The organism is Salipiger aestuarii (assembly GCF_003259905.1).
Lineage (GTDB): Bacteria > Pseudomonadota > Alphaproteobacteria > Rhodobacterales > Rhodobacteraceae > Salipiger > Salipiger aestuarii.
This window is the reverse complement of record NZ_QLMG01000018.1, coordinates 1-56,577: the sequence shown is the minus strand read 5'-3', so window position 1 is coordinate 56,577 and position 56,577 is coordinate 1. Positions and strand designations below refer to the sequence as shown.

The 56,577-nt window shown below is 64.0% G+C and carries 58 protein-coding genes and 1 pseudogene (1 of these 59 only partly in view); 49 read left to right on the top strand and 10 right to left on the bottom strand.

From position 1 onward, the window contains the following. The 35 genes and pseudogenes from ATI53_RS11230 to ATI53_RS11060 form a co-directional block, all read left to right on the top strand. Positions 1–1,269: the 3' portion of a carboxyl transferase domain-containing protein gene (locus tag ATI53_RS11230; RefSeq protein ID WP_009503666.1), read on the top strand. The gene continues 336 nt to the left of window position 1, outside the view; the window shows 1,269 of its 1,605 coding nt (coding positions 337–1,605); its start codon lies beyond the left edge, outside the window; its stop codon occupies positions 1,267–1,269. Between the two features lie 48 nt (positions 1,270–1,317). Further along, positions 1,318–3,264, top strand: a complete 1,947-nt coding sequence (locus ATI53_RS11225; RefSeq protein WP_111550428.1) for an acetyl/propionyl/methylcrotonyl-CoA carboxylase subunit alpha — start codon at positions 1,318–1,320, stop codon at positions 3,262–3,264. After that, complete coding sequence (locus ATI53_RS11220) at positions 3,261–3,908, top strand: glutathione S-transferase family protein (RefSeq protein WP_009503664.1); 648 nt, start codon at positions 3,261–3,263, stop codon at positions 3,906–3,908. The genes ATI53_RS11225 and ATI53_RS11220 overlap by 4 nt, the downstream gene beginning before the upstream one ends. Positions 3,909–3,918: 10 nt before the next feature. Further along, positions 3,919–4,770, top strand: a complete 852-nt coding sequence (locus ATI53_RS11215) for a hydroxymethylglutaryl-CoA lyase (RefSeq protein ID WP_009503663.1) — start codon at positions 3,919–3,921, stop codon at positions 4,768–4,770. A gap of 323 nt (positions 4,771–5,093) precedes the next feature. Continuing rightward, positions 5,094–5,291: a hypothetical protein gene (locus ATI53_RS11210; protein ID WP_146609913.1), complete on the top strand. Its 198-nt coding sequence runs from the start codon at positions 5,094–5,096 to the stop codon at positions 5,289–5,291. A 321-nt stretch (positions 5,292–5,612) separates the two neighbouring features. Continuing rightward, complete coding sequence (locus ATI53_RS11205; protein WP_009503660.1) at positions 5,613–5,978, top strand: NADH-quinone oxidoreductase subunit A; 366 nt, start codon at positions 5,613–5,615, stop codon at positions 5,976–5,978. Further along, positions 5,969–6,502 carry a NuoB/complex I 20 kDa subunit family protein gene (locus ATI53_RS11200; RefSeq protein WP_009503658.1) on the top strand — a complete coding sequence of 178 codons (534 nt, stop codon included), beginning with the start codon at positions 5,969–5,971 and terminating at the stop codon, positions 6,500–6,502. Before ATI53_RS11205 ends, ATI53_RS11200 begins: the two co-directional genes overlap by 10 nt. A gap of 10 nt (positions 6,503–6,512) precedes the next feature. Continuing rightward, positions 6,513–7,118 (top strand): NADH-quinone oxidoreductase subunit C, encoded by a 606-nt coding sequence (locus ATI53_RS11195; protein WP_111550427.1) that lies wholly within the window; start codon positions 6,513–6,515, stop codon positions 7,116–7,118. 118 nt (positions 7,119–7,236) lie between these two features. After that, positions 7,237–8,469, top strand: coding sequence for an NADH-quinone oxidoreductase subunit D (locus ATI53_RS11190; RefSeq protein WP_009503656.1), 1,233 nt, complete (start codon positions 7,237–7,239; stop codon positions 8,467–8,469). Between the two features lie 89 nt (positions 8,470–8,558). After that, positions 8,559–8,882, top strand: coding sequence for a hypothetical protein (locus ATI53_RS11185; RefSeq protein WP_009503655.1), 324 nt, complete (start codon positions 8,559–8,561; stop codon positions 8,880–8,882). After that, positions 8,882–9,187 (top strand): hypothetical protein, encoded by a 306-nt coding sequence (locus ATI53_RS11180; protein ID WP_009503654.1) that lies wholly within the window; start codon positions 8,882–8,884, stop codon positions 9,185–9,187. The genes ATI53_RS11185 and ATI53_RS11180 overlap by 1 nt, the downstream gene beginning before the upstream one ends. Before the next feature lie 10 nt (positions 9,188–9,197). Then, positions 9,198–10,043: pseudogene (gene nuoE / locus ATI53_RS11175) on the top strand (NADH-quinone oxidoreductase subunit NuoE); the annotation flags it as partial. 68 nt (positions 10,044–10,111) lie between these two features. Beyond that, the gene (locus ATI53_RS11170; protein ID WP_170134559.1) at positions 10,112–10,870 is read left to right on the top strand and encodes a helix-hairpin-helix domain-containing protein; all 759 of its coding nucleotides are present in this window, start codon (positions 10,112–10,114) and stop codon (positions 10,868–10,870) included. A 23-nt stretch (positions 10,871–10,893) separates the two neighbouring features. Further along, positions 10,894–11,121, top strand: coding sequence for a DUF5337 domain-containing protein (locus ATI53_RS11165; RefSeq protein ID WP_009503651.1), 228 nt, complete (start codon positions 10,894–10,896; stop codon positions 11,119–11,121). 4 nt (positions 11,122–11,125) lie between these two features. Next, positions 11,126–12,421 (top strand): NADH-quinone oxidoreductase subunit NuoF, encoded by a 1,296-nt coding sequence (gene nuoF, locus ATI53_RS11160; protein ID WP_009503650.1) that lies wholly within the window; start codon positions 11,126–11,128, stop codon positions 12,419–12,421. 51 nt (positions 12,422–12,472) lie between these two features. After that, a complete protein-coding gene (locus tag ATI53_RS11155) occupies positions 12,473–12,817 on the top strand; it encodes a hypothetical protein (protein ID WP_111550425.1) in 345 nt (114 codons plus the stop codon). Positions 12,818–12,933: 116 nt separating this feature from the next. Beyond that, the gene (locus tag ATI53_RS11150; protein WP_009503648.1) at positions 12,934–13,347 is read left to right on the top strand and encodes a DUF5333 domain-containing protein; all 414 of its coding nucleotides are present in this window, start codon (positions 12,934–12,936) and stop codon (positions 13,345–13,347) included. 73 nt (positions 13,348–13,420) lie between these two features. Continuing rightward, the gene (nuoG, locus tag ATI53_RS11145; protein ID WP_009503647.1) at positions 13,421–15,442 is read left to right on the top strand and encodes an NADH-quinone oxidoreductase subunit NuoG; all 2,022 of its coding nucleotides are present in this window, start codon (positions 13,421–13,423) and stop codon (positions 15,440–15,442) included. Then, positions 15,439–15,831, top strand: coding sequence for a YNQ4 family lipoprotein (locus tag ATI53_RS11140; RefSeq protein ID WP_009503646.1), 393 nt, complete (start codon positions 15,439–15,441; stop codon positions 15,829–15,831). The genes nuoG and ATI53_RS11140 overlap by 4 nt, the downstream gene beginning before the upstream one ends. Before the next feature lie 10 nt (positions 15,832–15,841). Beyond that, on the top strand, positions 15,842–16,879 hold the full coding sequence (gene nuoH / locus ATI53_RS11135) for an NADH-quinone oxidoreductase subunit NuoH (RefSeq protein WP_009503645.1): 1,038 nt from the start codon (positions 15,842–15,844) through the stop codon (positions 16,877–16,879). A 3-nt stretch (positions 16,880–16,882) separates the two neighbouring features. Beyond that, entirely contained in the window at positions 16,883–17,377 is a 495-nt protein-coding gene (nuoI, locus tag ATI53_RS11130) for an NADH-quinone oxidoreductase subunit NuoI (RefSeq protein ID WP_009503644.1), read from the top strand. Then, positions 17,374–17,781, top strand: coding sequence for a carboxymuconolactone decarboxylase family protein (locus tag ATI53_RS11125; protein ID WP_111550424.1), 408 nt, complete (start codon positions 17,374–17,376; stop codon positions 17,779–17,781). The genes nuoI and ATI53_RS11125 overlap by 4 nt, the downstream gene beginning before the upstream one ends. Then, on the top strand, positions 17,778–18,185 hold the full coding sequence (locus ATI53_RS11120) for a carboxymuconolactone decarboxylase family protein (protein ID WP_009503642.1): 408 nt from the start codon (positions 17,778–17,780) through the stop codon (positions 18,183–18,185). Before ATI53_RS11125 ends, ATI53_RS11120 begins: the two co-directional genes overlap by 4 nt. Further along, positions 18,182–18,784: an NADH-quinone oxidoreductase subunit J gene (locus tag ATI53_RS11115; protein WP_009503641.1), complete on the top strand. Its 603-nt coding sequence runs from the start codon at positions 18,182–18,184 to the stop codon at positions 18,782–18,784. The genes ATI53_RS11120 and ATI53_RS11115 overlap by 4 nt, the downstream gene beginning before the upstream one ends. Positions 18,785–18,986: 202 nt before the next feature. Further along, a complete protein-coding gene (gene nuoK / locus ATI53_RS11110; protein WP_009503639.1) occupies positions 18,987–19,292 on the top strand; it encodes an NADH-quinone oxidoreductase subunit NuoK in 306 nt (101 codons plus the stop codon). Positions 19,293–19,298: 6 nt separating this feature from the next. After that, a complete protein-coding gene (nuoL, locus tag ATI53_RS11105; protein ID WP_111550423.1) occupies positions 19,299–21,434 on the top strand; it encodes an NADH-quinone oxidoreductase subunit L in 2,136 nt (711 codons plus the stop codon). Beyond that, positions 21,434–22,984 (top strand): NADH-quinone oxidoreductase subunit M, encoded by a 1,551-nt coding sequence (locus ATI53_RS11100; RefSeq protein ID WP_009503637.1) that lies wholly within the window; start codon positions 21,434–21,436, stop codon positions 22,982–22,984. The genes nuoL and ATI53_RS11100 overlap by 1 nt, the downstream gene beginning before the upstream one ends. Positions 22,985–22,995: 11 nt before the next feature. Further along, a complete protein-coding gene (gene nuoN, locus ATI53_RS11095; RefSeq protein WP_111550422.1) occupies positions 22,996–24,438 on the top strand; it encodes an NADH-quinone oxidoreductase subunit NuoN in 1,443 nt (480 codons plus the stop codon). A gap of 103 nt (positions 24,439–24,541) precedes the next feature. Further along, positions 24,542–25,321: a biotin--[acetyl-CoA-carboxylase] ligase gene (locus ATI53_RS11090; RefSeq protein ID WP_223865921.1), complete on the top strand. Its 780-nt coding sequence runs from the start codon at positions 24,542–24,544 to the stop codon at positions 25,319–25,321. After that, the gene (locus tag ATI53_RS11085) at positions 25,305–26,084 is read left to right on the top strand and encodes a type III pantothenate kinase (RefSeq protein WP_009503633.1); all 780 of its coding nucleotides are present in this window, start codon (positions 25,305–25,307) and stop codon (positions 26,082–26,084) included. The genes ATI53_RS11090 and ATI53_RS11085 overlap by 17 nt, the downstream gene beginning before the upstream one ends. Further along, a complete protein-coding gene (locus tag ATI53_RS11080) occupies positions 26,081–27,745 on the top strand; it encodes a ribonuclease J (RefSeq protein WP_009503632.1) in 1,665 nt (554 codons plus the stop codon). Before ATI53_RS11085 ends, ATI53_RS11080 begins: the two co-directional genes overlap by 4 nt. A gap of 82 nt (positions 27,746–27,827) precedes the next feature. After that, positions 27,828–28,472 (top strand): paraquat-inducible protein A, encoded by a 645-nt coding sequence (locus tag ATI53_RS11075; RefSeq protein ID WP_009503631.1) that lies wholly within the window; start codon positions 27,828–27,830, stop codon positions 28,470–28,472. Further along, positions 28,439–29,080: a paraquat-inducible protein A gene (locus ATI53_RS11070; RefSeq protein ID WP_009503630.1), complete on the top strand. Its 642-nt coding sequence runs from the start codon at positions 28,439–28,441 to the stop codon at positions 29,078–29,080. The genes ATI53_RS11075 and ATI53_RS11070 overlap by 34 nt, the downstream gene beginning before the upstream one ends. Next, the gene (locus tag ATI53_RS11065; protein WP_009503629.1) at positions 29,073–31,187 is read left to right on the top strand and encodes an MlaD family protein; all 2,115 of its coding nucleotides are present in this window, start codon (positions 29,073–29,075) and stop codon (positions 31,185–31,187) included. The genes ATI53_RS11070 and ATI53_RS11065 overlap by 8 nt, the downstream gene beginning before the upstream one ends. 5 nt (positions 31,188–31,192) lie before the next feature. Next, on the top strand, positions 31,193–31,741 hold the full coding sequence (locus ATI53_RS11060; protein ID WP_034451959.1) for a PqiC family protein: 549 nt from the start codon (positions 31,193–31,195) through the stop codon (positions 31,739–31,741). Between the two features lie 73 nt (positions 31,742–31,814). Here ATI53_RS11060 and ATI53_RS11055 read toward each other — a convergent pair whose 3' ends face one another. From ATI53_RS11055 to ATI53_RS11040, 4 genes are all read right to left on the bottom strand, one after another. Next, entirely contained in the window at positions 31,815–32,627 is an 813-nt protein-coding gene (locus tag ATI53_RS11055) for an arginyltransferase (protein ID WP_009503627.1), read from the bottom strand. 200 nt (positions 32,628–32,827) lie between these two features. Continuing rightward, positions 32,828–33,277: an RDD family protein gene (locus ATI53_RS11050; RefSeq protein WP_009503625.1), complete on the bottom strand. Its 450-nt coding sequence runs from the start codon at positions 33,275–33,277 to the stop codon at positions 32,828–32,830. Positions 33,278–33,345: 68 nt separating this feature from the next. Beyond that, a complete protein-coding gene (locus ATI53_RS11045) occupies positions 33,346–33,798 on the bottom strand; it encodes a DUF2852 domain-containing protein (RefSeq protein WP_009503623.1) in 453 nt (150 codons plus the stop codon). A gap of 150 nt (positions 33,799–33,948) precedes the next feature. Continuing rightward, a complete protein-coding gene (locus tag ATI53_RS11040) occupies positions 33,949–34,410 on the bottom strand; it encodes an Lrp/AsnC family transcriptional regulator (RefSeq protein ID WP_009503621.1) in 462 nt (153 codons plus the stop codon). Between the two features lie 114 nt (positions 34,411–34,524). On the opposite strand from ATI53_RS11040, the gene ATI53_RS11035 reads away from it, so the two are divergent. From ATI53_RS11035 to ATI53_RS10990, 10 genes are all read left to right on the top strand, one after another. Continuing rightward, on the top strand, positions 34,525–35,982 hold the full coding sequence (locus tag ATI53_RS11035; protein WP_170134558.1) for an aminotransferase class V-fold PLP-dependent enzyme: 1,458 nt from the start codon (positions 34,525–34,527) through the stop codon (positions 35,980–35,982). Further along, positions 35,979–37,316, top strand: a complete 1,338-nt coding sequence (locus ATI53_RS11030; protein ID WP_111550420.1) for an MFS transporter — start codon at positions 35,979–35,981, stop codon at positions 37,314–37,316. The genes ATI53_RS11035 and ATI53_RS11030 overlap by 4 nt, the downstream gene beginning before the upstream one ends. Before the next feature lie 39 nt (positions 37,317–37,355). Beyond that, positions 37,356–38,813, top strand: a complete 1,458-nt coding sequence (locus ATI53_RS11025; protein WP_009503618.1) for an NAD(P)-binding domain-containing protein — start codon at positions 37,356–37,358, stop codon at positions 38,811–38,813. After that, a complete protein-coding gene (locus ATI53_RS11020) occupies positions 38,810–39,289 on the top strand; it encodes a hypothetical protein (RefSeq protein ID WP_111550419.1) in 480 nt (159 codons plus the stop codon). Before ATI53_RS11025 ends, ATI53_RS11020 begins: the two co-directional genes overlap by 4 nt. Continuing rightward, positions 39,286–39,873 carry a peroxidase-related enzyme gene (locus tag ATI53_RS11015; RefSeq protein ID WP_111550418.1) on the top strand — a complete coding sequence of 196 codons (588 nt, stop codon included), beginning with the start codon at positions 39,286–39,288 and terminating at the stop codon, positions 39,871–39,873. The genes ATI53_RS11020 and ATI53_RS11015 overlap by 4 nt, the downstream gene beginning before the upstream one ends. After that, positions 39,870–40,967 carry an NAD/NADP-dependent octopine/nopaline dehydrogenase family protein gene (locus ATI53_RS11010; protein ID WP_111550417.1) on the top strand — a complete coding sequence of 366 codons (1,098 nt, stop codon included), beginning with the start codon at positions 39,870–39,872 and terminating at the stop codon, positions 40,965–40,967. Before ATI53_RS11015 ends, ATI53_RS11010 begins: the two co-directional genes overlap by 4 nt. A 40-nt stretch (positions 40,968–41,007) precedes the next feature. Next, a complete protein-coding gene (locus tag ATI53_RS11005; protein WP_111550416.1) occupies positions 41,008–42,117 on the top strand; it encodes an ABC transporter substrate-binding protein in 1,110 nt (369 codons plus the stop codon). Between the two features lie 93 nt (positions 42,118–42,210). Next, entirely contained in the window at positions 42,211–43,191 is a 981-nt protein-coding gene (locus tag ATI53_RS11000) for an ABC transporter permease (protein WP_111550415.1), read from the top strand. Then, positions 43,188–43,970: an ABC transporter permease gene (locus ATI53_RS10995; RefSeq protein WP_111550414.1), complete on the top strand. Its 783-nt coding sequence runs from the start codon at positions 43,188–43,190 to the stop codon at positions 43,968–43,970. The genes ATI53_RS11000 and ATI53_RS10995 overlap by 4 nt, the downstream gene beginning before the upstream one ends. 3 nt (positions 43,971–43,973) lie before the next feature. Then, complete coding sequence (locus ATI53_RS10990) at positions 43,974–45,053, top strand: ABC transporter ATP-binding protein (RefSeq protein WP_111550413.1); 1,080 nt, start codon at positions 43,974–43,976, stop codon at positions 45,051–45,053. 74 nt (positions 45,054–45,127) lie between these two features. On the opposite strand, the gene ATI53_RS10985 is transcribed toward ATI53_RS10990, so the two are convergent. The 5 genes from ATI53_RS10985 to ATI53_RS10965 all read right to left on the bottom strand — a co-directional run bounded on the left by ATI53_RS10985 (position 45,128) and on the right by ATI53_RS10965 (position 50,604). Beyond that, positions 45,128–45,430, bottom strand: a complete 303-nt coding sequence (locus ATI53_RS10985; RefSeq protein WP_034451952.1) for a PilZ domain-containing protein — start codon at positions 45,428–45,430, stop codon at positions 45,128–45,130. 281 nt (positions 45,431–45,711) lie between these two features. After that, the gene (locus tag ATI53_RS10980; protein WP_111550411.1) at positions 45,712–47,175 is read right to left on the bottom strand and encodes a DEAD/DEAH box helicase; all 1,464 of its coding nucleotides are present in this window, start codon (positions 47,173–47,175) and stop codon (positions 45,712–45,714) included. A gap of 256 nt (positions 47,176–47,431) precedes the next feature. Next, the gene (locus ATI53_RS10975; RefSeq protein WP_111550410.1) at positions 47,432–48,373 is read right to left on the bottom strand and encodes a glycosyltransferase family 2 protein; all 942 of its coding nucleotides are present in this window, start codon (positions 48,371–48,373) and stop codon (positions 47,432–47,434) included. Continuing rightward, complete coding sequence (locus ATI53_RS10970) at positions 48,370–50,127, bottom strand: glycosyltransferase family 2 protein (protein WP_170134557.1); 1,758 nt, start codon at positions 50,125–50,127, stop codon at positions 48,370–48,372. Before ATI53_RS10970 ends, ATI53_RS10975 begins: the two co-directional genes overlap by 4 nt. 174 nt (positions 50,128–50,301) lie before the next feature. Further along, positions 50,302–50,604: a hypothetical protein gene (locus ATI53_RS10965; protein WP_111550408.1), complete on the bottom strand. Its 303-nt coding sequence runs from the start codon at positions 50,602–50,604 to the stop codon at positions 50,302–50,304. A gap of 266 nt (positions 50,605–50,870) precedes the next feature. Here ATI53_RS10965 and tgt point away from each other — a divergent pair, with 266 nt between their 5' ends. The 4 genes from tgt (at position 50,871) to lon (ending at position 56,199) form a co-directional block, all read left to right on the top strand. Continuing rightward, complete coding sequence (gene tgt / locus ATI53_RS10960) at positions 50,871–51,998, top strand: tRNA guanosine(34) transglycosylase Tgt (protein WP_009503605.1); 1,128 nt, start codon at positions 50,871–50,873, stop codon at positions 51,996–51,998. A 144-nt stretch (positions 51,999–52,142) separates the two neighbouring features. Then, entirely contained in the window at positions 52,143–53,237 is a 1,095-nt protein-coding gene (locus ATI53_RS10955) for an alkene reductase (RefSeq protein ID WP_009503604.1), read from the top strand. Between the two features lie 105 nt (positions 53,238–53,342). Continuing rightward, a complete protein-coding gene (locus ATI53_RS10950) occupies positions 53,343–53,522 on the top strand; it encodes a hypothetical protein (protein WP_009503603.1) in 180 nt (59 codons plus the stop codon). 268 nt (positions 53,523–53,790) lie between these two features. Continuing rightward, positions 53,791–56,199, top strand: coding sequence for an endopeptidase La (gene lon, locus ATI53_RS10945; RefSeq protein WP_009503602.1), 2,409 nt, complete (start codon positions 53,791–53,793; stop codon positions 56,197–56,199). 100 nt (positions 56,200–56,299) lie between these two features. Here the strand turns inward: lon and ATI53_RS23260 are convergent. Then, positions 56,300–56,577 (bottom strand): hypothetical protein (locus tag ATI53_RS23260; RefSeq protein WP_211315396.1); only part of this gene is annotated, 278 nt, incomplete at its 5' end.

Genomic DNA, 56,577 nt, shown 5'->3' with positions numbered 1-56,577 from the left:
GGCGGCACCTACTATCCGATGTCGGTCAAGAAACATTTGCGCGCGCAGGAAATCGCCGAGGAAAACCGGCTGCCTTGCATCTATCTGGTAGACAGCGGCGGGGCGAACCTGCCCAACCAGGACGAGGTCTTTCCCGACCGCGACCATTTCGGGCGGATCTTTTACAATCAGGCGCGGATGTCGGCGGCGGGCATCGCGCAGATCGCCGTTGTAATGGGGTCCTGCACCGCGGGGGGCGCCTATGTGCCGGCGATGTCGGATGTGACCATCATCGTGCGCGACCAGGGCACGATCTTTCTGGCGGGGCCGCCGCTGGTCAAGGCGGCCACCGGCGAGGTGGTAACGGCCGAGGATCTGGGCGGCGGCGACGTGCACACGCGCCTGTCGGGGGTGGCGGACTACCTTGCCGAGGACGATGCCCATGCGCTGGCACTGGCACGGCGCGCCGTGGGCGGGCTCAACCTGTCGCAGATCACCCATGCGTCGCTGCAATCGCCCGAACCGCCCGCCTATGATCCCGAAGAGATCCTGGGCGTGGTGCCCGGCGATCTGCGCACGCCTTACGACATCCGCGAGGTCATCGCGCGTCTGGTTGACGGGTCACGCTTTGACGAATTCAAGCCGCGCTACGGCGAAACGCTCGTCACCGGATTTGCCCATGTGGAGGGCATTCCGGTGGGCATCGTCGCCAACAACGGCGTGCTGTTTTCGGAGGCCGCACAAAAGGGCGCCCATTTCATCGAGCTGTGCTCGCAACGGCGTATTCCGCTGGTGTTCCTGCAAAACATCACCGGTTTCATGGTCGGGCGCAAATACGAAAACGAAGGCATCGCGCGGCACGGGGCCAAGATGGTGACAGCGGTGGCCACCACGTCGGTGCCAAAGATCACCATGCTGGTCGGCGGCTCGTTCGGGGCGGGCAATTACGGCATGGCGGGGCGGGCTTATCAGCCGCGCTTTCTGTGGAGCTGGCCCAACAGCCGGATCTCGGTGATGGGCGGGGCGCAGGCGGCAGGCGTGCTGGCCACCGTCCGGCGCGATGCTATCGAGCGGTCAGGCGGCACATGGTCGGAGCAGGAAGAGAGCGATTTCAAGCAACCCACCATCGACATGTTCGAACGCCAGTCGCACCCGCTTTATGCCAGCGCCCGGCTTTGGGACGACGGCATCGTCGATCCGCGCAAGTCGCGCGCGGTGCTGGCGTTGTCGCTGCGCGCCGCGCTGAACGCCCCCGTGCCGGAAACGCGCTTTGGCGTGTTCCGGATGTGACGGGGCAGTGGCGCAGATGCGATTCAAGAAAATGATCGGAGGCTCGGGATGTTCAACACGCTGCTGATTGCCAACCGGGGTGAAATTGCCTGCCGGGTAATCGAAACCGCCCGTGCCATGGGCTTGCGCTGCGTCGCGGTGCATTCGGACGTGGACGCGGGGGCGAAACATGTCGCCATGGCGGATATGTCGGTTTGTATCGGCGGCGCGTCCCCGGCGGAAAGCTACCTTCGCGGCGACGCTATCATCGCCGCGGCGCTGGCGACGGGCGCGCAGGCGATCCATCCGGGCTATGGCTTCTTGTCCGAAAACCCCGAATTCGTCGATGCGGTCGACGCGGCGGGGCTGGTGTTCGTCGGGCCCGGCGCGGCGGCGATCCGGGCCATGGGGCTCAAGGACGCGGCCAAGCGGCTGATGGCCGAGGCGGGCGTTCCGGTGGTGCCGGGCTATCACGGTACCGAACAGGATGCGGGTTTTCTGGCAGAGCAGGCCGAGGGCATCGGCTATCCGGTGCTTATCAAGGCTGTTGCCGGGGGCGGCGGCAAGGGCATGCGCCTGGTCGAGCGCGCGGCTGACTTTGCCCAAGGCCTTGCCTCGGCGCAGGCCGAAGCGCGCGGCGCGTTTGGCAACCCCGCCGTGCTGATCGAGAAATTCGTCACCGCCCCGCGCCATATCGAGGTTCAGGTGTTTGGCGATGGCACCCGCGCCGTACATCTGTTCGAACGCGACTGTTCGTTGCAACGCCGCCATCAGAAGGTGATCGAAGAGGCGCCCGCGCCAGGCATGACCGCGCCCATGCGCGCCGCCATGGGCGCGGCCGCGGTGCGCGCGGCCGAGGCGATCGGTTACAAGGGCGCGGGCACGGTGGAATTCATCGTTGACGGCTCGGAGGGGCTGCGCCCCGACGGGTTCTGGTTCATGGAGATGAACACCCGGCTTCAGGTGGAACATCCCGTGACCGAGGCGATCACCGGCGTGGATCTGGTCGAATGGCAGTTGCGCGTCGCCTCGGGCGAACCGCTGCCTTGCGCTCAGGACGACCTGACGATCACCGGGCACGCCTTCGAGGCGCGGCTTTACGCCGAAGACGTTCCGTCAGGATTCCTTCCCGCCACCGGGCGGTTGTCGGAACTGGCCTTTCCGGGCGATGTGCGCGCCGACAGCGGGGTACGGGCGGGGGATGTGATTTCGCCCCATTACGATCCGATGATCGCCAAGCTGATCGTGCATGGTCCCACGCGCGACATCGCCCTGCGCAAGCTGGCGCGCGGACTTGCGGGCACACGGGTGGCGGGCACGGTGACGAACCTTGCCTTTCTCGGGGCATTGGCCCGGCATGGCGGTTTTGCGCGGGGCGAGGTCGATACCGGCCTGATCGGGCGCGATCTGGACCAGCTTGTCGGCGGCGCGGAACTGCCGGCGCGGCGGGTCGCACAGGCGGCCATCGCGGCGGCGGGGCTGTGGGATGGCGGACCTGTGCAGGCGGGGTTCACGCTGTGGGCGCCGCTGCAACGCACGGTACTGCTGGAACGGGGGGACGATGCGCTGTCGGCGGTGATCCAGGCGCACGGCCCCGGCTGCATCGACGTCACGGTCGATGACACGCGCATCCGCGCGCAGCGCGACGGTACGGGATGGCGGATCGACGGCCAGCCGGCGCCCGGCCTGTTCGTCGATGGCGCACAGATCACGATTTTCGAAGACGGCGGGCAGGTGTTTCGCATCGTCGACCCGCTGGCGCGGGCCGCTGCGGCGGGCGCGTCGGGCAACCTGATCGAGGCGCCGATGCCGGGGCGCGTGGTGTCGGTGTTCGCCGCTGCGGGGCAGGCGGTGCGGGCGGGCGACCGCCTGGCGGTGCTTGAGGCGATGAAGATGGAACACACGCTAACCGCCGCGCGCGATGGCGTCGTCGCCGAACTGCTGGTGACCGAGGGCGCGCAGGTCGAAGCCGGTGCCGCGCTGATCCGGCTGGAAGAAGAGGACCCCGCGCCATGATCCGTCTGCACCATGTGGCCCAATCCCGTTCGATGCGGGTGCTGTGGTTGCTGCACGAGCTGGGGCTGCCTGTCGAGGTGGTCCCCCATTCGTTCGACCGTTCATTGCGCACGGCAGAGTATCTGGCCCTGTCTCCGGCGGGCCGGGTGCCCGCGCTGGAACTGGACGGGACGGTGATGTTCGAAAGCCTCGCGATGATGGAATACCTGTGCGAACGCCATCCGGGGCCGCTGTGGCGCGCGCCGGGCACGCCCGAGCGGGCCGACTGGCTGAGCTGGCTGCATTTCTCCGAAACCATCAGCCATCATTGCGCGACCTTGACGCAGCAGCACATCATACTGCGCGACGATCACATGCGCTCGCCCATCGTGATGCAGCTTGAGGCCAGGCGCCTTGGCAAATGCTACGCGGCGCTTGACGCGCGGCTGGACGGGCGCGACCATCTGCTTGGGGCGTTTTCGGCCGTGGATGTGGCGGTCGGACAGGCGGTTTACACAGCGCGCCACTTTGCCGCGCTGGACGGGGTCGACCGGGTGGCCGGGTGGTATGATCGCATCACGGCACGTCCGGGGTTTGCCGCTTCGCTGCCGGGTACGGGCGCGCGGCTTTATGAGCGGGAGTTCTATCCCGCGTGGGATAATTGAGGGGGCAGCCATGACAGGCTTTGTCGAGATTTTCGAGGTCGGTCCAAGGGACGGTCTTCAAAACGAGGCCCGCGCGATCCCGGTGGCGGAAAAGATCGCGCTGGTCGACTGTCTGTCGCGCGCCGGGTTCCGCCGCATTGAATGCGCCAGTTTCGTGAGCCCGAAATGGGTGCCGCAGATGGCCGATTCGGGCGCGGTGCTGGCCGGGATCACACGCCGCGAGGGCGTGACCTACGCGGCCCTGACGCCCAACATGAAAGGCTTCGATGCGGCGATGGCGGCGGGCGCCGACGAGGTGGCGATCTTCGGGTCGGCCTCCGAAGGGTTCAGCCGGGCCAATATCAACGCCGGTATCGACGAAAGCCTCGCGCGGTTCCGCCCGGTGGTTGCGGCGGCAAAGGCCCGCGGCGTCAAGGTGCGCGGCTATGTGTCCTGCGTGGTCGAATGTCCCTATGACGGGGCTGTGTCCCCGGCTGCGACGGCGCGCGTCGCGGGGGCACTGCGGGCGATGGGCTGCTACGAGGTATCGCTTGGCGACACCATCGGACGCGGCACGCCCGAGGCGGTCGACGCGATGCTGGGCGCCGTTACCCAAGAGATGGGGCCCGATTGCCTGGCGGGGCATTTCCACGACACCGCAGGCCGCGCTCTGGCCAATGTCGAGGTGGCGCTGGCGCGCGGCCTTCGGGTGTTCGACGCGGCGGTCGGCGGGCTTGGCGGCTGCCCCTACGCGCCAGGCGCCGCGGGTAATGTCGCGACCGAAGCGGTGGCGGTCCGGCTGGCAGAGCTTGGCTATCGGACCGGGCTGGCGCTGGATGTGCTGAACGACGCGGCGGCGCAGGCACGGGCCATGCGCGGATGACGCATTCGGGCCAGTCGGGGGCAATGATCGAAGCGGTTGACGCGGGGCGGCACCGCTGTCGCTGACGCGAAGGCATAAACCCGTGCCGGACGGGTCGATGATCTAGATTGGACCCGCCGTGCCGCTTGCGACCGTGCGCGTCGTTGTGCGTATGACCGAGGGGCCGACATTCTACGCCGGTTCTGCGCCGGTTCTGCGCCGGTGATGATCCGGCCCGAGGGTGCGCGAGCGGTTCCCGAACGCGCGGCTGTTCGATGCCCGAAGCGGTGCGGTTGTGCCTGTTGAACCGATGCGTGGCGGCCAAGGCGCCGGACGCGGCATTCGTGGCACAGGACGACCCCATCTTTCCAGCGCGCCGCAGGGTGCGCGGGGACAAGGCCCTTCTGAACGCGCGGGCGGGGCGGGTTGGCGCGGATCAGATGGAGGGGGCCATCGACGCACCTGCCGCCCGCCGGGAAACCGACCGGGCACGCGACGGAATCGCGGCGTTTGTCGGCAAGCGCTCCGCGCCCTTGGCGTGACGGTGGCACGTCTTTCAGCCGCGATGATATATCGGGCGGGCCTGCGGACGACGGTCGGGGCTGGCCCTGAGTGAGTCTTGCGCTCAACCGGGGCGATGATCGGGATATGTATGCCAGCGCATGCGATAAAAATACCGAGATCTGTCGCTTTCGCGGTTATCTGCCCGGTATGCTTCTGAAAAATATGGGGTTAACCTTTTCCTAATATTTTCGCTGCTTGTTGACCCTGCACACGACGAGGTCTAAGTCAGGTCCAGCAAGGCAACATCGCCATGGTCCTCGCGCCGGATGATCGGCGCGCCTCGCCTAAGGAGCCAGCCAGTGGAAGAGATGCTGCGGGAGTACCTCCCCATCCTCGTGTTCCTCGCCGTCGCAATCGCGCTTGGCGCCATTCTCATACTTGCCGCGGTCGTGCTTGCCGTGCGTCACCCGGACCCGGAAAAGGTGTCCGCGTATGAATGCGGTTTCAATGCCTTTGACGATGCGCGGATGAAATTCGACGTCCGGTTCTATCTGGTGTCGATCCTGTTCATCATCTTCGATCTGGAAATTGCTTTCCTGTTTCCTTGGGCCACCGCCTTCAAGGATGTCAGCGACACCGGCTTCTGGTCCATGATGGTGTTTCTGGGCGTGCTGACCGCAGGCTTTGCCTATGAGTGGAAGAAAGGGGCGCTGGAATGGGAGTGATGACGGGGGCGAACACTGCCGGCGGCGACCGCGAGGTCGCAACCCAGGCGTTGAACCGCGAACTGTCCGACAAGGGGTTCCTGCTGACCTCGGTCGATGACGTGATCAACTGGGCGCGCACCGGGTCGCTGCACTGGATGACCTTTGGTCTGGCGTGCTGCGCGATAGAGATGATGCATTCTTCCATGCCGCGCTATGATCTGGAACGCTTTGGCACCGCGCCGCGAGCCACACCGCGCCAGTCGGATCTGATGATCGTGGCGGGCACACTGACCAACAAGATGGCGCCGGCGCTGCGCAAGGTCTACGATCAGATGCCCGAACCGCGCTATGTGATCTCGATGGGGTCCTGCGCCAACGGCGGCGGCTATTACCACTACAGCTATTCCGTGGTGCGCGGCTGTGACCGGATCGTGCCTGTCGACATCTATGTGCCCGGCTGCCCGCCGACGGCAGAGGCATTGATGTACGGGCTGATGGCGCTTCAGAAAAAGATACGCCGCACCGGCACCATTGTGCGCTGAGGGAGAAGATATGACACAGGCACTCAGGGATCTTGGCGGTCATATCGAGATGAAGCGGCCCGACTGTGTTCTCGGTTGGGATGTGACGTTGGGCGAGCTGACCATCGACGTCGCCCTCGCAAACATCGCAGGCTTTGTCGAGTTCCTGAAATCCGATCCGTCCTGCCGGTTTTCGTCGCTGGTCGATATTACTGCGGTGGACTACCCGGAGCGGGCGAAACGCTTCGATGTGGTCTATCACTTCCTGTCGATGTATCAGAACCACCGGGTGCGACTGCGTGTCCCGGTGCGGGAAGACGATGCTGTACCGTCGATCACCGGGCTCCACCGCTCCGCCGACTGGTTCGAGCGCGAGGTTTTCGATATGTTCGGGCTCATCTTTTCGGGTCATCCGGATTTACGCCGTATCCTGACCGATTATGGCTTTCGCGGCCATCCCCTGCGCAAGGATTTCCCGACCACAGGGTATGTGGAGGTGCGGTATGATGAAGAGCTCAAGCGCGTGGTGTACGAGCCTGTGAAGCTTGTGCAGGAATACCGGCAGTTTGATTTCATGTCGCCTTGGGAGGGCGCCACCTACATCCTTCCCGGTGACGAAAAGGCCGAGGCGAAGTGATGCGATTCACACCCCTCACCAAGATTTTTCGTACGAAAAATCTTTGCTTCGACTGCACGCGCCAAGCAAAAAATCTTCGTACGAAGATTTTTTCGTACCCCACGACAAGAGGTCTGGAATGATGGACGGCTCCAAATTCGATGACGGCAGCGTGGATGCACTGTCCGGCGAACAGCAGATCCGCAACTTCAACATCAATTTCGGACCACAGCACCCGGCCGCGCATGGCGTGCTGCGTCTTGTTCTGGAACTCGACGGCGAGATTGTCGAACGCTGCGATCCGCACATCGGTCTGCTGCATCGTGGCACCGAAAAGCTGATGGAAAGCCGCACCTACCTGCAGAACCTGCCCTATTTTGACCGGCTCGACTACGTCGGAACGATGAATCAGGAACACGCCTGGTGTCTTGCGATAGAGCGGCTGACCGGGACGATCGTGCCGCGCCGGGCGCAGCTGATCAGGGTGCTGTACTGCGAAATCGGGCGCATCCTGAACCACTTGCTGAATGTCACGACGCAGGCCATGGACGTGGGGGCGCTGACGCCGCCGCTTTGGGGCTTTGAGGAACGTGAGAAGCTGATGGTGTTCTATGAACGGGCCAGCGGCGCGCGGCTGCACGCCGCGTATTTCCGTCCGGGCGGCGTTCATCAGGATCTGCCTTTGGCTCTGATAGATGACATCGAGGCCTGGTGCAGTAGCTTTCCCGGCATGCTTGACGACATCGACGGGCTGCTGACCGAAAACCGGATCTTCAAGCAGCGCAATGCCGACATCGGCATCGTGACCGAGCAGGATATCCAGGACTACGGCTATTCGGGCGTGTTGGTGCGCGGCTCGGGGCTGGCCTGGGATCTGCGGCGGGCGCAGCCCTACGAATGTTACGACGAGTTCGATTTCAAGATCCCGGTTGGCAAGAACGGCGATTGCTATGATCGCTATCTGTGCCGCATGGCCGAAATGCGCGAAAGCGTGAAGATCATGCAGCAGGCTCTGGAAAAGCTGCGGCTGCCCGAAAACCAGGGCGATGTACTGGCGCGCGGCAAGATCACGCCTCCGCAGCGATCCGAGATGAAGACCTCGATGGAGGCGCTCATTCACCACTTCAAGCTTTATACCGAGGGCTTCCATGTCCCCGCGGGCGAGGTTTATGCCTGCGTTGAGGCGCCCAAGGGCGAATTCGGGGTTTATCTGGTGGCGGATGGGACGAACAAGCCGTATCGCGCCAAGCTGCGCGCGCCGGGCTTCCTGCATCTTCAGTCGATGGATTACCTGTGCAAGGGGCACCAGCTGGCGGATGTGGCGGCGATCCTTGGATCGCTGGACATCGTGTTTGGCGAAGTCGACCGTTGACGGGGCGGGGGCGGCGTGCCGCCCTGCTCATTGGCCGTACGCGACACCGCGTTTCGGCAGACAGAAACAAAAGGACCCGGGAACCCGTGATGTTGTACAAAAGCCTGGCCTTGCTGCCGATCGTCGCTCTTGCCGGGTGCGGCGTGCTGGTGATGCCGCCCGAGGGCACCGATGACGCCGATCTGGTGGCATTCGACGAGGCGGTCGCTTCGATCGGTTGCGATCTCGTGACCGAGGCCGATTATCTGCCGGTCGAGCTTCAGACCGGGATGGGCCGCGAACAGCTTTTGCAGGTGGCGCAATATCGGATCAACGCCGGCGATGCGGTCGTTCTGGAAGGCGGCGGGCTGCGGCTTGTCACCGGGCGTTGCGCGCCCGCCGCCCCCGCCGCGCTGCCCGAGGCGGCGGGCTGATGCTGCGCGCGTTTGTCCTTGCCGCGCTTGCGCTGGCACCCGTGGGCGCGCTGGCCGAAGCTGGCAGTGCCGACTATGCGTACGTGTCCGCATTGGCCGCCGAGGGGTTCGAACCCTTCGCGGTCTCGCAGGTGGGCAACGCCAGCTTTGGAATGCGCAAGGGGGCAGAGATGTACCTTTGCTTCATCATCGATACCAACGAAAACCAGACCCGACGGCAGACCGTTTTGCTGGCCGAACTGGCCGGAAAGGCGCCCGACCGCGCCGTGCCGAATATCCCGCTCGTCTGCGTGCTGACCCAATAGGAACCGCCCGATGCTTCGCCGCCTTCACCCCGAACAGCCCGAAAGCTTTGCTTTCACCGATGCCAACCTCGCATGGGCCGAGGGGCAGATCAGCAAGTATCCCGAGGGCCGGCAGGCCTCGGCGGTGATTCCGCTGCTGTGGCGGGCGCAGGAACAGGAAGGCTGGCTCAGCCAGCGCGCCATCGAAACCGTGGGCGAAATGCTGGGTCTTGCCTATATCCGGGTGCTGGAGGTCGCGACCTTTTACTTCATGTTTCAGCTGGCGCCGGTCGGCTCGGTCGCGCATGTCCAGATCTGTGGCACCACGACCTGCATGATCTGCGGGGCCGAAGACCTGATGGCCGTCTGCAAGGACAAGATCGCGCCAAATGCGCATATGGTGTCGGCCGACGGCAAGTTTTCCTGGGAAGAGGTCGAATGTCTCGGGTCCTGCGCCAACGCACCGATGGCCCAGATCGGCAAGGACTACTACGAAGACCTGACCGCCGAAAAGCTTGCCGGCATTCTGGATGAGCTTGCCGCCGGGACCGTGCCGGTGCCGGGGTCACAGAACGGACGGTATTCGTCGGAACCGCTGGGCGGCGCGGTCGTGCTGACCGAGCATGTCGAGGGGCGGGCGCAATACAATGCCTCGGTCGATCTGGCGACACGGATCGGCGACACGGTCAAGCGCATTGACGGCACCGAAGTGCCGCTGCGCACGCCCTGGCGCGACAGGCGAGACGAAAAGGGCGACGCGGCGCCCGATGTCCACACGCCCAAACTGTCCGGAGGCGCCACTGCCGATGAGACCGGCGTCGACAAGCGGGAGGCGCCCGTCGACAACGCCGCCAAGGTCGAAAGCCCGGCAGACGACGGAACGTCATAGCGGATCGCGGTGGGCGATCCGATCAAGGGGGGCACAGCAGTATGGGCAAGGGTCCGATGAACGCAGCCAGCAACAGGGAAACATGGATCGCCGTCGGCTGCGTCGGCGTCGTGGTGTTTCTGTTTGCGCTGGGTGGCAAGGGAATTCTGGCGGCGCTGCTGCTTGGCCTGCTCGCAGCGGGGCTGCTGGGCGCGCTGCTGGTCTGGCTCGCGGCGCCGGTGCCGCAACCGACCGCCCTGAAACCGTCCCCGATCGCGGCACCCGTGATGACCCCCAAGGCCCCGGTGGCCGAAGAAACCGCACCGGCCCATGCGGCGGTACAGGATCCGCCGCAGGACTGTGCATCGGCGGACTCCGTGCCGCGGGCGCCCGTTTCCGAACAACCGCCAAACGCGGGGGGGGACGCTGCGGGCGCGCCTGCCGACGGTAATGGCGCCAGCACGGGCCCGTCGATCAAGCCGTCCGCGGCGCTTGCCGGCGAGGCCGAGCTGGCCTCACGCAAGGGCAGCTGGCGGTATGACCCCGCGCCCGATCCTCGCCCCGCTGCGCTTGAGGGGCCGCGCGGCGCCGCGGACGATCTCAAGCAGATCAAGGGTGTGGGTCCGGCGCTTGAAGCGCAGCTGCACGCGCTGGGGATTTATCATTTCGACCAGATCGCATCCTGGGGCGCACCGGAAGTCGCCTGGATGGATGACAATCTGAAAGGATTCCGGGGCAGGGTGTCGCGCGACGACTGGACCGGTCAGGCCAAGACGCTTGCTGCGGGGCAACAGACGGAATTTTCGAAGCGGGTTGACGACGGCGGGGTCTACTGATCCCCCACAACAAGGAACGACAAATGACGGGCAAGAACCGACAGGACCGGCAAAGGCGCGTGATCGCGTTGGTGATCGCCGGAACGGGGCTTGGCTGGATCGCTGCCATCATGGTGGGCGAGCTGCTGGGCTGGACCCAGCGCACACGGGCTTTCTTTGATCTGGCGGCCATCGCCGGGTTCGGGACGGCGATATGGATGATCTACGGGCTCTGGCGCGCGCGCCAGAAGGACCGCGCGAACGAGGAGTGATGCGATGCTGAAGGACGAGGACCGCATTTTCACCAACCTGTACGGCATGCACGACCGCTCGCTCGCGGGCGCGAAACAGCGTGGCCACTGGGATGGGACGGCGGACATCATCGGCAAGGGCCGCGACTGGATCATCGACGAGATGAAGGCATCCGGCCTGCGCGGGCGCGGCGGCGCGGGCTTTCCCACCGGGTTGAAATGGTCGTTCATGCCCAAGGAATCAGACGGGCGTCCGGCCTATCTGGTGATTAACGCAGACGAATCCGAACCCGCGACCTGCAAGGATCGCGAGATCATGCGCCACGATCCGCACACGCTGATCGAAGGCGCGCTGATCGCCAGTTTCGCGATGCAGGCGCATACGTCGTATATCTATATCCGCGGCGAATATATCCGCGAGAGAGAGGCGTTGCAGGCAGCGATCGACGAATGTTACGAGGCGGGGCTGCTGGGCCGGAACGCGGCCGGGTCGGGATGGGATTTCGACCTGTATCTGCATCACGGTGCCGGGGCGTATATCTGCGGCGAGGAAACCGCGCTGCTGGAAAGCCTCGAAGGCAAAAAGGGCATGCCCCGGATGAAGCCGCCGTTCCCGGCGGGCGCCGGGCTGTACGGGTGCCCGACCACGGTGAACAACGTCGAATCCATCGCCGTCTGCCCGACCATCCTGCGGCGCGGCGCCTCGTGGTTTTCGGGCTTCGGGCGCAAGAACAATTCCGGCACCAAGCTGATGGCGCTGACCGGCCACATCAACACGCCCTGCGTATTCGAAGAGGAAATGTCGCTGTCCGTGCGCGAGATCATCGAAAAGCACGGCGGCGGGGTGCGCGGCGGCTGGGACAATCTCAAGGCGATCATCCCCGGCGGCGCGTCCTGTCCGGTGCTGCCGAAAGCCGCGCTTGAGGATGCGATTTTCGATTTCGACTGGATGCGCGAGAACAAGTCATCGTTCGGCACCGGTTGCATGATCGTGATGGATCAGAACACCGATGTCATCAAGGCGATCTGGCGGCTGTCCAAGTTCTTCAAACACGAAAGCTGCGGGCAGTGCACGCCCTGTCGCGAAGGCACCGGCTGGATGATGCGCGTGATGGACCGGCTTGTCACCGGCGACGCCGAGGTCGAGGAAATAGACATGCTTCTGGACGTGACCAAGCAGGTCGAAGGCCACACGATCTGTGCGCTTGGCGACGCGGCGGCCTGGCCGATCCAGGGGTTGATCCGGCATTTCCGTGATGAGATCGAAGATCGGATCAAGCACAAGAAGACCGGCCGCGCGAGCGCGGTCGCGGCGGAATAGGACGGGCGTCATGGATGCCCTACGACCCGAGATGAAGTCCGAAAGATGGGGATGAGCAAGGTGATGATGCGGATCGGACTGTCGATCATGGCTGCGGCCGGGCTTGCGGGCTGTGGCCTGGTGGATAATGGCACCGCGGTGCAATACGGCGGCATGACCTTCAAGGGGGCCTCCGAGGGCAACAAGGCCGACCGGGCGCAGTTCGTGTCAACCGGCGGGCCGGTCAGCGCGTCCATCGACGGGGCAAGCAGGGCCGCAGCCTATCAGGGCACGGTCTATTGCATCAACGTCCTGGGCACGTCCGATGTCGATTGGCAGATCGGGCCGGACACGCCACAGGGCCAGATGCCGGTCGCGCGCGATGACGTGGTGTTTCGGGGACGGTGCGTCGAGTGAGCGGGGATCTGCATATCACACCGGGCTGGCGGGTGCGTGATTGGATGATCACTGCGCCAGGCTTCAGACTCCGGCGCGTCGGGGATGTTCCCGGCGTCAGGTTCTGGAGAAAGACGATGAAAAAGATCGCCATGGCCACCACGATCACCCTGATCGGATTTACCGCGCTGCCCGCGGTCGCGCAGGCACGCGCGTCGCTGGGCGAGGTCGCCGCGATCCGCAACGGGTTGCTTGCAGTCGGCATCGCCGACGAGATCCGCAAGGTGTGCGACGACATCGACGGGCGCATGATTACGGCGTTTACCTATCTGACCCAGCTCAAGGGGCAGGCACGCGACATGGGCTACAGCGACGAGGAAATCGACGACTACGTCACCTCGAAAACCGAAAAGAAGAAATACCGCGCCGAGGGCGAGGCCTGGCTGGTGTCACGCGGCGTGACGCTGGGCCAGCAAGACGGCTATTGCCGGGTCGGCCGCGAAGAAATCGAAAAGGGCACGCAGATCGGCGTGCTGCTAAGAGCGAAATGACACGGGCCGGTCAGGCGGGCGGTTGTCGCGCCGCGCCTTCCGGCCTCGGGGAAATTCTGTTGGGAAGATGCCAATGACTGACCTGCGCAAGATCATCATCGACGACCGCGAGATCGAGGTCGATCCGGCCCTGACCTTGATTCAGGCCTGCGAAGCGGCCGGGATCGAGATTCCGCGCTTTTGTTATCACGAACGGCTGTCGATCGCGGGCAATTGCCGCATGTGCCTTGTCGAGGTTGTCGGCGGCCCGCCGAAACCCGCCGCGAGCTGTGCCATGCAGGTGCGCGACCTGCGCCCCGGCCCCGAAGGCGCGCCGCCGGTCATCAAGACCAACTCGCCCATGGTCAAGAAGGCGCGCGAGGGGGTGATGGAATTCCTGCTGATCAACCATCCGCTGGATTGCCCGATCTGCGACCAGGGCGGCGAATGCGATTTGCAGGATCAGGCGGTCGCCTACGGCGTCGATTTCTCGCGCTTCCGCGAACCCAAGCGGGCGTCGGACGATCTGGATCTGGGTCCGTTGGTCGAAACCCACATGACGCGCTGCATTTCGTGCACCCGCTGCGTGCGCTTCACCACCGAGGTCGCGGGGATTGCCCAGATGGGTCAGACCGGGCGCGGCGAGGATGCCGAGATCACCAGCTATCTGAACCAGACGCTGGATTCCAACATTCAGGGCAACATCATCGACCTGTGCCCGGTGGGCGCGCTGGTGTCCAAACCCTATGCCTTTACCGCGCGCCCATGGGAGCTGACCAAGACCGAATCCATCGACGTGATGGATGCGCTCGGCTCCAACATCCGCGTCGATACCAAGGGGCGCGAAGTGATGCGTTTCCTGCCGCGCAACCACGACGGCATCAACGAGGAATGGCTGGCCGACAAGTCCCGGTTTGTCTGGGACGGTCTGCGTCGCCAGCGACTGGACAAGCCCTACATCCGCAAGAACGGCAAGCTGAGCCCGGCCACCTGGCCCGAGGCGCTGTCGCTTGTGGCGCAAAAGCTCAAAGAGGCTGAAAAGGTCGCCGGGCTGATCGGCGATCTTGCTCCGGTCGAGGCGGCCTATTCGATGAAACGGCTGGTCGCCGGGCTGGGCGGCAGCGTGGAATGCCGCACCGACGGCGCAAAGCTTCCGGCGGGCAACCGCGCGGCCTATGTCGGCAACGCGACCATCGAGGACATCGACACCGCGCAGTTCGTCCAGTTGATCGGCACCAACCCGCGCGACGAGGCGCCGGTGCTGAATGCGCGCATCCGCAAGGCGTGGCTGAACGGCGCCAGGGTCGGGCTGGTGGGCGAAGCTGTCGACCTGACCTATGATTACGACCATGTCGGCCGCGACCGTCAGGCGTTGTCGTCGCTGCTTGGAACCGATCACGACAAGGTGCTTGAGGCACGGTCGTTGGTGATCGTCGGGCAGGGCGCGCTGCAAGAGGCAGATGGCGGCGCGGTGCTGTCTTCGGCGATGCAACTGGCAGCAGACACGCAAAGCAAGTTCATGGTGCTGCATACAGCGGCCAGCCGGGTCGGTTCGCTGGATGTGGGCGCGGTGACCGAGGGCGGGCTTGCGGCCGCCGTCGACGGCGCGGATGTGATCTGGAGCCTTGGCGCCGACGAGGTCGAAATCGCGGACGGCCCCTTTGTCATCTATCAGGGCAGCCATGGCGACCGGGGCGCGCATCGCGCCGACGTGATCCTGCCGGGCGCCGCCTACACCGAGGAAAACGGGCTGTTCGTCAACACCGAAGGTCGCCCCCAACTGGCGCTTCGGGCCTGTTTCCCGCCGGGCGAGGCCAAGGAAAACTGGGCGATCCTGCGCGCGCTGTCGGCCGAGATCGACGCGACGCTGCCCTGGGACAGCCTTGCCCAACTGCGTCAGGCGCTGGTCGGGGACGTGCCGCATCTGGCAAGGATCGACGAGGTTCCGGGCAACACCTGGGCCATGACCGAACCGGGCAGCCTTGGCGATGCCAGCTTTCGCTATGCGGTGCGCGACCACTGGCTGACAAACCCGATCGCGCGCGCGAGCGTGCTCATGGCCGAGCTTTCGGCCAATGCGAAGGCGCGCCACAGCGCCCCGTTGGCGGCGGAATGATCCGGGCGCGTCTTATCCCTCTGGCGGCACTGAGCGTGCTTTCCGCCTGCGAGCCGAGCTCGCGGCAGGAACTGCCCTTCGTGCCGGACTATCAGGGGGTCGAGACGCGGTTGCTGGACGGGGACCTTGTGAGTTTCCTCGTCGAAATGCGCGGTGCGCGCGACACCGGCGACGTCGAGGATTATGCCAATTGCGTCGCGGCGCAATACGCGCTTATTCGCGGTTACGGATTCGCCCGGCATGTGCGCACGAATGTGGCGCAGGAGGGTGGTCTCTGGCGCGGAGATGCTGTTTACACGATCTCGGCGGCGCTGCCCCGAGGGCTCAAGACCATCGACGCTGAAGTCGTCGCTCTGGCCTGTGCCGAGAACGGAATACCGATGGTGTGAGGGACGCTTGATGGCAAACTTATTCGCAACCCCATTCGGGACATTCGTGATCATCCTCGCCCAGTGCCTTGCGGTTCTGGCCTTCGTGATGATCTCGCTGCTGTTCCTGGTCTATGGCGACCGCAAGGTCTGGGCGGCCGTGCAGATGCGCCGGGGGCCAAACGTCGTCGGGGTCTACGGCATCCTGCAATCGGTGGCCGACGCGCTGAAATACATCCTGAAGGAAGTGGTGATCCCGGCGGGGGCCGACAAGGTCGTGTTCCTGCTGGCGCCGATGATTTCCTTCGTGATGGCGATGATCGCCTGGGCGGTGATCCCGTTTTCCGACGGATGGGTGCTGGCGGACATCAACGTGGCCATCCTGTATGTCTTGGCGATCTCGTCGCTTGAGGTTTACGGCGTGATCATGGGGGGCTGGGCATCGAATTCGAAATACCCGTTCCTTGGCTCGCTGCGGTCGGCCGCGCAGATGATTTCCTATGAGGTCAGCATCGGGTTGATCATCATCGGGGTCATCATCTCGACCGGGTCGATGAACTTTGGCCAGATCGTGCAGGCGCAGGACACCGGCTGGGGCTTTTTCGGGTGGTACTGGTTGCCGCATTTTCCGATGGTGATCCTGTTTTTCATATCGTGTCTTGCGGAAACCAACCGCCCTCCGTTCGATCTTCCCGAAGCGGAATCGGAACTGGTCGCGGGCTATCAGGTGGAATATTCGGCCACGCCCTTCCTGCTGTTCATGGCCGGCGAATACATCGCCATCTTCCTGATGTGCGCGCTGACGTCGCTGCTGTTCTTCGGCGGGTGGCTGTCGCCGATCCCCGGCCTGCCGGACGGCGCGCTGTGGATGGTCGGCAAGATGGCCTTTTTCTTCTTCCTCTTCGCCATGGTAAAGGCGATCACCCCGCGCTACCGCTACGACCAGCTGATGCGCCTGGGCTGGAAGGTGTTTCTTCCGTTCAGCCTGGTCTGGGTTGTCTTTACCGCCTTTGCCGCAAGGTTCGACTGGTTCTGGGGGCTGTTCGCCCGCTGGACGACCGGAGTATAAAGCATGACGCAAATCGACTACGGACGCGCCGCGAAATACTTTTTGCTGGTGGATTTCATCAAGGGCTTCCAGCTGGGGTTCAAGTATTTCTTTGCCCCAAAGCCGACGCTGAACTACCCGCATGAAAAGGGCTATCTGTCACCCCGGTTCCGCGGGGAGCATGCGCTGCGCCGTTACCCCAACGGCGAGGAACGCTGCATCGCCTGCAAGCTGTGCGAGGCGATCTGCCCGGCGCAGGCCATCACCATCGACGCCGAGCCGCGCGACGACGGCAGCCGCCGCACCACCCGATATGACATCGACATGACGAAATGCATCTACTGCGGCTTCTGTCAGGAGGCCTGCCCGGTGGATGCCATCGTCGAGGGGCCGAATTTCGAGTTTTCCACCGAAACCCGCGAGGAATTGTTCTACGACAAGACCAAGCTGCTGGAAAACGGCGACCGCTGGGAAGCCGAAATCGCCCGCAATCTGGAACTGGATGCGCCCTACCGATGACCGCTGACGCGCCGCATATGGATGCCTGTGCCCGTGGCAACGCCTTCCCCGGGGGGACCAATCCCGGCGGGATGAAGGATGGTTTGCATGCGCGCTACGGCCATCTGTTGCCGGGGCTGGCGCGTGATCGGGTGGAATACAATGGGCGCAGCTATACGCGCGGCGTTCCGGATGCGGGCCAGCGCGAGCGGTGCTCCATCGCGGTGCCGACGGCGATGGGGGGGCGGTCGCGCCCTCAGCCTTGGATCTGGATCCACCTCGCCGCCGCGCCGCCTTGTGGTCAAGGCCGCGAAGCAATCGCCGAAGCGATCTGCCAGATGGCGCTGTACGGCGGCATGCCCGCGATGTTCAACGCGCCGAATGCCGCGATGAAGGTCTGTGAGGCCGAGGAGAACAGCGCATGAGTGATGCCAAGACACCGTTCGAGCTGATGATGAGACAGGCGCAGGAGATGGCGAAGTCCTTCAATCCGGCGCTCGAAAGCTTTTCGCCCAAGGGCTATGAAAAGCTCTGGCCGACGATGCCCAAGGACATGATGGAATTCTGGTTCGGGCGCGGTCTTTCCAAGAATGGGCTGGACGCCAAGACCCGGCTGTTGCTGACGCTGGCGGGGCTGACCATGCAGGGCGCGCAGGCGGATACGCCGGTGCGCATGACCGTGCGCCACCTGATGGAGGCCGGCGCCACCAAGGACGAGATCGCCGAGACCATCGCCCATATGTCGATGTTCGCAGGCATTCCCGCCATGACCCGCGCCATGGAACTGGCGCGCGAGGTCATGGAAGACAACAAGGATGACGACGCATGATGGTTTTCGCCTTCTACCTGTTCGCCTTTTGCGCCATCGTCGGTGGGCTGTTCACCGTCATCAGCCGCAACCCGGTGCATTCGGTGCTGTGGCTGATCCTGGCGTTTCTCAGCTCGGCGGGGCTGTTCGTGCTGCTTGGGGCCGAATTCGTCGCGATGCTGCTGGTGATCGTCTATGTCGGGGCTGTCGCGGTTCTGTTCCTTTTCGTGGTCATGATGCTGGACATCGACTTTGCCGAGCTCAGGGCGGGAATGGCCAAATACATGCCGTTGGCGTTGTTGATCGGTCTGGTGTTCCTGATGGAACTGGGCATGGCCTTTGGCGCCTGGGAAACCAGCGGCCTGGCGGCGACGCAGCTGAGCGCGCCCACGCCGGTGGGGGTGCAGAACACCACCGCGCTGGGGCTGCTGGTCTACGACCGCTATTTCCTGGCGTTCCAGCTCGCGGGGCTGATCCTGCTGGTGGCGATGATCGGGGCCATCGTGCTGACGCTGCGCCACCGCAAGGATGTGAAACGCCAGAACGTGCTGGCCCAGATGTATCGCGACCCCGCCAAGGCGATGGAGCTGCGCGACGTGAAACCGGGGCAGGGCCTGTAGGCCCGTCGCCCGCCGGCGCCCCGCGGGGGGCCGCAAGACGCGGGGCGCTGCGCCCCGACCAGAACAAAGCGCCCCCCGCGGCGGGGGCAGGAAGAGGGACAGCGATGAGCATAGCCAGCTGGATAGCCATCTTTTTCGCGGGCATCTTTTTGCCCGTGTTCCTTGCGGGGGGCCGGTCGCGCCGCCAGAAAGGAAACCGCACATGATCGGGCTTGAACATTATCTGACCGTCGCGGCGGTGCTGTTTGTTATCGGCATCTTCGGGATCTTTCTGAACCGCAAGAACGTCATCATCCTGCTGATGAGCATCGAATTGATCCTGCTGGCGGTGAACATCAACTTCGTGGCGTTTTCGTCCTATCTGGGGGATCTGGCGGGGCAGGTGTTCACGCTGTTCGTGCTGACGGTCGCGGCTGCCGAGGCGGCCATCGGCCTTGCGATCCTGGTGTGCTTCTTCCGCAACCGCGGCTCGATCGCCGTGGAAGACGTCAACGTGATGAAAGGCTGACCCGAGATGGTGACGATCATTCTCTTCGCGCCGCTGGTGGGTGCCATTCTGGCGGGCTTTGGCTGGAAAATCATGGGCGAGACGGCCGCGCAATGGACAACCACGGGACTGCTGATGCTGGCGGCGCTGCTGTCCTGGGTGGTGTTCCTGACCCTGGGCGAGGCGCATACCGTCACGCTGTTCCGGTTCATCGAAAGCGGCACGCTGTCGACCGACTGGGCGATCCGGGTCGACCGGCTGACCGCGATCATGCTGATCGTGGTCACCACGGTATCGGCCTTGGTGCATCTGTACAGCTTTGGCTACATGGCGCACGATCCCCAGTTCGAGAACACGCCGTACCGGGCACGGTTCTTTGCCTATCTGTCGCTGTTCACCTTTGCGATGCTGGCGCTTGTAACCGCTGACAACCTCGTACAGATGTTTTTCGGCTGGGAAGGCGTGGGCCTCGCGTCCTATCTTCTGATCGGGTTCTATTACAAGAAACCCTCGGCCAACGCGGCCGCGATCAAGGCGTTCGTTGTGAACCGGGTGGGCGATTTCGGCTTTGCGCTGGGGATCGTTGCGCTGTTCTACCTGACCGACAGCATCCAGTTCGACCAGATCTTTGCCGAGATGCCGCGCATCGCGGAAACCGAGCTGCGCTTCTTGTGGCGTGACTGGAATGCGGCGAACCTGATCGCCTTTTTGCTGTTTGTCGGCGCGATGGGCAAATCGGCGCAGCTGTTCCTGCACACATGGCTGCCGGACGCGATGGAAGGCCCGACCCCGGTGTCGGCGCTGATCCACGCGGCGACCATGGTGACGGCGGGCGTTTTCCTTGTGTGCCGCATGTCGCCGCTGATGGAATTCGCACCGCAGGCGACCGCCTTCATCACCTTTCTTGGCGCGACGACCGCGTTCTTCGCCGCCACCGTCGGCCTTGTGCAGAACGACATCAAGCGCGTCATCGCCTATTCGACCTGTTCGCAGCTGGGCTACATGTTCGTGGCCGCCGGTGTCGGGGTCTATTCGGTGGCGATGTTTCACTTGCTGACCCACGCGTTTTTCAAGGCGATGCTGTTCCTTGGCGCCGGGTCGGTGATCCATGCGATGCACCACGAACAGGACATGCGGAACTACGGCGCGCTGCGTCACAAGATCCCCATGACCTTCTGGGCGATGATGATCGGCACGCTGGCGATCACCGGGGTCGGCATTCCGCTGACCGGCTGGCTGGGATTTGCCGGATTCGTGTCCAAGGATGCGATCATCGAAAGCGCCTGGGCCGGCACCGGCGGAGGCTATGCGTTCTGGATGCTGGTCATCGCGGCGCTGTTCACCAGCTTTTACAGCTGGCGGCTTATGTTCATGACGTTTTACGGCAAGGCGCGCGGGTCGCGGCACACCCATGACCACGCGCATGAATCGCCCAGGGTCATGCTGATCCCGCTGGGGGTTCTGGCGGTGGGCGCGGTGTTCTCGGGGATGGTGTTCTACAGCAGCTTCTTTGGCAACCATGACAAGGTTCTCAGCTTTTTCGGCATGCCCGCACATCACGTCGAGGCGTCCGAAACCCTTAGCGAGACCGGCGGCGAGACCGGGGCGCATGGCGCCGAAACGGCGGGCACCGGCACCGCGGGCGAACCTGCCGGGGAAACCGGCACGCCTGACGAAGCCGCGCCAGCCCACACCGCATCGGCCGGGCTGGATTACGGCGCGATCTACATGGACCCCGAAAGCACGGTGATGGACGATGCGCACCACGCGCCGGTCTGGGTCAAGCTGTCGCCGTTCATCGCGATGCTGATCGGGTTCGGCACGGCTTACTGGTTCTATATCGTGAACCCGACGCTGCCGCGCCGTCTGGCCGAAAGCCAGCGCCCGCTGTATCTGTTCCTGCTCAACAAATGGTACTTTGACGAGGCCTATGACTTCCTGTTCGTCCGCTCGGCCAAGGGGCTTGGCCGCCTTTTGTGGAAACGCGGTGACGGCGATATCATCGACGGCAGCATCAACGGGATCGCCATGGGGGTCATTCCGTTCTTCACCAAACTCGCGGGACGCGCGCAATCGGGCTACATTTTCACCTATGCCTTCGCCATGGTGGCCGGGATCGCGATCCTGGTGACCTGGATGACGATCCTCGGAGGGGCGCACTAATGGACAACCTTCTTTCCATCGTCACCTTCCTGCCTGCTCTGGCCGCGCTGATCCTGGCGCTGTTCCTGCGGGGCGGCGACGCGGCGGCGGACGCCAACGCCAAGTGGCTCGCAATGATCGCGACCACGGCGACGTTCCTGATCTCGCTGTTCATCCTGTTTCAGTTCGACCGCTCTAACACCGGTTTTCAGATGGTCGAACAGGGCGACTGGGTCATGGGGATGCAGTACAAGATGGGCGTCGACGGCATCTCGGTTCTGTTCGTGATGCTGACCACGTTCATGATGCCGCTGACGATCCTGGCAAGCTGGGGCGTGAAAAGCCGTGTCAAGGAATACATGATCGCCTTCCTGTTGCTGGAAACGCTCATGCTGGGCGTGTTCATGGCGCTGGACATGGTGCTGTTCTACCTGTTCTTCGAGGCCGGGCTGATCCCGATGTTCCTGATTATCGGGATCTGGGGCGGCAAGAACCGCATTTATGCGTCGTTCAAGTTCTTCCTTTATACGTTCCTTGGCTCGGTGCTGATGCTGGTGGCGATGGTGGCGATGATCACCGATGCGGGCACCACGGATATTCCGACCTTGCTGACGCATGATTTCAGCTTTGCCAGCTTCGATGTGCTGGGCATCCATGTGGTGGGGGGAATGCAGACCATGCTATGGCTGGCGTTCTTCGCCAGCTTTGCGGTCAAGATGCCGATGTGGCCGGTGCACACCTGGCTGCCGGATGCGCACGTCCAGGCGCCGACCGCCGGGTCGGTGGTGCTGGCGGCGATCCTGCTCAAGATGGGGGGCTACGGTTTCCTGCGGTTTTCGCTGCCGATGTTCCCGGTCGGGTCCGAGATACTGGCACCGCTGGTGTTCTGGATGAGCGCCATCGCCATCGTCTACACCAGCCTTGTGGCGCTGGTGCAGGAGGACATGAAAAAGCTCATTGCCTATTCGTCTGTGGCGCATATGGGCTATGTCACCATGGGCATTTTCACCGCCAACCAGCAGGGCGTGGACGGGGCGATTTTCCAGATGCTGTCGCACGGGTTCATTTCGGGCGCGCTGTTCCTGTGTGTCGGGGTGATCTATGACCGGATGCACACCCGCGACATCGACGCCTATGGCGGACTGGTGAACCGGATGCCGGCCTATGCGCTGATCTTTCTGTTCTTCACCATGTCGAACGTCGGCCTGCCGGGCACGAGCGGTTTTGTCGGGGAATTCCTGACGCTGGTCGGGATCTTTCAGGTCAACACCTGGGTGGCGCTTTTCGCGACCTCGGGGGTGATCCTGTCGGCGTCCTATGCGCTGTGGCTGTATCGCCGGGTGGTGCTGGGCGACCTTATCAAGGAAAGCCTGCGCACGATCCAGGACATGACATCGCGCGAAAAGTGGATCTTTGCGCCGCTGGTGGTGATGACGCTGTGGCTGGGGGTTTACCCCGCGGCGGCACTGGACATCATCGGGCCGTCGGTCGAGGCGCTTGTCGGAAACTATGAAACGGCCATCGCTGCCGCCGATCTTGGCGGTACGTCGGTGGCCGAAGCCAACCATTAAGGGGGCGGGACATGATCTCGGCTGATCTCAACATCATCCTTCCGGAGATCGTGCTGTCGGTCTGCGCCATGATCGCGCTGGTAGGCGCGGTCTATACCGGCAAGGACAGGATGGCCTCGGTGCTGGTCTGGGCCAGTGCGGCGCTGTTCCTTGTCGTGGCGCTGTGGATCGGGTTTTCGAACGCGCCCGAACGGATGGCGTTTTCGGGCATGTTCAACGACGATGCGTTCTCGCGCTTTGCCAAGGTGGTGATTCTGGTGTCCGCATCGGCGGTGCTGGTGATGTCCGAGGGCTACATGAAGCGGTTCGGCATGTTGCGGTTCGAATACCCGGTTCTGGTGATTCTGTCGGTTGTCGGCATGATGGTCATGGTCTCCGCGGGAGATCTGATCACGCTGTACATGGGGTTGGAACTGCAATCCCTGGCGCTGTATGTCGTGGCTGCGCTGCGTCGTGACAGTGAACGGTCGACCGAGGCGGGGTTGAAGTATTTCGTGCTGGGCGCGCTGTCGTCCGGGCTGTTGCTGTACGGCGCGTCGCTGACCTATGGCTATTCCGGCACCACGCTGTTTTCGGGGATCATCGCGTCGGCGACAGCGGATCACCTGTCGGTGGGATTGCTCATCGGGCTTGTGATGATGCTGTCGGGTCTTGCGTTCAAGGTCTCGGCGGTGCCGTTCCACATGTGGACGCCGGATGTCTACGAAGGCTCGCCCACCCCGGTCACCGCGTTTTTCGCCACCGCGCCCAAGGTCGCGGCGATGGGGCTGTTCGCGCGGCTGATGTTCGACGCCTTCGGCGGCGTCATCGCCGACTGGAGCCAGGTCGTGGCACTGTTGTCGGTGCTGTCGATGTTCCTGGGGTCGATCGCGGCCATCGGGCAGAAAGACATCAAGCGGCTGATGGCCTATTCGTCGATCACCCACATGGGCTTTGCGCTGATGGGGCTGGCGGCGGGGACCGAGCTGGGCGTGCAGGCGATGCTGGTTTACATGGCGATCTATGTCACCATGAACGTCGGCGTGTTCGCCTTTATCCTGTCGCTCAGCCACGACGGGCAGCCGGTGACGGATATCGACGCGCTGGGGCTTTACGCGAAAAAGGAACCGGGCCGCGCGATGGCAATGCTGGTGCTGCTGTTCAGTCTGGCGGGTGTGCCGCCGCTGGTGGGGTTCTTTGGCAAGCTTTATGTGCTGCGCGCGGCCTACGACGCGGGGCTGGTGTGGCTGGCTGTGGCGGGCGTCGTGGCGTCGGTCATCGGCGCCTATTATTACCTGCGCATCGTCTACTACATGTATTTCGGCGAAGACCGCACCGACCGTCTTGACGCGGGCGGCTCGCCGATCCTGTGGGGGCTGCTGATGGCTTCGGCGGTTATCATGCTGGTGGGTGTCGTGAACCTGTTCGGCGTCGAAGGGGCGGCAGCCGCGGCGGCCGCGGTGCTGGTCAACTGACACCGCCGAATGAAGAAGCGGATCAAAGGGCGGCGCGCCGGACGGTGCGTCGCTTTTTCTGCGCGCCGGGGCGGTCTTGCGACAGATGAAAAGGGAGGGCGCGGTGACACACTGGCCTGAGGGATATGGCCGGCGGATGCTGACCGAAGTGGACAGCACCAACGCCGAGGCGCAGCGTCTGGCGGGCACGTTGTCCGGGCCGGCATGGATCTGCGCGCTGTCGCAGACGGCGGCGCGCGGACGGCGCGGGCGCCCCTGGGCGAGCCCTGCGGGCAATTTCGCGGCGACGCTGCTGATGATGCCCCGCGAGGAAGCGCGCGTGCTGGCGCTGCGCAGCTTTGTGGCCTCGCTTGCCCTGTATGACGCGTTCGTGGCCGCGACGGGGCGGGTGGACGGGCTTGCGCTGAAATGGCCCAACGATGTGCTGCTGAACGGCGGCAAGGTCGCGGGTATCCTGCTGGAAAGCCTTGAGCCGCGCCGGGGCAGCGCCCATCTGGCTATCGGTATCGGGGTGAACCTGGTCGCCGCACCCGCCGCCGAACAGGTCGAACCCGGTGCGCTGCGCCCGGTATCCTTGCTGTCGGAAACCGGAGTGGGGGTGACTCCCGACGAATTCCTGACCTTGCTGGCGGCGGCCTACGCGCTGCGCGAGGCCAGCTTCGTGACCTATGGTTTTGCCGCAATCCGCGAGGCATGGCTTGCGCGCGCCGCCCGTCTGGGCGACATCATCACCGCGCGCACCGGCACGGCTGACATCACCGGCACGTTCGAAACCGTCGACCAGGCGGGGAACCTGGTTTTGAAAACCGCATCGGGACGGCAGGCGATTCCGGCGGCGGACGTGTTCTTCAGAGGAGGGGGGGGCGATGCTTCTGGCCATTGATTGCGGCAACACCAACACGGTGTTTTCGATCTGGGACGGGACGAAATTCCTGGCCACATGGCGCACGTCGACCGAACACCAGCGCACCGCCGATCAGTATTACGTCTGGCTGACATCGCTGATGCGGTACCAGAACATCGAAGCCCGGATCACCGACATGATCATCTCGTCCACGGTGCCCCGCGTGGTGTTCAACTTGCGTGTCCTGGCGGATCGCTTTTTCAACACCCGGCCCTATGTGGTGGGCAAGCCCGATTGCCGCCTGCCGGTTTCCGTGCGGGTGGACTCCGGCACCGCCGTGGGGCCCGACCGTCTTGTAAACACGGTTGCGGGATACGATCTGTACGGTGGCGATCTGATCGTTGTCGATTTCGGCACCGCGACCACGTTTGACGTGGTGGCCAACGACGGCGCCTATATCGGTGGCGTGATCGCGCCCGGCGTGAACCTGTCGCTTGAGGCGCTGCACCTTGCCGCCGCCGCCTTGCCGCATGTTGACATTTCCCGCCCGCACAGCGTTGTGGGCACCAACACCGTTGCCTGCATGCAGTCAGGCATCTTCTGGGGCTACATCGGCCTCGTCCGCGAAATCTGCAACCGTATCAAGACCGAACGGGATCGCCCGATGAAGGTCATTTCGACAGGTGGGCTGGCACCTCTTTTCCAGCAATCCGAAGACCTCTTCGACGAGTGGGTGGATGAACTCACGATGCATGGTCTGACCGTCATCCACGCATATAACAAGAGGCAGGAGGCCTCATGACAGATCGCATAATCTATCTCCCCCTCGGGGGCGCCGGCGAGATCGGCATGAACTGCTATGTCTATGGCTATGGTGCGCCGGGCAAGGAACGACTGATCGTCGTCGACCTTGGGGTCGCTTTCCCCGACATGGACACCACGCCGGGCGTCGACATCATCTTCGCCGACATCGCCTGGCTGGAAAAGAACCGCGACCGGATCGAGGCGGTGTTCATCACCCACGCCCACGAGGACCACATCGGTGCGGTGGGCCATTGCTTTGAACGGCTTGGCGTGCGCATTCACGCGCGGGCCTTTACCGCCAATCTGGCGCGTCAGAAGCTGGCGGAATACGGTCTTGGCGAAGACACGGTCAAGACCTGCTCGGCCTGGCCCGAAACCACCAAGGCCGGCCCCTTTACCGTTGGGTTCCTGCCGATTTCGCATTCGATTCCCGAAAGCTCGGCGCTGGTGATCGACACGCCGCAGGGGCGGTTGATCCACTCGGGCGATTTCAAGCTGGACCTCAACCCGATGGTGGGCGAAGCGTTCGACCCCGACCTGTTCGCCGAAGTCTCGGCCAAGGGCGTCAAGGCGCTCATCTGCGATTCCACCAATGTGTTCTCGCCCAATCCGGGCCGGTCGGAATCCGAACTTGGCGGCAACATCACCGAACTGGTCGCCAGCGCGCCTCAGCTGATCGTGGCGACGACATTCGCGTCCAACGTCGCACGGGTCAGGACGCTGGCCGAGGCGGGGCACCGCGCGGGCCGGTCGGTCTGTTTGCTGGGCCGCGCCATGCGCCGCATGGTCGAGGCGGCCATTGCCACCGGCGTTCTGACCGATTTCCCCACGGTGGTGCCGGTCGAGGATGCCAACCAGATCCCGCGCGAGAACCTGATGCTGATCGTCACCGGCAGCCAGGGTGAACGCCGTGCCGCCAGCGCGCAGCTGTCACGGGGCAAGTACAACGGCATCGAGCTGAAGGAAGGGGACATGTTCCTGTTCTCGTCCAAGACCATTCCCGGCAACGAGAAAGGCGTTGCCCACATCATGAACAATTTTTCGGAAAAAGGCGTGGATGTCGTGGATGAAAGCAATGGGCTTTACCATGTGTCGGGCCACGCCAACCGCCCCGATCTGGAACGGCTGCATGATATCGTATCGCCCCAGATGGTCATTCCGATGCACGGCGAACACCGCCACCTGCGCGAACATGTCAAGCTGGCCAAGGCCAGGGGCCGCGCCGGTGTGCTTGCCGTGAACGGCATGATGATCGACCTCAGCGGCAACACCCCCACGGTGGCCGAATGGGTTGACGCGGGGCGCACCTATCTGGACGGCTCGGTCCAGATCGGCGCGATGGATGGCATCGTACGCGACCGGATCCGCATGGCGCTGAACGGGCATGTGCTGGTCACGGTGATCCTGGACGAGGATGACGAGCCGCTGGGCGAACCCTGGTGCGAGCTGATGGGCCTTCCCGAAACCGGCCGCAGCAATGCCTCGCTCGTCGAGGTGCTCGAAGAGGATATGAGCCAGTTCCTTGGCCGGGCCGGGGCCAAGACCCTGACCGACGACGACAAGATCGAGGAAGGTTTGCGGCGCATCGTGCGCAACAGCGCGCAGAATGAAATCGGCAAGAAGCCGGAGGTCACGGTGGTGGTCAGCCGCCTGAGCTAAGTTGGCAACAGCGCCGGGGCGCCGCGTGCCGCGGTGCGGCAGTTTTTTGCCTTTCGGTGTCCCGCGCGCTAGATTGTCCGTCATGAATGTTGATTCCGCGGCGCAGCTTCCGGATCTGGATGCCTTGATCGCCTGCCCCTCCTGCGATGCCCTGTATCTTGAGCGCGACATCGCGCCCGGAGAAACGGCGACCTGCGCGCGCTGTCATGCGACGCTGGAGGCGCCGCGCAACACGGCGATGACGCGGATCATCATGCTTGCCCTTGCGGCGATCATCCTGATGGGGGCGGCGATCTTTTTCCCGTTTCTCGAACTTGAGGTGGCGGGCCGGTTTCACCGCGCTTCGCTGCTCGATACGGTGCGGGCGTTCTCAAGCGGGCTGACCGCGCCGCTGACCATCGCGATGGCGGCCCTGGTCGTGATTCTTCCGCTGACCCGTTTTGGCGCGATCATCTACACGCTGGCGCCGATGGCGTTCGGCCACCACCCGTGGCCGCACGCGGACAGCGCCTTTCGCATGGCCGAGGCGCTGCGCTCCTGGGCCATGGCCGAGGTGTTCATCGTCGGCGTCGCGGTGGCGCTGGTCAAGGTCGCCGGCTTGGCGCACCTGGGTATCGGACCGGCCTTCTGGGCCTTCGTCGGGTTGGTGATCGTCACCGTCCTCAAGGACAATTTCATGAGCAGGCTGACCATATGGAAAACGCTGGACGCGCGCCGCAAGTCCTGACCGCGCATGCGGCGGGCTTGGTCGGCTGCGTGCAATGCGGGCGTGTTCACCGCCCGGATGTCATGTACTGCGACCGCTGCGGCGCGGTGGTGACCCCGCCCGATCCGAGCAGCCTGCAACGGGTCTGGGCGTGGCTGCTGGCCGGGCTGATCGTGTACATCCCGGCGAACGTGTTCCCGATGCTGCGCACGTCGATACTGGGGCAGACCACCGACAGCACCATCTACGGCGGGGTCGTCGATCTGGTGCACCATGGCTCTTACGGGATTGCGGCGATCGTGTTTGTCGCCTCGATCATCATTCCCTGCGCGAAATTCGTCGCCATCATCTTTCTCGCGCTGACCGTCCAGCGCAGGGTCCGGATATCGACCCATGCCCGCCACAAGCTGTACGAGGTGGTGGAATTCATCGGCCGCTGGTCGATGATCGACGTTTTCGTGGTCGCGATCCTGTCGTCGCTCGTGCAGCTCGACTTTGCGGCTTCCATCAATCCCGGCATCGCGGCGGTCAGTTTCGCGTTGTCGGTTGCATTCACCATGATTTCCGCCGAGAGCTTCGACTCGCGGCTGATCTGGAACGCAGACGGGGAAGATTACAACAATGGCTGAACCTCAACCGGCCCAGATGAAGGTCGAAGGCCCCAAGCGGTCGTTCTGGCGCAACCTGTCTCTGGCCTGGCTCGTGCCTATCGGGGCGCTGGCAGTGACGCTTGGCGTGGCCTGGCAAAGCTACAACGAACGCGGCACCCTGATCGAGATCCGCTTCGAAAACGCCGCCGGAGTCGTGCCCGAGGAAACCACCATCCGCTACCGCGACGTGACCGTGGGCATGGTGGAAAAGATCGAGTTTTCCTCCGATCTGAGTTCGGTCGTGGTGACGGCGTCGATCGACGATCTGGTGGCCGAAGGGCTGACCCGCGACGCGCAGTTCTGGGTGGTGCGCCCCGAGGTCAGCGCCTCGGGCATTTCCGGGCTGTCGACCGTGCTGTCGGGCGTTTATATCGAGGCCGGGTTCGTGCCGCAGACCGATACCGGCACATCGGCGGCCGAATCCACCACATTCGAGGGGCTGGACACCCCTCCGCTGGTCAAGCCCGGCATGAAAGGCACCCGCATCGTGTTGCGCGCGGCGACCGGCACCCAGCTTTCGGCGGGTGCGCCGATCTTTCACCAGGGGATCGAGGTCGGGCGGATCGAAACACCCCGCCTGATCGACAGCGGAAACGGCGTCATCGCCGACGCCTTCATCGACGCGCCCTACGACAAGCGTCTGACCACGGCGACACGGTTCTGGGACACCTCGGGGTTCAACGTCAGCTTTGGCGCCGCGGGGTTCAATTTCTCGGTCGAAAGCCTGTCGACACTGATCCGCGGCGGGGTCGCCTTTGGCACCGTCTTTTCGGGCGGCGAGCCGGTGCCCTCGCGCTATGTCTTCGATCTGTTCGATGATTCCGAAGCGGCACGCGACAGCGTCTATTCCGACCTGACCGACAACGCCGTTACGCTGACGATCGCCTTCGATCAGTCGGTCAGCGGGCTGACGGTCGGCTCTCCGGTGACCTTCAGCGGTTTGAAAATCGGGCAGGTTCAGGCGCTTGGCGCCTTTATCGACGATGTCGACGGCGAACAGGAGGTCAAGCTGCGCGCGTCGGTGTCCATCGACCCGCGCGCCTTCGGACTGGACCCGGACACGCCGCAGGAAGATACCCTTGGCTTTCTGGGCGACAAGGTTCGCGACGGGCTGCGCGCCCGGCTGGCGTCCGAGGGGTTGTTCAGCACCGGCCTGATGATCGAGCTGATCGAATTGCCCATCGGCCAGCCGACCGCATCCTTCGATCCCGACGATCCGCAGATCCCGTCGGTCGAATCCAATATCGACGATCTGACCACCACGGCGCAGGGGGTGCTCACCCGCATCGACAACCTGCCCATCGAAGAGATGATCGAACAGATCACCGCAACGCTTGGCTCGATCGAGCGGCTTGTCGGCAACGAAGAGATGCAACAGGTGCCCGGTTCGGTCAACGGTCTGCTCACGGACGCGCGCGGGCTGATCGGCAGCGAAGGCTTCCAGACGCTTCCCGACGAGCTAAGCGCCACCGTCGGCGAACTTCGCACCATCGCCGAGGACCTGCGCACCGCCGATCTGGTGGGTACGCTGACGCGGGCGCTGGACAGTGCGGCGAACGCGGCGGACACGGTCAACGCGATGGCCGGCGATCTGGAAGGCGCGGCGTCGGAAATCCCGGGGCTGGTGGCCGAAGCGCGCGCGCTGGTCAAAAAGGCGAACACCTTGCCGCTGGAGGCATTCGTCAACCGGGCGAGCGACCTTCTGGACAGCGCCGACCGGCTGATCGACAGCGAGGACGCGCGTGCTTTGCCCGGCGCTCTGACCCGCGCGTTTGACGAAGCCCAGCGCGCGCTTGCCGAACTGCGTCAGGGCGGCGTGGTCGAAAACGCCAACGCCACGCTTGCCTCGGCGCGCGACGCCGCGGCGGCCATCGAAGAGGCCGCGCAGACGCTTCCGGCGCTGTCTCGGCGCATCGGCTCGCTTGTCGGGCAGGCGGAAACCACCATCGGCGGTTACGCGGACAATTCCGAGTTCAACCGCGAGACCGTTTCGGCCCTGCGCGAGGTACGCGAGGCCGCCGAGGCACTGACCAAGCTCGCCCGCCAGATCGAGCGCAACCCCAATTCCCTGCTATTCGGACGGTGATGCCCATGTTTCGTTATATCCCCCTTGTGCTGGTCCTCGCGGCTTGCGGAACCGATCAACGCTACCTGATCGATCCGCCCCAGGTGGCGGGATCTGCCCGCGTGCAGGTCGCCACGCTGGAAGTGCGCGACGTGTCGCTTCCCGCCTATGCCGAGGCGTCCGAAATTCTGGTCGAAGGTCCCGATGGCGGGCTTTCCCCGATCCAGAACGCGCTCTGGGCGGATGATCCGGTACGCGCGATGACGCTGGCGATTGCCGAACAGGTCGCGGCGGGGTCCTCGGCCACGGTCGCCCCCGAACCCTGGCCGCTGCAAGAAGACGCGCAGGCCGAGGTCACGGTGACGGTGGCACAACTGGTCGCGCAGGCCGATGGCACGCTGCGGATGACCGGGCAATACGCCCTGTCGTCCTATGACCGGATCGTGCGCGAACGCATCGTGCCCTTCAGCATCGCGCAGCCGATGAGGGACAATTCGCCCAACGCCGTCGCGGCGGCGACCGGCGCGGCCATTTCGCAGCTTTCGGCAGACATCATCGGGTCGCTGGCGCGCTGATCGGGGGGTCTCGTCCGGTCATGCAAAGCCCGGTGTTTACACACGGCGTCCGCAGGGGCGCCGTGTCGCCGGTTCAGCTTCGGCTGTCGGGAAGCGAGATATTGGCGACCTGCTCGGCGATGGGATCGGTCGACAGCGGGTGGCGCTCGACCTCGTAATCGGCGCTGTCGTGCATCCGTTCCCATTGGCCGCGCCGATACACCTCCAGCGCGCCGAACTGGGCCTTGTAGCCCATCTTGGTCGATCCCGGCACCCAGTAGCCCAGATAGACATAGGGAAGACCGGCCTCACGCGCGATTTCGACGTGATCGAGGATCATCCATGTGCCCAGGCTTTTCTTGTGCAATTCGGGTTCGTAGAAGGAATAGACCATCGACACGCCGTCATCCAGAACGTCGGTCAGGCACACGGCCTTGAGCGGGCCGCCCCTGCCGTCGGTATATTCCACGACACGGCTGCGGATCGGCGTTTCCTCGACCATCGCGGCAAATTCAAAGATGTCCATATCGGCCATGCCGCCATCGGCGTGGCGCGCATCCAGATAACGGCGAAACAGCGAAAACTGATCCTCTGTCGCCCAGGGACTGGAAACGCGGCGCACAAGGTTGGCGTTGCGTTTCAGCGCGCGGCGCTGGCTTTTCGCGGGCTGGAACCGGCGCACGTCAATGCGGGCGGACAGGCAGGCGCTGCAATCGGAACAGGACGGACGATAGAGCACGTTTTGCGACCGGCGAAACCCTTGTTTCGACAGGCTGTCGTTGAGTTTTTCGGCAGTATCGCCCTGAAGGGCGGTGAACAGTTTGCGTTCCATCCGACCGGGCAGGTACGGACAGGGCTGCGGTGCCGTTACATAAAATTGCGGTGCAAGCGGCAGCGAATGGCGCATGGGTGTCCCGTGTCAGGTTCGGTTTCGAAGGGTAGCAATGAATCGCCCGACCGCCAAGCCCCCCAGAAACAGCGAGATGACAGGACGAGGAAAATTGCGACCCAGGGCAAAGGAAAGTGTTTGTTGCGGAATTTGCAAGCCCGGCGGCTTGCAAATCACGGGCGTTTGTCTGCCCGTCGCGGTCGCGCGACGACGCCGTCTCAGGCGCGTCGGTTCAGCGCCGTCGTGCCAAGCAACAGGTCGGTCAGGCCCTGGCCGCGTTCCGTGGCGATCATGCAGACGATCGAGATCAGTTGCAGCGGCGCCATCGACACCGAAACCATGTAGCCCAGCGTGTGCAGAAACGCCTGGGGCAGATCGAACCGCTGTCCGCGCCAGTCGCGAAATTCGATCGCCATAAGGCGCATGCCCCAGGTGGCAGAGCCGCTGGCGAGGGTGATGACGCGGTAGGCAAAGCTGATGACCATCCACAGGGCAAAGAACACGAAGGCGCCCAGGAAGGCGGTAAAGACCAGCGCCACGAGGACCAGCAGGGCCACGATGATTGAATCGACCACCCAGGCAAGCCCGCGCTTGATCGCGACGCTGTCGTAAAAGCCGCGCTGGGTCACGGGATCGGGCAGGTGGGAAAGGGGGCTGTCGGAAAACATGGGGCTCTCTGAATTGGGGGGGTATGAAATTGCGCATGGCCCCCAGCGCGGGGCCATGCGTTGCCCGGTCAGGCGTCCTGCGCGGCGTCTTCCCTGACGTTGCGGGCTTTGTCGGCGCGGTCGTTCATGAACTGGTCGAACTCGGCCTTGTCCCGGGCATCGCGCAGCCGCTGAAGGAACTCTTCGAAATTCTTCTGCTCGTCTTCAAGCCGACGCAGCGTGTCTTCCTTGTAGGCGTCAAAGGCGGCGTTGCCCGAAGAGCGCATCGCGCTGAAGCCATGGCTGTAGCGCGCGGTCTGGCGGGTGAATTGGCGATTTTTGCGGCAGGCGGTTCCGAACATGCGATTGCTCCAGATCATGTAACCAAGGATGGAAAGGCCGATCGGCCAGAAGAGGATGAAGCCAAGAACCATGGCGACGATCCACGCGAACTTGCCGCGTTGGTCCAGCCAGGCTTCGGAACGCCTCAGCCAGCCGGGGTTGCGACCTTGGGTGGCATATTCCTGTGTGGCGGCGGTCATGGGGGTTGGTCCTTTGTCTCTCGTCAGGGTCATGTGAATGTCTTTCACATTACATGAGATCGGGATCGGGGCGGGTTCTTGCAAGGGGCGTATGTGAATGTTTTTTACATTTACATTATTCGCCGTGTGCTTTCAATTGCTTGCAAGATTTCAGAAAGGGATGGGCCGCTGTTCCTCGATCGCTTCCATGGCAAAATAGGATGTCACCGTCTCAAGTTCCACATCCTCGATCAGGCGTTTATACACCTCGTCATAGCTGTTCATGTCGTGGGTGATGATCTTGAGCAGGTAGTCGTAATCGCCGCCGATGCGGAAAAAGTCGATGACGTCGGGAATGGTCGACACATGGCTGCGAAAGCGTTTCAGCCAGTCCGCCGAATGGTGCCGCGTCCGGATCATCACGAAAACCACCAGCCCGGCGCCAAGCTGCGCGCGATCCAGCACGACGGTGTGGTTGCGGATCACCCCGGCGGCATCCAGCGCCCTGAGCCTGCGCCAGCAGGCGTTCTGCGACAGGCCGACCCTGTCGGACAGGGCGCGCTGTGACAGCGAAGCGTCGCGTTGCAGCTCAGTCAGGATAAGGCGGTCAATATGATCTATTTTCAGGCTCATGATTGGGTCATACGATAGAATTTCTGCCTCATAAAGAGGAATTCATGTGAGGTATTTTGCGTTCGCTGTGACATGATCCGAAACATACACCCCTGGATGCAAAACGGACCGCTCATGCCGCCTCTTGATGATTTTGCCGCAACGCTGCGGCGCCCCGATCTTGCCGACTGGTTGCGCGGCGGTCTGATCGGCGACGGTGCAACGGTCGAGGGACCCTTTGGCGCGCGCCCGCTGGTCTATGCCGATTACGTCGCCTCGGGGCGTGCGCTTGCCCAGGTCGAGGATTTCATCCGCGACACCGTGCTGCCCTATTACGCCAACAGCCACACCCAAGCCTCCTATTGCGGGGCGTTCATGACCCGCCTGCGCGAAGCGGCTCGCGCCGAAATCGCCCGGATCGTCGGGGCGGGCGACGGCATGAGCGTGGTGTTCGCCGGCGCCGGATCGACGGCGGGGCTGAACAGAATCGTCTCGTTGCTGGACCTGTCGGGCACCGTGGCACGCGGCGGGCGGGCGGTGGTGCTTGTCGGTCCGTATGAGCACCATTCGAACCTGCTGCCCTGGCGCGAGTCCGGGGCCGAAGTGATCGAGATTGCCGAATCCGCCGCGGGTGGCCCCGATATGTCCGATCTGGAGGCGCGGCTGACCGCGGCCGCAGGCGCGGAAATCGTCGTTGGCGCCTTTGGCGCGGCGTCGAACGTGACCGGCATCCTGACCGACACCGATGCGGTGACGCGGATACTGCGCCGCCACGGCGCGCTGGCGATCTGGGATTTCGGTTGCGCCGCGCCCTATGCCGAGATGCGGATGCGTCAGGGAACGGATGCGGAAAAAGACGCTATCGTTCTGTCTGCGCACAAGTTTCCGGGCGGGCCGGGGGCCTCTGGCCTGATGATCCTGCGCGATTCCATTGCGCGCCGCGCGGCCCCGACGCTGCCGGGGGGCGGAACGGTCAGCTTTGTGTCCCCCTGGGGGCACCGCTATTCGGATGCGCTGGCCGAGCGCGAAGAAGGCGGCACTCCGAACGTGATCGGTGACATCCGCGCCTGCCTTGCGCTGCTGATCAAAGAGGCGCTTGGGCAGGACTGGCTGGACGCCCGTCAGCGCACCCTGCGGTCCCGTGCCGATGCGGTCTGGCGGCGCAACCCCCGGATCGAGATGCTGGGCCTGCACCGTCCCGATGCGCTGCCGATCTTTTCGTTCCGCGTGCGGAACGGGCAGGGCGGGTTGGTGCATCACCAGTTCTTTACCCGTCTGCTAAGCGACGTGCACGGCATCCAGGCGCGCGGAGGCTGCGCTTGCGCGGGGTCCTACGCGCACAGGCTGCTGGGGTTGGGCAAATCCGAATCCGACGCGATGTTCGCGTGTCTGGACGCGGGCGAGGAACTGGCCAAACCCGGCTGGGTCCGGCTCAACCTTTCGGCGCTGATGACCGACAACAAGGCGGATTTCGTGATTGCAGCGGTGGACAGGCTGGCCCATGAGGCGCCAGACTATCTTACGCATTATGACGTCGATCGGGCCACGGCCCGGTTTACCATTGCCATGTCAGAAAAGAGCCTCGCTTCGTGACCAGTCCCTTGTCCGCGCGTGCGTTCCGCACGCTGTTCGCCGCCCAGATCTGCTCGCTTGTCGGGGTGGGTTTTCTGACCGTCGCGCTGTCGCTGGCAGCCTGGCGGCTCGGCGGCCCCGAATCCGGGGGGCAGGTTCTGGGCCTGCTTCTGGCGCTGAAGATGGTGGCCTATGTCGGCCTTGCGCCGGTGTCCGAGGCGTTGCTCGCGCGGGTGCCGCGCAAAGCGGCGATGGTGGGGCTGGATGCAGGCCGGATGCTGCTGCTGGTGCCGATGGTTTTTGCGGTCGCGCCCTGGCAGATCGCAACGCTGGCCTTTCTGTTCTTTGTGCTGGCATCGGGGTTTACGCCACTGTTCCAGTCGGTGATCCCCGACGTTCTGCCGGATGAGGCGCAATACACCCAAGCGCTGGCCTGGTCGCGCATCGCCTACACGCTGGAATCGGTGCTTAGCCCCGTCATCGCCGCGATGATGCTGAAACTGGTGGATCCGAACGCACTGTTCCTGTGCGCCGCTCTGGCCTTTGTCGGGTCGGTCGGTTTCTTGCTGGCAACGCCGTTTCCCGCGCGCGGCACGACCTTGCGCAAGGGGCCGTTCATCCAGCGCGCCTTGCGCGGCATGACGATCTATAGCCGCACACCGCGGCTGCGCGGGCTGTTCCTGCTGACGCTGGCGCTGTCGTTGAGCATGGCCTGGGTGCTGGTGAACACGGTGGTCTATGCGGGCACAAGGCTGGGGGACGCCGATGGGCTGTACCCTGTGCTGATGGCAGGCTACGGGGCCGGCGCCGCGCTGGGGGCCGTGAGCGTGCCGCGCCTGCTGCGGCGCATCCCCGAACGACGGGCGATGATCTGGGGCGTGTTCGGCTTCGCGGCGGTCGGCGCCCTGTTCGCGCTGCTGCCACAGCCGTCCCTGGCCGGGTTGCTGGTGGTCTGGGCCGGCTTTGGGCTGACCTCGTCGCTGGCGCTGACGCCGGGCGGCCTTGTGATCGCAAGATCGGCCAACCCCGATGACCGCGCGGCGGTGTTCGCTGCGCAGTTTTCGCTCAGTCACGCGGGCTGGCTGGTGGCGTATCCGCTGGCGGGCGCTTTGGCCGCGTCGCTGGGGCTGGAACCGGCGCTGCTGGCGCTTGCGGGGCTTTCGGTGCTGACGGCGGGTGTCGCGATGCGCGCCTGGCCCGCGTTTGATCCGCTGGAACGGGTGCACACCCACCCCGATCTGCCGCCAGACCATCCGCACCTGCGCCGCCATGACGGTCAGGGCGGGCAAAGCCGCCACGCCCATGCCTATCATATAGACGATCTGCATCCCCGGTGGGCAAACGCCCAAGTTTGATGCTGAACCGCACCCCGACTTTGATGTAGGAAGATTCGTATGCAAACGAACGATACATATTCGATCGACGGACAGGGGCTGGCAGCGCTCGAAGCGCGTCTGGCCGAGGATCTTGCGTTTCTGTGCCATCCGGGCAAGGGATGGGTTCCCCCGCGGGACGGGGTCACCGATGTGGTGATTATCGGCGCCGGCATGTGCGGCATGGTCGCCTGGCTGAACCTGACTTCCGGTGGCATCCACAACATCCGTGTGCTGGATCGCAATCCCGAAGGGTACGAGGGGCCGTGGCTGAACTATGCCCGCATGCAGACCCTGCGCTCGCCCAAGGTGCTGACCGGCCCCGCCGCCGGGCATGGCGCGCTGACCTTTCAGGCGTGGTTTCGTGCGCAGTTCGGGGCCGAAGCCTGGGACGCGCTGGACAAGATCCCGCGCCCGCAATGGATGGATTACCTGCGCTGGTACCGCCGCGCCGTGGGGGTGCCGGTGGAAAATAACGTATCGGTGGACAAGGTCGAACCGCAAGGCGATCTGCTGAACCTGACGCTGGGCAGCGGCGAGCAGGTGCTGTGCCGCAAGCTGGTGTTCGCCACGGGCCGCGACGGCACCGGCGGGCCGAATATTCCGGGCTTTGTCGACGGGCTGGATCGCGGTTTCTGGGCCCACAGCGCCGATGACATCGACTTTGACGCGCTGCGCGGCAAACGCGTGGCGGTGATCGGCGTCGGGGCGTCGGCTGTGGACAACGCGGCCGAGGCACTGGAACATGGCGCGGCCGAAGTCCGTCACCTGATCCGGCGCGACACCATGCCGACCGTCAACAAGATGATGGGCATCGGCTCGTTCGGGTTTACCGCCGGGTTTGCCGATCTGCCGGACGAATGGCGCTGGCGTTTCATGCAATACAGCTTTGCCACGCAGACGCCGTCTCCGCACGGATCGACGCTGCGGGTCAGCCGCCACCCCAATGCCTTTTTCCATTTCGGCAAGGCCACCACGCGCGTCGAGGATATCGGCGACGAGATCAGGATCCATTTCGCCGACGGTACCTCGCATGTCTGCGATTTCCTGATCCTGGGCACCGGCTTTGTCATCGACCCGATGGCGCGCACCGAATTTGGCGATGTCGCGGGCGAGATCCTGTTGTGGCGCGACGCCTATACCCCGCCCGAAAGCGAACAAAGCCGCGATCTGGGGAATTTTCCCTATCTCAACCCCGATTTCACCTTTCGCGAAAAGACACCCGGCGCGGTGCCGTGGCTGCGCCATGTTTATTGCTTCAACTACGGATCGTCGGCGTCTCTGGGCAAGGTTTCGGGCGATATTCCGGGCGTGTCCGAAGGCGCGGCCTGGCTGGCGCGCTCCATGGCGTCCACGCTTTATTCAGAAGATATTTCAACGCATTGGCAGGCGATGCTGAACTACGAACAGCCCGAGCTTGACGGCAGTGAATGGACAGCCTCGGACCTGCCGCAGACCAGCAAGGAGAAAGTCGCGTGAGCCTCTTTCAGACCACCGCGCTTGACACCGCAGGCATCGACACCGGCCCGGTCGCGGATGCGGTTCGGACCCGCGCCAACATCATGCAGGCCACGCAGGCCGCCGAAGACGCGGTGATGGCACCGTTATACGCGGGGGCCTTTTCCCACGACCTGCGCGCCGCCCTTGCCGCGCGCATGGCGCAATCGGGGGGCGTGCCCGAACTGGCGACACGCTACCTTGCGCGTGCCGGAGACATGGCGCCGCTGGCCGATCCCGCGTCAGACGGCGCGGCGCAGGGCCTGGCGCATATCATCGCCTTCGTCGATCGCGCGGCCAACGCCACCAGGGATGTCGCCGCAAGCGACATTTCGGGGCTGCAAGCGGCCAGCGTATCGGATGCCGACATCGTGCGCCTGTGCGAACTGGTCGCCTTTACCGCCTATCAGCTGCGCGTTGTCGCCGGCCTCAGGCTGATGAAAGGGGGTGCGGCGTGACCCGCATCGTCCATAAATTCACCCGCACCGTTCCGACCTGGCGGCCGCGCCTGAGGCCGGTCGACCTTGCCACCGCCACGCCCGAACAGCTTTCGGCGCTGTCGGTGACGCCCTCCAACACCAAGGTGTCCGATTATGTGCTGACGCTGGCGCATGACGTCGAAAGCCTCAAGGTACGCTCGCCGCTGTTCAATGCCATCATGTACGACGCAGGTGGCATGAGCCGCGCCGAGCGCGAGCTGGGCGCCATCGGCGCCAGCATGGTCAACCGCTGCATCTATTGCGCCGCCGTGCATGCGGACCGCCACGCCAAGCTGGAAAAAGACACCGCCGTCACCGACGCGCTTTTCAGCAAGGGCGAAAACGCCGATCTGTCTGCGCGCAACCGGGCGATTTTCGATTTTGCGCGCAAGCTGTCCGAAGCGCCGGTCGCCGCGACGCCCGAAGACATGGCCATGCTGAAGAAGGTGGGGCTGAGCGACGAGGAAATCCTTGATCTTATCCTGTCCACGGCGCTGTTCGGCTGGGCCAACCGGCTGATGCATGTGCTTGGCGATCCGGTCCGCGACGAGGTCGGCGCATGAGCCGGGTTGGTATCGCGGGCGCCGGGTCCATCGCCTTCGGCTCGGCGGCGTTGCTGCATGTGAACGGGCATGATCCGATGCTGTGGTCGCCCTCGGGGGCATCGACACGGGCACTGGAGGATGCTCCGCTGACCGCCACCGGCGCGATTGACGCGCAATTTGCGCCGCGCGTCGCCACATCGGCCCAGCAGCTTTGCGAAGACAACGACGCGATCCTGATTGCGCTGCCCGGCTATGGCCACAAGGCCGTGTTCGACGCGCTTGCCCCGCATATCCGCGACGGCCAGCATGTCATCGTGTCCAGCCACGCCAGCTTTGGGGCGGTCTACCTGACCCGGTTGCTGGATGCGCGTGGCATCACCGCGCCGATCACCGCCTGGGGTACCACCGCCGTCACCGGGCGGCGGGGCGAGGGCGCGACCGTCACGGTCAACACCGTGCGCGGGAAGGTCGATCTGTGCACCGTGCCCGAGACACGGGCCGATTGTGCCCGTGCCGTGTGCACCGGGCTGTTCGGCGATGTCTTTGTGCCGCGCGACGGTCTTCTGGCGATCATGCTGTCCAATCTCAACCCGCAGAACCACCTTGGCATCGCGCTTGGCAACATCACCCGGATGGAGCGCGGCGAGACCTGGTCGCAGGGCCAGAACGTCACGCCCAAGGTCGGCGCCCTGCTAGAGGCGCTGGACGCCGAACGCCTTGCCATCGCTGACGCGCTCGGGCTGCAGACCAAGACCATCTTCGAACATTTCTCGGCCAGCTTCCATGTGCCCATGTCCAGCATCAGCGAGATGAACCAGCAGATGCATGCGCAAGGCAACGGCGGCACCGGCCCGGCCACCGCCGACAGCCGCTATGTCACCGAGGACGTGCCCTATGGCCTTGTGCCCACCGCCGTGCTGGGCCGCCTTGCGGGGCGTCCCGCCACCCTTCACGAGGCCGGAACGCAGATTTTCGGGGCGATGTATGGCCGCGATTTCACTGCTGAAAACGACATTCTGAACGCGCTGGACCTGACCGGTCACACGCTTGACGACCTGCGCGGGGCCGCCCGTACCGGCCTTTTGCGGAAAACGCCGGAACCGGCGAACTGAATAAAAAAAAGATACGGACCCACCCAACAGAGAGACCGCCATGACCAGACTTAGCATGAACCGCCGCAAGCTTCTGACCACCGCTGCCCTGTCCGGTGCCGCCCTTGCAACCCCGGCCTATCTGCGCCGCGCCCACGCCCAGTCGGGCGGCGAGGTCAACATCTGGACCTATAACGATTTTGTCCCCGAGGCGTTCAGGGAACAGTTCCAGGACGAAACGGGCATCAAGATCAACGTCCGCCTCGTCGACGACCAGGGCAAGCAGTTCAGTCTGCTGGCCGCCGAAGCGCCCAACCCCACGGTCGACATCATGACCGTCGCCGGCCACCGTTTCCTGCAATTCATCGACAGCGACCTGCTGGCGCCGCTGGATACCGATCGGCTGTCCAACTGGGGGAACATCAACCCCACGTTCAGCGAATCCGACTGGGCCACGATCCAGGGTCACAAATGGGGCGCGCCGATCCTGTCGGGGATGGAGGTGCTTGCCTACAATTCCGACATCGTCAGCGCCGAGGAGGCACAGACCTGGGACACGCTGTTCAGCGAAACCTACGCGAAACAGACCGCCTATATCATTCAGGACATGATGTCGATCATCATGCTCAAGATGGGCTATGACGGCAACATGGTCGAATATCTCGACAACCCGGAACGGGCCGCGGCAATCGTCGAGGAAGCCAAGAATTTCCTCATCGAACACAAGCCGCTGGTGCGCAAATATTACGATGGTGGCGCGGAGTTCCAGCAGATGATGGTCAATCAGGACATCGTTCTGGGCCATTCGTGGAACGGACCTGCGGCCGCGCTCATCAACGACGGTTTCCCGCTGGGAATGACCATCCCGCGCGAAGGCTCCTACGGATTCGTCTACACGTTCAACATCGCCAACAACGCGCCGAACATGGACAACGCCTACACCTTCCTGAACGCGATCCTTGCGTCGCCCGAGGTTGGCGCGGCGATGACCAAGGCATCGGGGTTCATCTCGACCTACAAGGGTGCGTCGGAATACCTGACCGACCTGGAAAAGAAATCGACCTCGTTCCCCGAAGAGCAACTGGCCAACCTTCAGTTCTTTCGCGCCGAGGCGAACGAGATGAAATACGGCCTGGTCGATCCGGCGGTCGAGGCCATCAAGGCCGCCTGACCCCGCCCGGTCAACAGGCCGGTCACCCCACGGACCGACCGCCCGGCCCTGCGCCGGGCGGCACGGCGTTTCCCGTTCGAAAGGGTTTCCTTCATGACCTTCCCGGCATCCGCGCGCGAAGAACGCGGCGCCACCGCCGCCCGCGACCGCACGTTCTGGGGCAAGCTGTCAGGCTGGGCACCTTACGGCGCGGCGTTGCGCGTGGCGACGGCATCGCCGCGCCGCCAGTTCCTGATCCTTGCGATATGTCCGGTGATCTGGGTGTTGACCCAGCACCTTGGGCCGATGGTTCAGATGCTGCGGGTGTCGCTGACCGATGCCTACCCGGTCGCCCCGGGCACGCCGCAGCATTTCACCATCGAACATTACCTGGCCTTCTTTCACGACCCGCTGTTCTGGCAGCCGTTCTTTCGCACGCTGAGCTTTGCGGGGGTGTTCACCTTCTGTACGCTCGTGCTGACCTATCCGGTGGCGTATTTTCTGGCCCGCCACGTCCGTCCGAAAAACCGGATGCTGCTGCTTTTGCTGTTGCTGATCCCGTTCTGGGTGGGCGAAATCGTGCGCACCTATGCCATCATGATCCTGCTGGGCAACACGGGGGCCGTGAACCTGGTGCTGAAGTGGATCGGGCTGATCGACCGGCCGATCCCGTTCATGTACACCAGCTTTTCGATGGGCGTCGGCATCGTCTACCTGACCGCGTTATATATGCTGCTGCCGCTGTACTCGGCGTTGGAAAAGCTGCCGGCGTCGTTGAATGAAGCCGCTGCCGATCTGGGAGCGGGCGCGTGGACCCGATTCCGCCGCGTGACGCTGCCGCTGACGCTGGAAGGCATCTCGTCAGGCTGTACGCTGGTGTTCCTGATCTCGACCGGGTTTTACGCCACGCCGGTGCTGCTGGGCGGGCCTTCCACCACGGTGTTTGCCGAAACCATAGCGGGGTTTTTTCATGTCGCGGGCGACCAGTGGCCGACCGGCGCGGCCTTTGCCATCATCATGTTCCTGGCCGCGCTGCTTGTCACCGCCGCGTTCCAGAAGCTCATGTCCAGCCTGCGCAAGGGAGACAGCAAATGACCCGGCACAACCGCATCCTGCTGTCCTGCGTCTACTGGGCCTTTGTCGCCTACGTGTTCGTGCCGCTGATCCTGATGGTGCTGATGGGGTTCAAGGACAGCAAGTTCATCGGCTTTCCGATCCGCAGCTATACCACCGACTGGTACACCGGCGTGTTGCAGGACACCGAAACCCTGACCGCCTTTGGCTATTCGGTCGCCATCGCCGTGCTGTCCACGGTGATTTCGGTGCTTGTCGGAACCTGGATCGCCGTGCTGCTCGAAGGGCGCAAGTTCTGGGGCAGGGCGGTGATCCTTGGCATGACGATCCTGCCGGCGCTGATCCCCGGAATCATCTCGGCCATCGCGTTCCGCATCTATGCACGTCTGCTCGGGATCGAAACCGGCATGGGCGCCATCGTCTGGAGCCACGCTGTCCACAACGTGCCTTTTGTGGTGCTGGTGGTCATGGCCCGCCTGTCGACCCTGCCCAAAAGCCAGATCGAAGCGGCGCGCGACCTTGGTGCCGATCCGCTGATCGCTTTCCTGCGCATCACATTCCCCTATCTTGTGCCCGCGATCATGGGCGCCAGCATCTTCTGCCTTCTTCTCAGCTTTGACGATTTCGTCCGGTCGTTTTTCCTGGGGGGCTACGAGCCGACCCTGCCGGTGCTGATCTTTGCCAAGCTGAAATCGGGGATGTCCCCGGAAATCAACGCCATCGCGACCGTTGCGCTGGTCCTGACCGCCGTGATCGGCGTCTGGGCAGAACGCTTTACCCGCCGCATGAACAAGGACTGAGCCATGGCCGACCCTCTCGTTCGCCTCGACAAGATCACCAAACGCTTCGGCGACACAACGGCGCTGTCGGAACTTGATCTCGATATCGCGCAGGGGGAATTCGTCACCTTCCTGGGGCCGTCGGGCTGCGGCAAGTCGACGACGCTGCGCATTCTGGGGGGGTTCGAACAACCCGGTTCGGGACGCGTGCTGCTGCGCGGCGATGACGTGACCCGGCTCCCCCCGGAACGACGCAACGTGAACATGGTCTTTCAGGACTACGCGCTGTTCCCGCATATGACGGTGAAGCAGAACATTGCCTTCGGGCTGGAACTCAAGGGTATGGGCAAGGCCGAGATCGCGGCCCGCCAGGACGAAATCATGTCGTTTCTCGAACTCGGAGCCTTTGGTGGCCGCTATCCGGCGCAACTGTCGGGCGGCCAGCGCCAGCGGGTCGCGCTGGCGCGGGCGCTGGCGCCGGACCCGGCGCTGCTGTTGCTGGACGAACCGCTGGGCGCGCTGGACGCCAAGCTGCGCGGACAGGTGCAGCAAGAGCTGAAATCGATTCAGCGACGCACCGACAAGACCTTTTTCTTCGTGACCCACGACCAGGAAGAAGCTCTGACCATGTCCGACCGCATCGTGGTGATGAACAAGGGAAAAGTGGAACAGGACGGCACGCCGGAGGATCTGTATTTCCATCCCGCGTCGCGTTTTGTGGCGGAATTCATCGGCGAAACCAATCTGTTGACCGGCGATCTGCGCGGCACCGACGGCGATGCCGTCGTGATGGACTGGTTCGGGCAAACCCTGCGTGGCCACGCGCCGGGCGGCATTCCGCAGACCGGCGCGCCGATCACCGCCTCGGTGCGGCTGGAACGGCTGGGCTGTCACGCGACACGTCCGGCGACGGCGAATGCCGTGCAGGGGCGTGTGGTGGGCAAGACCTTCCTTGGCAGTCGCATGGCGCTGGATCTGCTGGTCGACGATGCCCGGGGCGCACGGCTGCGGGCCTACGTGGACGCGCGGACGGGCCAGTCGGTCGGCGACGCCCCGGTCTGGATCGGCTGGGACGAATCCAGCATGGCCGTTCTGCGCGACTGATCGGCAGTATCGGTCAAGTCGGATCAAGGCAGCAGCAACAAGCGCGGCGGGAACAGCCGCGGGTAGGGCGGCGATCAGTCGGCCATCCGGGTCTGCCGCATCTTTTCAAGATGCCGCAACAGCGATGTCAGAAGATCAAGTTCCTCCGGAGGACCGGTAAAGCGTACACCGGCCTTGTTCCCGTCGGTCCAGCGCGGTGAAATGGAAAAAATTCCGGCGCCGGGGATGATCAAGCTGTCCATCACCTCATCGCGCTTTCGCGGGCTGCCCGGAAACCGCAGCTGTGCCCCCGACATCGACAGATCGACCGTGCGGCATTTGGTCTGCGCACCGCGATCGTATTCCACGATCACGTCGATGCCGCATGCGATTCGCATGACGGCGCGACGATTCTCATATTGGGCAGGGGGTTTTTGCATGGACGAAATTTCTCGCAATTCCTTTTATGAAACCTTACCTGTTGCGCCGCATGACCATGCAAAACCAATCCAGGCTGGACTATTGCAGAAATTTCATCGGCAAATTGCCGTCGCGCCGTTCTACCGGGCGGCCATGAGCGAAATCAGGGCCATATCGGCAGATAAAAGGCCCGGCTCCAACAGGAACCGGGCCTTTGACAACCGTCGTGGCCGAAGATCAACCAGGCCATATCGGCGCGCTAGCTCGCGCGGCGCTCTTCAAAGCTGAGTGCGATGAACTCGGGCATGTGATCGCCCATCCCCACGACATTCGAGTCGCGGTCACGTCCGCGCCCGCCACGGTCAGCGCGGCTGCGTGAGGGGGCGGCGGGCTTTCCCGTCGGCTCTGGCGCGGTGTCGGTCTTTTCCGCGGCTTCGGCGACGCGGGGTTCGGGCGTTTCCGCCCGCTCGGTGCAGGACGAACGCCGCGAGCGCGCAGGCTTCTGTTCCGCCACGGGCGCCGGATCGGCGGTTTCGGCATCTGACACGGCGCTTTCCTCGGGGGCGGTGCTGGCCACACCGGGAAGTGCGACGCGGGGAATGTCCTTCTGCAGCAGCTTTTCAACCGCATCAAAGTTCTTTTCGTCGCGCCCCGACACGATTGTAAAGGCCTTGCCTTCGCGTCCGGCACGCCCGGTGCGCCCGATCCGGTGGACATAATCCTCGGGGTGGCCCGGCACATCGAAATTGAACACATGGCTGACCGAGGGCACGTCAAGCCCGCGCGCCGCCACATCCGAGGCGATCAGCAGGCGGATCGACCCGTCGCGAAACCCGTCAAGCGTGCGCGTGCGCTGGCTCTGATCCAGATCGCCGTGGATCGGTTCGGCGTTGTAACCGTGCTTTTTCAACGATTTCGCCACAACATCCACGTCGACCTTGCGGTTGCAGAAGACGATGGCGTTGGTGCAGGCATCGCCTTCCATGTCGATCAGCTTGCGCAGGATGTCGCGCTTTTCGGTGGCCTCGCGATCGCGGCGGGATGCCTTGAAGAACACCGCGCCCTGGGTGATCGTTTCCGACGCGCTTGCCTGACGCGCAACCTCGATCCGCTCGGGGTTGGACAGGAACGTGTTGGTGATCCGCTCGATTTCGGGCGCCATGGTGGCCGAAAAGAACAGCGTCTGCCGGGTGAAAGGCGTCAGCGAAAAAATCCGCTCGATGTCGGGAATGAACCCCATGTCAAGCATTCGGTCCGCTTCGTCCACCACCATGACCTTGACATCGGTCAGAATCAGTTTGCCGCGTTCGAAATGGTCCAGCAGGCGGCCCGGCGTGGCGATCAGAACATCGACGCCCTTGTCGATGAGCGTTTCCTGTTCCTTGAAGCTGACGCCGCCGATCAGCAGCGCCTTGGTCAGCTTGACGTATTTGGCGTAGGTGTCGAAGTTCTCGGCCACCTGCGCGGCAAGTTCGCGGGTGGGGCACAGCACCAGGCTGCGCGGCATGCGGGCGCGGGCGCGGCCACGGGCAAGCGATGTGATCATCGGCAGCGTGAAACTGGCGGTCTTGCCGGTGCCCGTCTGCGCGATTCCCAGAACGTCGCGGCCTTCGAGAGCATGGGGAATCGCCCCGGCCTGGATCGGCGTGGGGGTTTCGTAGCCTGCTTCTTCGATGGCCTTGAGAACCTTGGGGTTCAGGTTGAGATCGCTGAATTTCGTCATGTGTGTCCGATTTTGGGTGCGGACAGCTGAAACTTTGGCCCGCGCATCTGATATGAGATCGGGCCCGGCTGGCCCTCCCGGAACGGCAATTGCCACCCCGATGAGGCGGCTTTTACCGGAATCACCGGGCAAAGGTCAATCAGACCGTTGATTCCCTGACAAAACGGTGTCGGAGCGGGGCCATGGCGCCGAGGTTGTTTCGATTCCCGCACCGTTTCGATACCGGATTTCTGTCTGGTGTGGTTTGCGCAGACAGTCAGTCTGCGCCGGGAAAATGCCGCGCCCGCAGCGATTCCAGCCCCATCCGGTGCCGACGCAGCAGCCCGTGGCGGGTCAGCCGGTCGATCAGGTCGGGCTGCGCGGTGCAGACTTCGGTGTGGAACCCGCGCAGGGCGTCTTCGCCCCCCGTGCGTTCGATCAGCGCGAACAGATCGTGCAGGTTCAGCGCGCCCGTCGTCCGGGCCTGCGGCTTGAGCTCGGTTCGATAAGACCCTTGCGTCATGCGGAATCGGTAGAGCGACCGGAAATGATCCCAGTCGCCCGCATGAAAATGGCCAAGCTCGGTGTCGGGCAGGGCGCGCATGCCGGGGTTGTCCAAACCGTCCAGCGTGACGTTGTGAATGCGGATGCCAAGTCCCTTCGTGCCGGCCCGAAACAGCAGCTTGCCCGCGACATGGCTCAGAAAGCCGCCGGACAGATGCCGCCCCCAGGTGGGAAAGCAGTCCTGCGCGGCCCGCTGGCGGGCGCGCTGATCTGCCGGGCACGCCTTGAACAGGGTTTCGGAAACATCCGAAACGGGCACCAGAGCCTCGACCGGGCGCACGCGGGCGCACAGACAATCGCGCGGCAGCGCGGCCAGCTGTTCGGCAAGCGGTCGGACGGGCAGCAGAAATTCGTCGGTGTCGATATGGGCCAGCCAGTCGACTTCGGGTTTGCGGTTGTTGGCATGCCGGGCATTGGCGCCCTGACGCAGCTGATGCCTGGCAGGCCGCCCGCCGCGTTTTTCCCACCAGGGCGCATCGGTGCGGAACACCCGCAGCCTGGGATGGGCGGACAGCACGTCCTGCGCGCGGGGCATGTCGTCATCGAGATAGATGAACACCCGGTGCGCGCCCTGTTCCAGATGCCAGGCGGCGAAATCCAGGATCTGCGGCAGAGCGGCATTGGTGGTGGTGACCGTACCCCAGCGCACGATCATGGCAGGTCTGCGAACACCCGTCGCACCGCCGGATCCAGGTCCAGCGGGCGGGTGACCAGCATGCCATGCGCATCGAGTTTCGCGCGCAATTCCGGCGTGTCGGCGCAGACCTCGTCAAAGAACAGGCGCAGGCTCTGGTCGCCATCGTCCTCGGCGGCCAGAAAGGCAAGCAGCTGTGCCTGTCCCATTTCGACCCGTTCCGAGCCCATCCGGTAGGACCCGCGCTCTTGCCGGAACGCAAGATGATCGCAAAAATGCTGCCAGCTCGGGGCGTGAAGATGGGCAAGGACCACATCCGCAAGCCGGCCGCGGTTGGTCACGTCCTCGCCCCGATATTTCAGGGTATGAAGACCAAGGCGGGTGTCGTCGATGCCGGTGCGGGCAAAGATCTTGCCCGAGGTATGGCTGAGGAAGCCGGCGTAAAGATGCATCCCGAAGGTTGGATAGATGTCCTGAAGCACCGTCTTGGGTTGCCTTGCGTGATGATGCGTGCGCTTGAAATGTTGCACAACGCCGTTATCCGCCGCCAATGCCTCGACCGGGGCAACGCGGGCAGCGGCATCCGTGCGCGACAGCCCGGCAAGCTGGTCCCGGATCGGGTGCCCGGACAGCAGAAATTCATCGACGTCGATATGGCCAAGCCAGTCGAGCTGTGTTGCTGTTTCGCGCAGGGCGCGGGTCGCGTTATGCGCCTGGCGCAGCTGGTGCTGATCGGGGCGGGGCTTGCCGGTGGCCTGCCACCAGCCGGCATCGCAGGCAGTGACGTGGATCGCCGGGTGCCGGGCCAGAAAGGCGGCGGTCTGCGCGTCGGGTTCGTCAAGATAAAGATGCAGCGCGTCGGCGCCCAGTTCGATGTGATGCGCCGCAAAGCGCGCGATCTGGCGCAACGGGCCGCGCAGCGTGGTGACAAGCCCCCAGCGCAGGGGTCGCGCGCTCAGGCGCGCCGCAGATGCGGGCACCGGGGCCGGATTGGTGTTCCCTTTGGCGGGCGCGGGGTCTTGCCTTGTCTTGCGGCGGCGCATGATCTGAAAGCGGCGAAACAGCGTGCGGTCGTCGTGGATCAGCAGGTCAAGCAGGTGATGGGCGAGCGGGCGCATGACCGGATCGCCTTCGGCCTCTGTCCAGAGCCGCCCGATCATGTTCACGTCGAGCCCGCCATTGGTGATCGAATACGGGGCCATGTCCATCGGCAGCGCGCCCTGCGCCTTGCGATCCAGTGTAAAGGGCCGGTCTGGGGGATGCCCGGAATAAAGCCGTTCGGATTCATACAGCTTCATCGTCCCGAACAGCACCGACAGCGCCAGCCCGACCGAACGTTGCTGCGCGTTCGCCCCGTGATCGCCGAAGGTGGTCACCGCGGACACAAGCCAGCGTTGATCGAGCCTGGCGATCAGGTGGTCGCCGTGAGACCGCCAGAGCCGCTGAAACAGCGCGGGCAGATGATCGGCAAAGCTGCGTTTGCGCAGATGCGCGATCAGCAGGGCGTTCAGAAACACCAGTTCGGTCTGGCCGGTCAGTTCGCAGCGCAGATCGTGGCGCTTGCGATGATAGGACGAGCGAAACGGCTTTGCCTCGGCGGGATCGGTTTCGGGATCGGTGACGATCCGCACGGCAAGCGGCGCAAGGTCAAGATCGGCGGGCGGCGGACATTCGCCCGGCGCATAGTCGATCGCGTCGCGCCGCCCCTCCATCTGGGTCAGCACCGCCGGCATGCCGCCGGGCCAGGTCGGGTTCCTTGGTGTGTTCCTGCTCATGCGACTATGATTGGCGTCATCGGGGGCGGGCTGCAATCGCCGCCTGGGGCGGGGCCGTGCTTTGGGCGGGCGGTGATGCAGGGACGCCGCGTCAGCGTGTCAAAGGAGGACCGTGGCACGGCCCGGAGGGCACATGCCGCAGAACAGGATGGAACAACCGGGCCGAAGGCAGGCTCACAGCTGGCTGAGACCGCCAAGCATGCCCGGACAACGGCGTTTGGCGCGGGTCATTCCCGCCCGGTCGCCGTTCAGTATCAGATGCCAGGTCGGCGCGTATCCGGGCGCCTGCGCGCGCGAGTAGGAACAGCCCTGCGGCGAAACCCACGTTTTGCCGGCATAGCCGGGCGCCGGCTGTGCCGAGGCGCCGCCGTTCTGGCCCTGCGTGGCGAGCACGGGATCGGACGCGATGGCAGCGGTGGCCAGGAAAAACGCGGTTGTGGCAAGCGCGAGGGGGCGGGTGATGATCGATGTTCTCATTTGGGTGGGATGCCTGTCGGTTTGGGTCTGTCGGTTTGGGTCGGTTGGTCTGGGTCTGTCGGTCGGAATCTGCCTTGGCTGAAATCGGTCGTGTCTGGACGTGTCTGATACGCCTTTCTGGGCCGGGGCAAGGCACGCCGGGGCACGCCATCCTGACAGAATGCACCGAACAGGTGAACGTTTCCTATAGATATAACATGCCCGGCAATGCGCCGCCTGTCACGGCGGGCTTGGCAAAACCCGCACTTTGGGGCAGAGCAGGGCGCATGAGCATCACTTCGTTTTCCCTGTCGGCCACCGATGGCAAAGCCCGCACCGGCGTGATCCGCACGCCCAGGGGCGAGATCCGCACCCCGGCCTTCATGCCGGTTGGCACCGCCGCCACCGTCAAGGCCATGTTGCCCGAACAGGTGCGCGCCACCGGCGCCGACATCCTGCTAGGCAACACCTACCACCTCATGCTGCGCCCCGGTGCCGAGCGGATCGCAAAGCTGGGCGGGCTGCACCGGTTCATGAACTGGGATCTGCCGATCCTGACCGACTCGGGCGGCTTTCAGGTGATGTCGCTGGCGTCCTTGCGCAAGCTGACCGAAGAGGGCGTGACATTCGCCTCGCACGTCGATGGCTCGCGCCATATGCTCAGCCCCGAGCGGTCGATGGAAATCCAGAAATTGCTGGGGTCAGACATCGTGATGGCATTCGATGAATGCCCCGCGCTGCCTGCGGATCGCGCGCGCATCGAACACAGCATGCACCTGTCGATGCGGTGGGCGCAGCGGTCGCGCGACGCGTTCGGCGACCGCCCCGGCCACATGCTGTTCGGTATCCAGCAGGGTGGCCTGGAACAGGACCTGCGCGGCCAGAGCGCCGAGGCGTTGCGCGCGATCGGCTTTGACGGCTATGCCATCGGCGGTCTGGCCGTCGGAGAGGGGCAGGAGGCGATGTTCGCCTGTCTCGATCACGCTCCCGACCAATTGCCGACGGACAAGCCGCGCTACCTGATGGGCGTGGGCAAGCCCGACGACATCGTCGGCGCGGTCAAGCGCGGCATCGACATGATGGATTGCGTGCTGCCAACGCGTTCGGGGCGCACGGGGCAGGCGTTTACCCGTCACGGGGTGGTCAATATCAAGAACGCCCGCCACGCGGACGATCCGCGCCCGCTGGATGCATCCTGCACCTGCCCCGCCTGCACGGGCTATTCGCGCGCCTATCTGCATCATGTGTTCCGCGCGCACGAGATGATCTCGGGGATGCTGCTGACCGCGCACAACCTGCATTACTTTCAACAGATCATGGAAGGCATGCGCGTCGCCATCGCGGCCGGGCAATTCGAAGCCTGGGAGACGGCGTTTCACGCCGGCCGGGCCGAAGGCGACATCCCGCCGCTCTGATGGTGTCGGTCCGGGCGCGGCGGGGATTTCGTCTCTGTCCGAAGTGCACAGGTGCCGTGCGTTGCCGCGCCAGACCAGTGTGCTAAATGGCGTTTCGCAAGCGATGCCCGTTTGGAGTGGCACCGTATGATAAAGGAGACCCACATGAGTGAAGCTCTGTTCACACCCACGGCCGCCGGCGCGATCGAACTGGCGAACCGGATCTGCATGGCACCGCTGACACGCAACCGTGCCGATGATGAAACCGGATGCGTCGGCGACATGCATGTGGAATATTATCGCCAGCGCGCCGGTGCCGGGCTGATCGTCACCGAGGCGACCCAGATTTCCCCGGTGGGCAAGGGATACATCCAGACCCCCGGCATTCACACCGAAGCGCAGGCTGCCGCCTGGCGCACCGTGACCGATGCGGTTCACGAGGCGGGCGGCAAGATCGTCGTGCAGCTTTGGCACGTCGGGCGCATCTCGCATACATCGCTGCAACCGGGCGGGGCAGCGCCTGTCGCGCCCTCGGCCATCGGGGCGGGCGCCATGACCTTCACCCATAACGGGTTCGAGGAGACCTCGGTGCCGCGCGCGCTGGAACCGGCCGAGATCGACGCCACCGTCGCCGATTACCGCGAGGCCGCGCGCCTTGCCATGGTCGCCGGTTTCGACGGTGTCGAGGTGCATGGCGCCAACGGCTATCTAATCGACCAGTTTCTCAAGACCGGGGCCAACACCCGCGACGACGCCTGGGGCGGCCCGATCGAGAACCGCGCGAAGTTTCTTTTCGACGTGCTGAATGCGGTCACCGACGAGATCGGCGGCGACCGGACCGGCCTGCGCCTGTCGCCGTTTTCGCCCGCAAACGAGATCGACGACAAGGACCCGCAAGCGGATTTCGAATATGTGGTGCCCCGGCTGAACGACTACGGCCTCGCTTATCTGCACATGATCGAGGGCGCCACCGGCGGATCGCGCGACCTGCCCGAGGGCCAGAGCATCGGGGCCCTGCGCAAGCTGTTCAACGGCCCCTACATGGCGAACAACGGCTATGACCGCGCCATGGCAATCGAGGCCGTGGCGTCGGGCGCTGCGGATCTGGTGGCTTTCGGGCGTCCGTTCATCGCCAATCCCGACCTCGTGGACCGGCTGGAACGCGACGCGCCGCTGAATGAGGGCGACCAGTCGACCTATTACGGCGGTGGCACAGAGGGGTACACCGATTACCCCACGCTGGAAGACGAAGCCGCCTGACGTCCGGGTGATCACCCTTTCGCGGTCCGGGCAGGCAACGCTTGCTCCGGGCCGTGTTCCGGTGCATCAGCGGGCACTGCATCTTTCCTACAGGGGAACCGAACCATGGATTACAGCAAGTCCGGCGGCGGAAAGCCGAGCAAGAACGCCCCGCGGTTCAACCCGAACGGCGCGTCGCCCAAGGGCAAGGCCGCCCAGGGCGGAAAGTCCAGCAAGGACGAACTGCTGGCGCGCATGAAGGCTGCCGCCCAGGCGAAAAAGGACGGCAGCGCGCCCGGCGCCTGATGGACCGCGCCGCGCGTCCGGACGTCTCATCATGCGCGCCCCCGGTCGTATCATCATGCGCGCCTTTTGGCATGAAGGTCTGAACACAGCCGGAAACCTTGTTTTCAATTGCCAACTTGCACGTTGGCCGCGGCAACGTCATGTTGTCCCAAACTTGGGCCGCAGTTGATTTGTCGATCGGGCGGCCCCACCTAATGCAGTGTCTAGGGGATGGCGGTAGCCGCCGGAACACCGGGGCCGGTCCATCCTGCCAATCGAAGGAATGCTCATGCAACAGGCTCTCAATTCCTCATATCCTGTGCTGCCGCTGCGGGACATCGTGGTTTTCCCGCATATGATCGTGCCGCTGTTCGTGGGGCGCGAAAAGTCGGTGAAGGCGCTCGAAGAGGTGATGGCGGACGACAAGCAGATCCTGCTTGCCGCCCAGATCGACCCGGCCGTCGACGACCCCGACGAATCCGGCATCTACCGCGCTGGCGTTCTTGCCAACGTGCTGCAACTGCTCAAGCTGCCCGATGGCACCGTCAAGGTGCTCGTCGAAGGCCAGAGCCGCGTCAAGATCACCGAATACATCGAAAACGACAGGTTTTTCGAGGCCAAGGCCGAATATGTGTTGGAAATGCCCGGCGACCCTGCCGCGATCGAGGCGCTGACCCGCACCGTGTCCGAGGAATTCGAACGCTACGCCAAGGTCAAGAAAAACATCCCCGAAGAGGCGCTGTCGGCGGTCTCTGATTCGCATGAACCGGCCAAGCTTGCCGATCTGGTGGCCGGCCATCTGGGCATCGAGGTGGACCAGAAGCAGGAACTGCTGGAAACGCTGGCGGTGTCCGAACGCCTGGAAAAGGTCTATGGTCTGATGCAGGGCGAACTGTCGGTGCTCCAGGTCGAGAAAAAGATCAAGACCCGCGTCAAGTCGCAGATGGAAAAGACCCAGCGCGAATATTACCTGAATGAGCAGATGAAGGCCATTCAGAAGGAACTTGGCGATGGCGAGGACGGCCAGAACGAGGTCGCCGAGCTTGAGGCGCGCATCAACGAGACCAAGCTGTCCAAGGAAGCCCGCGAAAAGGCCGATGCAGAACTGAAAAAGCTGCGCAACATGTCGCCCATGTCCGCCGAGGCGACGGTGGTGCGCAACTATCTCGACTGGATGCTGTCGATCCCGTGGGGCACCAGATCCCGTGTCAAAAAGGACCTTGGCCGCGCGCAGGAGATCCTCGATCACGATCACTACAGCCTTGAAAAGGTCAAGGAACGCATCGTCGAATATCTCGCGGTGCAGGCGCGTTCGCAAAAGCTGCGTGGGCCGATCCTGTGCCTGGTCGGGCCTCCGGGCGTTGGCAAGACCTCGCTTGGCAAGTCGATGGCCAGGGCCACCGGGCGCGAATTCATCCGCATCAGTCTCGGCGGCGTGCGCGATGAATCCGAGATTCGCGGCCACCGCCGGACCTATATCGGCTCGATGCCCGGCAAGATCATCCAGGCGCTGAAGAAGGCAAAAACCACGAATCCGCTCATCCTGCTCGACGAGATCGACAAGATGGGGCAGGACTTTCGGGGCGACCCTGCCTCGGCCATGCTTGAAGTGCTTGACCCCGAACAGAACTCGACCTTTGTCGATCACTACCTTGAGGTCGAATATGACCTGAGCAATGTTATGTTCGTGACCACCTCGAACAGCTACAACATGCCGGGTCCGCTGCTTGACCGGATGGAAATCATCCCCCTGTCGGGCTACACCGAAGACGAAAAGCTGGAAATCGCCAAGCGTCACCTTCTGGACAAGGAAGTCAAAGCGCACGGTCTGAAAAAAGGCGAATTCTCGGTCACCGACGGCGCGTTGACGGATATCATCCGCTACTACACCCGCGAAGCGGGCGTGCGGAACCTGGAACGCGAAATCGCCCGGCTGGCGCGGAAATCCGTGACCAAGATCGTCAAGAAAGAGGCCGAACATGTGGATGTCACGTCCGACAACATCGCCGATTTCCTTGGCGTGAAGAAATTCCGCTACGGGCTGGCCGAAGACCGCAATCAGGTCGGGGTGGTGACCGGGCTGGCCTATACCTCGGTCGGCGGCGATCTGCTGCATATCGAGGCGCTCAAGCTGCCGGGCAAGGGCCGGATGAAGACCACCGGCAAGCTGGGCGACGTGATGAAGGAAAGCATCGACGCGGCCTCGTCCTATGTGCGTTCCATCGCGCCGCAGATCGGGGTCAAGCCGCCGCGCTTCGACCGGATGGACATTCACGTCCACGTCCCCGATGGCGCGACGCCCAAGGATGGCCCCTCTGCCGGTCTGGCGATGGTGACCGCCATCGTTTCCGCGCTCACCGGTCTGCCGGTGCGCAAGGATCTGGCCATGACCGGCGAGGTCACGCTGCGGGGCAATGCCTCGGCCATTGGCGGGCTCAAGGAAAAGCTGCTCGCGGCGCTGCGCGGCGGGATCAAGACCGTTCTCATTCCCGAAGAGAACGAAAAGGATCTGGCCGAACTGCCCGACAATGTGAAGCAGGGGCTGGAAATCATCCCCGTGCGCCATGTGTCCGAAGTGCTCAAGATCGCGCTGATCGGCACACCCGAGCCGGTGGATTGGGATGAAGAGGCCGAAGAGGCCGCTGCCGCGCTTGCCGCCAAGGATGGTGACAAAGGGACAAGTGCCGTCGCGCATTGACGGTCGTAACAGACGGACAAAGGGCGCCGCTGACCGCCCCCAAGCCCCTTACCAGATGTGTGGAAGATTGCGCGCTGCCATTGGCAGCGCGCTTTTTCGTTCATTCTCCGAAGAGATCCCGCTCGTAGACCTTACCTTTGGCGAGGCCGAGTTTCATCGCGGGCGTTCGCTTCGTGTCGCGCGATCCCATCCAGTTGTGATGGAATCGGCAGATCTCGATGATCTTGACCGGCATCTCGGGCTTGTAGAGGAAGTGCCGATCCCAGGCGCGTCCATTCGCGCTTGGCGTGGAGACCGGCCGTGAGGCCAGCCGCACATTGCTGCGAATCTTGTGGAAATAGCTATCCACGCTCCGCAGCGTGGCGAGACGCATCAACC

Bases quoted from the DNA above. Each gene is read 5' to 3' on its own strand.
- ATI53_RS11120 (WP_009503642.1), top strand. From the start codon at position 17,778: ATGAGTGATGCCAAGACACCGTTCGAGCTGATGATGAGACAGGCGCAG.
- ATI53_RS11115 (WP_009503641.1), top strand. From the start codon at position 18,182: ATGATGGTTTTCGCCTTCTACCTGTTCGCCTTTTGCGCCATCGTCGGT.
- nuoG (WP_009503647.1), top strand. From the start codon at position 13,421: ATGACTGACCTGCGCAAGATCATCATCGACGACCGCGAGATCGAGGTC.
- ATI53_RS11190 (WP_009503656.1), top strand. From the start codon at position 7,237: ATGATGGACGGCTCCAAATTCGATGACGGCAGCGTGGATGCACTGTCC.
- ATI53_RS10995 (WP_111550414.1), top strand. From the start codon at position 43,188: ATGACCCGGCACAACCGCATCCTGCTGTCCTGCGTCTACTGGGCCTTT.
- ATI53_RS11045 (WP_009503623.1), bottom strand. From the start codon at position 33,798: ATGACCGCCGCCACACAGGAATATGCCACCCAAGGTCGCAACCCCGGC.
- ATI53_RS11075 (WP_009503631.1), top strand. From the start codon at position 27,828: ATGAATGTTGATTCCGCGGCGCAGCTTCCGGATCTGGATGCCTTGATC.
- ATI53_RS10955 (WP_009503604.1), top strand. From the start codon at position 52,143: ATGAGTGAAGCTCTGTTCACACCCACGGCCGCCGGCGCGATCGAACTG.
- ATI53_RS11070 (WP_009503630.1), top strand. From the start codon at position 28,439: ATGGAAAACGCTGGACGCGCGCCGCAAGTCCTGACCGCGCATGCGGCG.
- ATI53_RS10990 (WP_111550413.1), top strand. From the start codon at position 43,974: ATGGCCGACCCTCTCGTTCGCCTCGACAAGATCACCAAACGCTTCGGC.
- ATI53_RS11150 (WP_009503648.1), top strand. From the start codon at position 12,934: ATGAAAAAGATCGCCATGGCCACCACGATCACCCTGATCGGATTTACC.
- ATI53_RS10975 (WP_111550410.1), bottom strand. From the start codon at position 48,373: ATGATCGTGCGCTGGGGTACGGTCACCACCACCAATGCCGCTCTGCCG.
- nuoK (WP_009503639.1), top strand. From the start codon at position 18,987: ATGATCGGGCTTGAACATTATCTGACCGTCGCGGCGGTGCTGTTTGTT.
- ATI53_RS11000 (WP_111550415.1), top strand. From the start codon at position 42,211: ATGACCTTCCCGGCATCCGCGCGCGAAGAACGCGGCGCCACCGCCGCC.
- ATI53_RS11060 (WP_034451959.1), top strand. From the start codon at position 31,193: ATGTTTCGTTATATCCCCCTTGTGCTGGTCCTCGCGGCTTGCGGAACC.
- ATI53_RS11080 (WP_009503632.1), top strand. From the start codon at position 26,081: ATGACAGATCGCATAATCTATCTCCCCCTCGGGGGCGCCGGCGAGATC.
- ATI53_RS11035 (WP_170134558.1), top strand. From the start codon at position 34,525: ATGCCGCCTCTTGATGATTTTGCCGCAACGCTGCGGCGCCCCGATCTT.
- ATI53_RS11225 (WP_111550428.1), top strand. From the start codon at position 1,318: ATGTTCAACACGCTGCTGATTGCCAACCGGGGTGAAATTGCCTGCCGG.
- ATI53_RS11100 (WP_009503637.1), top strand. From the start codon at position 21,434: ATGGACAACCTTCTTTCCATCGTCACCTTCCTGCCTGCTCTGGCCGCG.
- ATI53_RS11195 (WP_111550427.1), top strand. From the start codon at position 6,513: ATGACACAGGCACTCAGGGATCTTGGCGGTCATATCGAGATGAAGCGG.
- ATI53_RS10980 (WP_111550411.1), bottom strand. From the start codon at position 47,175: ATGACGAAATTCAGCGATCTCAACCTGAACCCCAAGGTTCTCAAGGCC.
- nuoF (WP_009503650.1), top strand. From the start codon at position 11,126: ATGCTGAAGGACGAGGACCGCATTTTCACCAACCTGTACGGCATGCAC.
- ATI53_RS11040 (WP_009503621.1), bottom strand. From the start codon at position 34,410: ATGAGCCTGAAAATAGATCATATTGACCGCCTTATCCTGACTGAGCTG.
- nuoI (WP_009503644.1), top strand. From the start codon at position 16,883: ATGACGCAAATCGACTACGGACGCGCCGCGAAATACTTTTTGCTGGTG.
- ATI53_RS11185 (WP_009503655.1), top strand. From the start codon at position 8,559: ATGTTGTACAAAAGCCTGGCCTTGCTGCCGATCGTCGCTCTTGCCGGG.
- ATI53_RS11055 (WP_009503627.1), bottom strand. From the start codon at position 32,627: ATGCGCCATTCGCTGCCGCTTGCACCGCAATTTTATGTAACGGCACCG.
- ATI53_RS11220 (WP_009503664.1), top strand. From the start codon at position 3,261: ATGATCCGTCTGCACCATGTGGCCCAATCCCGTTCGATGCGGGTGCTG.
- ATI53_RS11215 (WP_009503663.1), top strand. From the start codon at position 3,919: ATGACAGGCTTTGTCGAGATTTTCGAGGTCGGTCCAAGGGACGGTCTT.
- ATI53_RS10985 (WP_034451952.1), bottom strand. From the start codon at position 45,430: ATGCGAATCGCATGCGGCATCGACGTGATCGTGGAATACGATCGCGGT.
- ATI53_RS11025 (WP_009503618.1), top strand. From the start codon at position 37,356: ATGCAAACGAACGATACATATTCGATCGACGGACAGGGGCTGGCAGCG.
- ATI53_RS11050 (WP_009503625.1), bottom strand. From the start codon at position 33,277: ATGTTTTCCGACAGCCCCCTTTCCCACCTGCCCGATCCCGTGACCCAG.
- lon (WP_009503602.1), top strand. From the start codon at position 53,791: ATGCAACAGGCTCTCAATTCCTCATATCCTGTGCTGCCGCTGCGGGAC.
- nuoH (WP_009503645.1), top strand. From the start codon at position 15,842: ATGGCAAACTTATTCGCAACCCCATTCGGGACATTCGTGATCATCCTC.
- ATI53_RS11155 (WP_111550425.1), top strand. From the start codon at position 12,473: ATGAGCAAGGTGATGATGCGGATCGGACTGTCGATCATGGCTGCGGCC.
- ATI53_RS10950 (WP_009503603.1), top strand. From the start codon at position 53,343: ATGGATTACAGCAAGTCCGGCGGCGGAAAGCCGAGCAAGAACGCCCCG.
- nuoL (WP_111550423.1), top strand. From the start codon at position 19,299: ATGGTGACGATCATTCTCTTCGCGCCGCTGGTGGGTGCCATTCTGGCG.
- ATI53_RS11005 (WP_111550416.1), top strand. From the start codon at position 41,008: ATGACCAGACTTAGCATGAACCGCCGCAAGCTTCTGACCACCGCTGCC.
- ATI53_RS11140 (WP_009503646.1), top strand. From the start codon at position 15,439: ATGATCCGGGCGCGTCTTATCCCTCTGGCGGCACTGAGCGTGCTTTCC.
- ATI53_RS11170 (WP_170134559.1), top strand. From the start codon at position 10,112: ATGAACGCAGCCAGCAACAGGGAAACATGGATCGCCGTCGGCTGCGTC.
- ATI53_RS11200 (WP_009503658.1), top strand. From the start codon at position 5,969: ATGGGAGTGATGACGGGGGCGAACACTGCCGGCGGCGACCGCGAGGTC.
- ATI53_RS11065 (WP_009503629.1), top strand. From the start codon at position 29,073: ATGGCTGAACCTCAACCGGCCCAGATGAAGGTCGAAGGCCCCAAGCGG.
- tgt (WP_009503605.1), top strand. From the start codon at position 50,871: ATGAGCATCACTTCGTTTTCCCTGTCGGCCACCGATGGCAAAGCCCGC.
- ATI53_RS11125 (WP_111550424.1), top strand. From the start codon at position 17,374: ATGACCGCTGACGCGCCGCATATGGATGCCTGTGCCCGTGGCAACGCC.
- ATI53_RS10970 (WP_170134557.1), bottom strand. From the start codon at position 50,127: ATGAGCAGGAACACACCAAGGAACCCGACCTGGCCCGGCGGCATGCCG.
- ATI53_RS11085 (WP_009503633.1), top strand. From the start codon at position 25,305: ATGCTTCTGGCCATTGATTGCGGCAACACCAACACGGTGTTTTCGATC.
- ATI53_RS11180 (WP_009503654.1), top strand. From the start codon at position 8,882: ATGCTGCGCGCGTTTGTCCTTGCCGCGCTTGCGCTGGCACCCGTGGGC.
- nuoN (WP_111550422.1), top strand. From the start codon at position 22,996: ATGATCTCGGCTGATCTCAACATCATCCTTCCGGAGATCGTGCTGTCG.
- ATI53_RS11165 (WP_009503651.1), top strand. From the start codon at position 10,894: ATGACGGGCAAGAACCGACAGGACCGGCAAAGGCGCGTGATCGCGTTG.
- ATI53_RS11010 (WP_111550417.1), top strand. From the start codon at position 39,870: ATGAGCCGGGTTGGTATCGCGGGCGCCGGGTCCATCGCCTTCGGCTCG.
- ATI53_RS10965 (WP_111550408.1), bottom strand. From the start codon at position 50,604: ATGAGAACATCGATCATCACCCGCCCCCTCGCGCTTGCCACAACCGCG.